Consider the following 53,877-nt stretch of genomic DNA (forward strand, 5'->3'; position numbering starts at 1 on the left):
CGGCAGCCAATCGCATACGAAACCCTTTTAAACAGTGCCCCGGCCGTCAAAACGAGGCGCTTTTCAACAGCCTGCTAAGCCGGGTTCCTGACGAACGTGAGGATGAAGCGGGTGCCGTTCGCGTCGCTTTCGGCGCGCGCGGTGCCGCCGTGCAGCTCCATTACCGAGCGCACGATCGCGAGGCCGAGCCCGGCCGTGCCGCCCGGCGCGCCGCCGCTGCGCGCCGGATCGCCGCGCACGAAGCGGTCGAAGATGCGCGGCAGCAGTGCGGGGTCGATCGGCTCGCCCGGGTTCTCGACGACGACGCGGAGCGCGTCCGCCGTTTCGTCGACGCGCATCGTGATCACGCCGCCGGCCGGCGTATAGCGCAACGCGTTCGCGAGCAGGTTGCTGACCGCGCGACGGAACAGTTCGAGATCGGCGGTCAGCTCGCCGTGGCCGACCACGCGCAGCGTCGAGCCCGCTTCGTCGGCCAGGCCCTCGAAATAACCGGCGATGCGTTCCAGTTCCCGATGGACGTCGAACGCGCGCTGGCGCGTGACGAAACCGGGATGCTCGGCACGCGCGAGAAACAGCACGTTGTCGATCATGCGCGCGAGACGGTCGTATTCCTCCAGGTTCGACTCGAGCAGCAACTGGTATTCGTCGGGCGAACGCGGCCGGGCGAGCGCGACCTCGGTCGCGCCGCGCATGTTGTTGAGCGGCGTGCGCAGGTCGTGCGCGAGGTCGGCGCTGAATTGCTTCAGGTGTCCGAACGCCTGCTGGAGGCGGCCGAGCATCGCGTTCTGCGCGTCGACGAGCGCCCGCAGTTCGCGCGGCGCGCGCGACGCGTCGAGCCGCAGGTCGAGCCGGTCGACGGTGATGCGGCCGGTGTTCGCGACGATTTCGCGCAGCGGCGCGAGCGTCGAGCGGATCAGCCAGTAGCCGAGCAGCATCGCCAGCAGCGCGCCGAGCCCGCCCGCGAGCTTCAGCTTGTCGCGATAGCCGTCGAGCAGCCGGACGCGATCGTCCATGTTGCGCGCGATCGCGATGCGGATCTGCGTGTGGTCGCGCAGCACGGCGTCGGTCACGACGCCGCGCACCGGCATCCCGCGATCGGCGGTCCACGTCGCGATGCGCCCGACGGTGATCCGCTCGCTGGCGGGCACGGGCGTCACTTGCGGCGGGAATACGTTGGCGTCGGCATCGGACAGCGCGGCGGACGTCGGCGCGTCGGCGCCCGGCGCATCCTCCAGCTCCGTGCGCTCGACGTTATGACGCACCAGCACACGACCTTGCGCATCGACGACGGTCAGCGACAAGGCCTCGTTGCCGAGCACCTGGCTGGTGAGGCGGTCCGCATGCGTGCGTACCGCGTCGAGCGAATCGAGTTCGCCCGCGAGCCGGCGCGTGTGTCGCGCCGCGAGCACGATGTCGAGATCGTCCTGCGTGTCGACCTGCCGTTCGAGCCCGGTATACACATAGGCGCCGACGAGCGCGAACACCGCGAGCGTAGTCGCGCCGAACGCGAGCGTGAGCGTCGCGGTGAGCGAGCGGCCGCGCGTCATGCGCCGTCCTTGGGCTCGAGCACGTAGCCGACGCCGCGCACCGTATGGATCAGCTTGACGGGGAAAGCGTCGTCGACCTTCGCGCGCAATCGCCGGATCGCGACTTCGACGACATTGGTGTCGCTGTCGAAATTCATGTCCCACACGTACGACGCGATCTGCGTGCGGCTCAGCACCTCGCCCTGCCGGCGCGCGAGCAACTGCAGCAGCGAGAATTCGCGCGGCGTCAGGTCGATCCGCACCGTGCCGCGCTTCACGCGGCGGCGCACGACGTCGATCTCCAGATCGCCGACGACGATGCGTTCGGTCTCGCGCGGCGGCCCGCGGCGCGCGAGCGTGCGGATCCGGGCGAGCAGCTCGACGAACGCGAACGGCTTCACGAGGTAGTCGTCGGCGCCGAGTTCGAGCCCGTGCACGCGGTCCTGCACGTCGTCGCGTGCGGTCAGGAACAGCACGGGTGTCGTGTGCGTGTCGCGCAGCCGCTTGAGCACGCCCCAGCCGTCGAGCACGGGCAGCATCACGTCGAGCACGATCACGTCGTAGTTTTCTTCCTGCGCGAGCATCAGTCCTTCCGCGCCGTCCTTCGCGAGATCGACGCTGAAGCCGGATTCCTCGAGCCCCTTCTTCAGATATGCGCCCGTCTTCGGTTCGTCTTCGACTATCAGGATGCGCATGATCGACTCCGTCGCATTCGGTTGGCACATGCGCCGATGTTACCGGGAAACGGCGGCGGCAAGCCGTATCGCGCAGGCGTCGGGGCCGTTGATTACCGAACTGTAATCGGCAGGTCAGCGGCGCGACGGACGCGGCGACCAGAATGACGAACGTGGGCCCTTCCCCGCTCACGCGTTCGCTCATTCATCAAGGAGTCGCCATGAAAATCGTTGCCGCTTTCGTCCTCGCCACGCTGAGTTTGCCGTTCGGCGCAGCGGCGTTCGCCCAGTCCGCGCAGGCGCCGCTCACGCGCGCCGAAGTGCGTCAGCAGTTGATCGAAGCGCAGGCCGACGGCCTGTTGCCGTCGAACCGGAACGACTATCCGCCGTCGCAGGACGAGATCGCGCGCAACCGCGCGCGCTACGCGGCTCAGCACGCCGGTGCGATGCCGACCGCGACCGCGGCCTCCGACCGTACGACGTCGTCGCAATGACGCGGCCTACCGGGCACGTCACGAGCCGCCGTGCCCGGCAGCCAGGTTCGACGTACGCGTGCATCGGGATCGATCGGGCCCGGTGTTTCCGGCCGAACAGGGAATTTGGATGGGCCGCGCCGCCACCGGCGACGACAGGCACGAAGTCGCCGCATCGCAAGCGACGCGGCTCGGTTCGAACCGGCAGGGAATGAAAACAGCGCGGCGCGCGTGCGCCGAAACCGCGCATGACATGTCATCGGCGCGGTGCGCGATGCGGATGTCGGAGGGGCGATCGGGACCGGCGCTCGAGCGCGCCGGCGCCGGTCAGACAGGATCGGGATTCGTTCAGTACGCGGACATCTCGACGCAAGGATCGACCTTGGACGGCGAGCAGATGACCGAATACTTGGCGCTCTCGCGCATCAGCGCTTCGCCCTGTTGCAACGCGATCTTGATTTCGGGATGACGCTCGTAGGCGAGGAACGCCGAACACACGACCGCGGACATCACGATCAGCGAAAACACAAATTTTTCAAGGGTTTGGAAACGTTCAGGCATGGTTCGACCTTTCTTCTAGGCCGATATTGTATCTCAAAATAAGGGTTTTCCCTATACATCAGACGACATACCGAGGATCGGTTCGAATGATCGAGCGGCACCAGGGACGCAGCTTGAGTCGCGATGCTCCCGCCCTTTTTCCGCGTTAACTCGCGCTTAAGCGGCGGTCGCCGAAGATGGCTGTACCGGTGACGGCGGCTGTGCCGCACCGGACGCCCCGCATTTTTCGGAGAACCCGAGATGAAAACCGCCCTTTCCCTGCTCGTCCTCGCCGCCGCGGTCGCGGCGCCCGTCATATCGTTCGCGCAGACGGCGAACGCGCCCGTTACGCGCGCCGAAGTCGTCGGCCAGCTGCGCCAGCTCGAACAGGCCGGCTACAAACCGCTGAAAGGCCAGTATCCGAACGACCTTCAGGCCGCCGAAGCGCGCATCGCGCAATCGTCGGGCATCGGTGCCGACGCCGGTGCGTCGATGGACGCCGGCCATCGGACCATGCCCGCGACCGCGCCGGCCGATCGCGGTCGCTGATCGCGGTCAGCGGCAGGATTCGCGCGTGTCGGCAAGGTCGTGCAGCGTGAAGCGATCAAAGAAAGCGCCGCACTGGAGGATCACTGTGCGGCCGACGCGCCGCTGGCCGCATTGCCGGGCCACGCCTTGCCGATCTTGTCGATCAGCGATTTCGCGGCGCCGGTCGCGATCGCCGCGTCGACGCCCGAGGTCTGCCACGAACCGTCGGCGGCCTGCACGAAGGTCAGGTTTGCACGCGACGGCGAGTAATCGGCATTGCGCCACGTGATCACGACGTCGCACGTATAGGTGCGCTCGCCCGCCTTCCTGCAGTCGCCGTCGGGCTTCGCCGACACGACGTCGGCCGACACCGGCAGCGGCTGGCCGAAAAGCGCGTTGAGGCCGCCGTGGTTTTCCGCTTCGAGCGCGCGGCGCACCGCGGCATCGACGTCGCTCGATCCGGGTCCGTCGTGAAGCAGGTTGCAGGCGGCAAGCAGCGTCGAGGCACAGCCGAGCGTCAGTAGCGTTGGAAACTTCATGGATATCCGTGATCGGGTGAACGTCGGGCGGTACGCGGCGACGCCGCGCAGGCATCGCCGGACCGGTACGCCGCGTAGTCTGCAACGGCCGCGTGCCGTGCGCGGTATCCATTTGTAACCAATTGCACGCGCCCCGACACGCGCCTACTGCCGCTCCTGCTTCACGCGGCTCACGAGCTGTGTCGGGCTCACGAACTGCAGCGCGATCACGACCCAGACGAGCGTGATGGCCATATAGATCATCGCCATCGCGTCGATCGACTGCGGCGCGCGTACGCCGGTCGAGAACACCGCGTAATACAGCGCGACGACGAGCGTCTGCGTGCTCGGGCCCGCGGTGAAGAACGTCAGCTCGAACATCCCGATCGTGCGCACCAGCACCAGCAGCCCCGCCGCGAGCATGCCGGGCACCAGCAGCGGCAGCAGCACATGGAGGAAATAGCGCCACGTGTTCGCGCCGAAGATGCGCGCGGCGGCTTCGAGGTTCGGGTCGATCTGCTCGATGAACGGCGTCATCACGAGGATCACGAACGGCAGCGCCGGCACGAGATTCGCGAGGATCACGCCGGACAGCGTGCCCGCGAGCCCGATCTTGTACATCACGGTCGCCATCGGGATCCCGTACGTGACGGGCGGCACCATCAGCGGCAGCAGGAACACCAGCAGCGCGAAGCGCTTGCCGCGGAACGACACGCGCGCCAGCGCATAGGCGGCCGGCACGCCGAGCGCGATCGACAGCAGCACCACCGCGCCGACGACTTCGACCGTCACCCACAGCACGCTCGCGAGCTGGAAATCCTCCCAGGCCTTCGCGTACCAGTGCAGCGTGAAGCCTTGCGGCAGCGGCGTGCCGAACCAGCGCGTCGCGACCGAATTCACCGCGACGGTCGCGATCAGCAGCATCACGTTCAGCAGGAAGAATGCCATCAGCCCCCAGACGAGCGCCTTCCACGCGCGGCCGGCGAGCGCGCCGCGGATCTTCTGCGGCTTCATCGCGTTGACGGGCCGCGCGTCGCCCGGTCCCTGTTGCGGCGGCCAGGCCGGCGCGGCATGATTGTCGGTCGCCATCAGCCCTTGCCTCCCGTCACCGGCCCCGTATAGAAAAAACGGCGCGCGCCGAGCATCGACGCGACCACCAGCAGCTGCACGAAGCCCATCACGATCGCGATCGCCGATGCGAGCGAGTAGTCGTAGTTCTCGAACGCGGCTTCCGCGGCGGCGATCGAGATCACGCGCGTCGGGCCGGCCGGCGCGCCGAGCAGCACGGCCGACGGGAACACCGAGAACGCCTGCACGAACGACAGGCAGGCGGCCATCGTCAGCCCCGGCACGAGCAGCGGCAGGTAGATCCGCCGGAACTGCTGCCACGGATTCGCGCCGAGCGTCGCGGCCGCGCGCGCGAGCGTCGGGTCGATGCCGCTGATGTACGACAGCATCAGCAGGAACGCGAACGGAAAGCCCGACACGATCAGCGACAGCAGCACGCCCCAGTAGTTGTGCGTGAGGCGCACTTCGTCGGTGTACAGGTGCAGGCCGTGCAGCGCCTGCGGAAACCAGCCGTTCGGCCCGAAGTACGTGAGCATTCCGTCCGCGACCAGCACGGTGCCGAGCGTGACGGGGATCACCAGCAGCGTCGTCGCGAACTTCTGGTAAGGCGAGTGGCGGCGCAGCGCGAACGCGACCGGCACCGACACGCCGACGTTGATCAGCGTGGCCGGCACCGCGAGCTTCAGCGTGACGAGCACGGTCGGCCACATCGCGGCGTCGGTAAAGAACTGCGTGTAGTTCGCGAGCGCGCCGCCGCCGTTCATCGGCTCGAACGACAGCACCAGGCCGTACGCGAACGGATAGACGAACAGCGCGACGATGAACGCGAGCGCGGGCGTGACGAGCCACGCTTTCGCGTCGCGCGGCGTGCCGCCGGATGCGAGCGTGCTCATGCGGCCTCCCGGCCGGCGGCCCGTGCGGTGCGCGGCGTGCGGACGAGCAAGCCGCACGCGCTCATTGCGCTTCTCCCGGATAGACGAGCGTGCGCGATGGCGGAACGCGCAGCCGCAGCTGCTCGCCTGCCGCGAATTCGCCGGCCACGCGCGCCCAGATCGCGCCGAACGGCGCGATCGCGCGGATCAGCGAATCGCGTCCGCCGTACTCGACCGTTTCGACCGTCGCGTCGAACGTGTTGTCGCCCGCGCGGTCGGCGCGCTCGATGTCGTCCGGACGCAGCGCGACCGCGACCTGCGTGCCGTCGAAGCCGGCCATCGGCACGCCCGCGAGGCGCACGCCGGCGGCGGCGACCGTCACGTAGTCGCCGGCGGTGCCTTCGAGCGTGAACGGCAGCACGTTGCGATAGCCCATGAAGCGCGCGACGTGCAGGTTGTGCGGGCGCGAATAGACGGTCTTCGGCGTCGCGACCTGCTGCACGACGCCCTCCTTCATCACGACGATGCGGTCGGCCATCGACAGCGCCTCGTCCTGGTCGTGCGTCACGTAGATGGTCGCGCGTTCGAGCTGCGTATGGATGCGGCGGATCTCGGCGCGCATCTCGATGCGCAGCTTCGTGTCGAGGTTCGACAGCGGTTCGTCCATCAGCACGAGCGGCGGCTCGATGACGATCGCGCGCGCGATCGCGACGCGCTGCTGCTGGCCGCCCGACAACTGGCCGGGCAGCTTGCCTTCATGGCCGACCAGCTGCACGAGTTCGAGCGCCTGCTGCGCGCGCCGGCGCGTTTCCTGTTTCGGCACGCCGCGCATCTTCAGGCCGAAGCCGACGTTGTCGAGCACCGTCATGTGCGGAAACAGCGCGTAGTTCTGGAACACCATGCCGAAGCCGCGCCGCTCGGGCGGCAGCACGTCGATGCGCGTGTCGTCGAGCCAGATGCCGCCGCGCGTGAGCGGCTGCAGCCCGGCGATGCAGTTCAGCGCGGTCGACTTGCCGCAGCCGGACGGGCCGAGCAGCGCGATGAATTCGCCGCGGCGGATGTCGAGGTCGAGCCCGTCGAGCGCCGCGACCTGCGCGCCTTCCGCGTTGGTGAAGCTGCGGCACACGCCGTCGAGCCGCAGCCGTTCGAAACTGTGCTTCATTGCACACTCCGCTGACGCGGGCGCCGTCGCGCCCGCGGGTTCATCCGTCACTTCGACTTCTGCGCGCCGATTTCGCGATCCCATTTCTGGAACGCGGCGACCATCGCCTGCGCGCTGAGCGGCTGCACGTGCGGACGATCGGCGAGCAGCTTCGCGTATTCGGGGCGGCCGAACTTGCGGATCACTTCCTGGCTGTGCGCGGGCGCCATCTCGAGCGTCACGCCCTTCACGGCCGGGCCCGGATAGAAATAGCCGTCGTCGTAGGTCATCGCCTGCTGCGCCGGCTCGAGCAGGAAATTCATCAGCTTGAACAGCACGTCGAGCTTTTCTTTCGGCACGCCCTTCGGAATCACCATGTAATGCGCGTCGTTGACCCACGTCATGTTGTCGAACGCCTGGATCCGGAACTCGGCCGGCACGATGCCGAGCGCGCGCGGGTTGATGTCCCAGCCGGTGACGGTCACCGTCATGTCGCGCGTGCCCTCGCCCAGCTCCTTCATCACGGCCGAGGTGCCGCCCGGGTAGTACGGCACGCAGTCGTTCAGCTGCTTCAGGAACGCCCAGGTCTTGTCCCAGCCGTTGATCGGGTCCTGCGGATTCTTGTCGCCGAGCACGTACGGCAGCCCCATCAGGAACGTGCGGCCGGGGCCGGAGTTCGCCGGCCGCGCATAGATCAGCTTGTTCGGGTGCGCCTTGCACCACGCGAGCAGCTGGTCGGGCGTCTTCGGCGGATCGGCGACTTTCGCGGGGTTGTATTCGAGCAGCGGGCCCGCCGGCATGTACGTGACTTCGAGGCCGAAGCCCTGCGCGAGATCCTGCATCTTGCGCGGGCCGGGCGCGTACTTGTCGAGCACGCCGGGGAGCGCGCCCGCGTGGTCCGGCAGCAGCTTGAGCCACAGGTTCTGCTCGATGCCGGCCGCGAGCGCGTCGGTGCCGGTCAGCACGAGATCGATGTCGGCACGACCGGCCGCCTGCATCGCCTTGATCTTGCCCGGCAGCTGCGGCGCGGGCGCGTTCGTGAACGTGACGGTCGACACCAGGTTCGGGTTCTTGTCCCGGAACGCTTCGATGGCCTTCTGCGTGAGCTGCAGGTTGCCTGCGACGTCGACGACGTTCAGCGACACGGGCGCGGCGACGGCCGCCGCCGACAGCGTGAAGCCCAGCGCCAGCGCGATCCGGCGGGCACGGCGCGCGATCGTGTTTGTGTTCATGTCTCCTCTCTGCGGTCGGTGAATGGGACCTTTCTTTCGAGAAATCATGACGTTGTTATACGATGTCGGTCAACAAAAAACCGTGACGCGCGGGGCGGGAATTTCCCTAACAAAAACCCTTCGGTGGCAACGTGATTCGACCGGCAGCGCACGGGTCGGCGCTTCGACCGCGAATCGGGCGGAATGTGTTAAGACATCGTATGTCGAAGCGATGACGGGATCGTGCTCCGTACGTCCGCAATGCGGGCCTTCCGTCTTTCGCGGCATCTCGCCGCCGCCTGCACCGATTTCGCGGATCGGCTACAGTGGGCGTTTTTCGGCGCGCCCCGCCGCGCCGGCCGGCTCGCCTGCCCCGCTGCCATGCATTCCACCGCGGGTGCGCGACGCGCGGCGGCACGGCGGGGCGCGGATCACTCCTTTCGACGAGCGAACCTTCCATGCCCGATCTGTCCGCCTTCCCGATCACGCAAAAATGGCCGGCCCAGCATCCCGACCGTCTCCAGCTCTACTCGCTGCCGACACCGAACGGCGTCAAGGTGTCGATCATGCTCGAGGAAACCGGCCTGCCGTACGAGCCGCATCTGGTGCGCTTCGACACGAACGACCAGTTGTCGCCGGCGTTCCTGTCGCTGAACCCGAACAACAAGATTCCGGCGATCATCGATCCGAACGGCCCGGACGGCAAGCCGCTGCCGCTGTTCGAGTCGGGCGCGATCCTGATCTATCTCGCGGACAAGACCGGCCAGCTGATCCCGAAGGATCTCGCCGGCCGCTACGAGACGATCCAGTGGGTGATGTTCCAGATGGGCGGCATCGGCCCGATGTTCGGCCAGGTCGGCTTCTTCCACAAGTTCGCGGGCCGCGACTACGAGGACAAGCGTCCGCGCGACCGCTACGTCGCCGAATCGAAACGCCTGCTCGGCGTGCTCGATGCGCACCTCGCCGGACGCGAGTGGGTGATGGGCGATGCGTACACGATCGCCGATATCGCGATCTTCCCGTGGGTGCGCAACCTCGTCGGTTTCTATGAAGCGGGCGACCTCGTCGGCTTCGGCGAATTCCGCCACGTCGCGCGCGCGCTCGATGCATTCGTCGCGCGGCCGGCCGTCGCGCGCGGCTTGAACATTCCCGCACGCGACTGAATCGCGCCCGCACCCGCTGCGGGCCGCCTGCTTCGATCGACGCCCGCTGCATCGCGTAGCGGGCGTCGTTTTTTTGGTATCGACGCTTGCGCGGCGCGCTTGCGGCGTCGCTAGTCGCCGTCGTTGCCGTCGGCCATGCGCGCCAGCCCGGCCAGCAGCTTGTCGAGCAGCCGCGCGAGCTGCGCCTGTTCCGCGGCCGACAGCGCGGCCAGCATCGCGCGCTGGTTGTCGACGTGCGCGACCACCGCTTCGTCGATCAGCGCGCGACCCGCTTCCGTCAGCGCGACCAGCGTGCCGCGCCCGTCGGCCGGATTCGGCCGGCGCTCGACCCAGCCGGCCTTCTGCAGCCGGTCGATGCGTGCGGTCATGCCGCCCGACGACATCATCAGCGCGTCGTACAGCGCCGTCGGCGTCAGCGCGAACGGCGCGCCGCTGCGGCGCAGCGTCGCCAGCACGTCGAATTCGCCCGGCTGCATCCCGTAGCGCGCGAACAGCGGATTGAGACGGTCGCGCGCGATCACGAGCGCCGTTTCCTGCAGCCGCCCCATCACCAGCATCGACGACGCGTCGAGATCCGGACGCTCGGTACGCCATTGCGCGACCGCCTGCGCGGCTCGATCCATTAACCCTCCTCGGCTCACCAGTTATCTTGATGTCGAGATAAATCGGCATTTATCTTGATGGCGAGATACTTTACCTGAAAACGCGCAGCGTCCACCTGCATGCCGCGCACCGAATTCGAGGGTCTTGCGATGAATCGTTTCAACACGTCCGGATGGCGGCTGGCCGCCATCGTGCTCGTCGGGCTGAACCTGCGCCCGGCGCTCGCCGCGGTCGGCCCGCTGCTCGACATGATCCAGCGCGCGACCGGCATCGGCGACGGCGCGGCCAGCCTGCTGACCACGATCCCGATCCTGTTGATGGGGCTCGGCGCGCTGGGCGCGCGGCCGCTGCAGCGCGTCACGGGCATCGCCGGCGGCGTGTGGCTCGGCGTCGTGCTGATCGGGCTGGCATGCGCGTCGCGCGTCGGCGCGCAGCATCCGTGGCTGTTGCTGGCGAGCGCCTGCTGCGCGGGCATCGGCATTGCGATGGTGCAGGCGTTGCTGCCGGGCTTCGTGAAAGCGCATTTCGCGACGCGCATTGGCGGCGCGATGGGTGTCTATTCGACGTCGATCATGGGCGGCGCGGTGCTCGCAAGCGTCGCGGCGCCGCTGGTCGCCGCACGCTGGGGCTGGCTCGCGGCGCTCGCCGGCTGGGCGCTGCCCGCCGCGGTTGCCGCGCTGGCATGGCCGCTGGCGAGCCGCGCCGACCGGGTGGCGTCGGTCACGCCGGCCGCCACGACGGCGGTCGATGCGCGCGCGTCGCGCTTGCCGCGTGCGTGGCGGCTCGCGCTGTTCTTCGGGATCGCGACGGGCGCATACACGCTCGTGCTCGCGTGGCTGCCGCCGTACTACATGCGGCTCGGCTGGTCGCCGACCGCGGCCGGCAGCCTGCTTGGCGGCGTGACGCTCGCGGAAGTCGCCGCCGGGCTGACGATCTCGGCGACGATCGACCGCGTGCCCGATCGCCGGCCGGCGCTGCATGCGGCGATCGCGTCGCTGCTGGCCGGGCTGGTGCTGATGCTGGCCGCGCAGGAGAGGCTTGCGCTGCCGGCTGCGCTGCTGCTCGGTGCAGGCATCGGCGCGCTGTTTCCGCTGTCGCTGATCGTCACGGTCGACCATGCGGCGACGCCGGCCGATGCGGCGTCGCTGACGGGGTTCGTGCAGGGCGTCGGCTATCTGATCGCGGGACTGTTTCCGTTCGCGGCGGGCATCGTGCGCCAGCATCTCGCGGATCTGACGCCCGCGTGGGTCGCGATGGCCTGTCTGTGCGTCGTGCTGTTCGTGCTCGCGGCCGGCTTTGCGCCGGGCATGACGCGACGCGTTGCGCGGGCGTAGGGGCCGCGATCAGGCGCCCCGCGCGTGATCACTCCGCACTCGCATACAAGGTCGAATCCGCAAACCCCTGCGCGTCGAGCACACGCCCGACCAGGATCAGCGCGGTGCGTTCGATCGACGTGTGCCGGACCTTGCCGACGATATCGGCAAGCGTGCCGACGACGCGTTCCTCGTCGGGCCAGCTCGCGCGATACACGACCGCGACCGGGCAGTCGGGCCCGTAATGCGGCAGCACTTCGTCGACGATTCTGGCGAGATGCCGCACGCCGAGATGGATCGCAAGCGTCGCGCGATGCGCGGCGAGCGAGCCGAGCGTCTCGCCTTCGGGCATCGTCGTCTTGCCTGCGAAGCGCGTGAGGATCACCGTCTGCGCGACGCCGGGCAGCGTCAGCTCGCAGCCGAGCGTCGCCGCGCACGCGGCCGCGGCCGTCACGCCCGGCACGATTTCATACGGAATCCCGAGCGCCTTCAGCCGGCGGATCTGTTCGCCGATCGCGCCGTACAGCGACGGGTCGCCCGAATGCACGCGCGCGACGTCCTGCCCTTTCGCATGCGCGGCCGCCAGCAGCGCGACGATCGCGTCGAGATCGAGCTCGGCGGTATTGACGACCTGCTCCGCGCGATGACCGTCGAGCACGGCCGCCGGCACCAGCGAGCCCGCATACAGAATCACCGGACACGTGCGCACGAGGCGCTGGCCCTTCACCGTGATCAGCTCCGGGTCGCCGGGACCCGCGCCGATGAAATACACCGTCATCGAAAAAACTCCGTCAATGCGTTGGCCGGCCGCGTCATGCGCGCGCGGCTGGATCGAGTGCGTCGAGCAGTGCGGCGGCCGAATCGAACGTGCGATCGGCGTCGGGCAGCAATGGCCGGCGCAGCATCACGACCGGCAGCCGGCGCTCGCGCGCAACCTCGAGCTTCGCCTCGGTCGCCGCACCGCCGCTGTTCTTGCTGACGACGACGTCGATGCCCGCGAGCGCGAACAGTGCACGTTCGCCGTCGAGCGTGAACGGCCCGCGCGCGGCGACGATCTGCGCGCGCGCGTTGCCGGGATGCGGATCGAGGCAGCGCACGAGCCAGAACTGGTGCGGCGGAATCGCGTCGAGATGCGCGAGCGGTTCTCGGCCGAGCGTCAACAGCGGCCGCCGGAACGGCGCGAGCGCGGCCTCGATGCCGGCCCAGTCGTCGACCGTGCGCCAGTCGTCACCGGGTTGCGGCGTCCACGGCGCGCGGCGCAGCGCCCACAGCGGCACGCCGGCGTCGCGGGCCGCGGCCGCCGCATTCGCGCTGATGCGCGCCGCGTACGGATGCGTCGCGTCGATCACGAGGCCGATGCCGGCATCGCGCAGATACGCGGCGAGCCCCGCTGCGCCGCCGAAGCCGCCGACGCGCACGTCGCAGCGCAGATCGGCAGGCACCTTGCCGAGGCCCGCGAGACTGTATACATGGCCGGCGCCGAGCGCGCGTGCGATCTTCAGCGCGTCGCCGGTGCCGCCGAGCAGCAGGATGCGCATGCTCATCGCGCCTCCCCGACGAAACGCCCGTGACGGTCGATCGCGAACATCTCGACGGCGACCGATGCCGGCACGATGTCGCGCGCGACGCGCAACGCATGCGCGCAGACGATGTCGCCGAGCGGCACGCCGTCGGCCTGGGCGAATTTCAGCGCTTCCTGGCTCGTGTTCGCGGCGCGCATCGCGTTCTGCAGCGCATCGCTCGCGCCGGCTTCGGCCGCCCATTGCGCGAGCAGCGGCAGGTCGATGCTCGAATGACGGCTGTGCAGGTCGAGATGCCCGGCCGCGAGCTTGCTGAGCTTGCCGAAGCCGCCACACATCGACAGCCGCGCGACCGGCGCGCGTCGCAGATGCTTCAGTACCGCGCCCGCGAAATCGCCCATCTCGATCAGCGCCATGTCGGGCAGCCCGTAGTGCGCGCGCATCGCGTCCTCGCTCGCGTTGCCGGTGCAGGCGGCGACGTGCGTGATGCCGTTGGCGCGCGCGACGTCGATGCCCTGGTGGATCGACGCGATATACGCCGAACAGGAGAACGGCCGCACGATGCCGGTCGTGCCGAGGATCGACAGCCCGCCGACGATGCCCAGGCGCGGGTTCATCGTCTTCAGCGCGAGCGCCTCGCCGCCCTCGACGCCGATCGTCACGTCGAAGCCGCCCGCGTAACCGTGCTCGGCCGCAAGCGCATCGAGGTGCGTCGCGATCATCTGGCGCGGCACCGGATTGATCGCCGGCTCGCCGACCGGCAGCGTGAGCCCGGCGCGCGTGACCGTGCCGACGCCCGGCCCCGCGTGAAAGCACACGCCCGGCGGCGTCGTGAGCGCGACGCGCGCGAAGATCAGCGCGCCGTGCGTGACGTCGGGATCGTCGCCGGCGTCCTTCAGCGTGCCGGCCTCCGCGCCGTCGGCCGTGGCGCGGCAGAATTCGAGGCGCATCATCACGCGCTGTCCTTTCGGCAGCACGATCTCGACCGCGTCGTCCGCGCGGCCCGCGAGCAGCAGGCGCGTGGCGGCGAGCGACGTCGCGGTCGCGCAGCTGCCGGTCGTGTAGCCGAAGCGCAGCGGCGCAGGCTGTTCGGGGGTCTCGTCGCGCATCATGTCGGCGCCGGCGCGTCGGCCGCGTCGGGCTTGCGTACGTCGTACAGCGTGACGGGCAGCGCCTGCCGCCACGTATCGAAGCGGCCGAGCGGTTCGGCGTGTGCGAGCGACACGCGCGTGAGCGTGCCGCCCTGCGCGTCGCGCCACGCGGCGAGCGCGACTTCGCCCTGCAGCGTGACCGCGTTCGCGACGAGCCGGCCGCCCGGTTTCAGCGCCGCCCAGCACGCGTCGAGCACACCGGGCGCCGTTGCGCCGCCGCCGATGAAGATCGCGTCCGGCGCCGCGAGCCCCGCGAGCGCATCGGGCGCGCGGCCGGCGACGAGCTGCAGGCCCGGCACGCCGAGCGCATCGCGGTTGTGTTCGATGAAGCGCTGTCGCTCCGCATGCGCTTCGATCGCGATCGCATGGCACGACGGATGCGCGCGCATCCATTCGATGCCGATCGATCCACTGCCGGCACCGACGTCCCACAGCAGTTCGCCGGGCACCGGCGCGAGACGCGCGAGCGTCAGCGCGCGCATGTCGCGCTTGGTCAGCTGGCCGTCGTGGCGATAGGCGTCGTCGGGCAGGCCGGGCGTGAGCGCGCGGCGCGGCGCGTCGGGGCCGGCCATGCAGTCGAGCGCGACGAGGTTCAGCGCGGCCGTCTCGTCGACGGCCCAGTCCTGCGCGAGCCCGTCGAGACGCCGCTCGAGCGGGCCGCCGAGATGCTCGAACACGGTGATCCGCGTCGGCCCGAAGCCGCGTGCGGCGAGTTCCGCCGCGACCGCGGCCGGCGTGCGGCCGTCGGCGCTCAGCACGAACAGGCGCCGTCCCGGCAGCAGGTGGCGCGCGAGCGTCGCGAGCGGACGGCCGACCAGCGATACCGCACCGACCTCCTGCAACGCCCAGCCGAGGCGCGCGGCCGCGAGCGACAGCGACGACGGCGCGGGCAGCACGCGCCATTCGTCGGCGTCAAGCTGGCGCGCCAGCGTCGCGCCGACGCCGAACAGCATCGGGTCGCCGCTTGCAAGCACGCAAACGGGCGTGCCGCGGCGCGCGAGCACGCCCGACAGGTCGAACGGCGACGGCCACGCTTCGCGCGCGGCCGAAAGTCGCGACGGCAGCATGTCGAGATGCCGTTTCGCGCCGACGACGAGCGTCGCGTCGAGCAGCGCGCGGCGTGCGGCACGGCCGAGCCCCGCGAAGCCGTCGTCGCCGATGCCCACCACCGTCAGCCATGCCGTCATGCACCTTTCCCCTTCGTTCGTCCCGTTGCCGCCCGCATACTCCGCGTACCGGCCCGCATCGCAAAAAACGGGATAGTACCGTGTTCCACTCCGCGTTTCACTGGCAGGCAGGACGGCGCTTGCGCATGCCGGCGATTCAGCGCGCGGTCGATTCGGCTGATGAAACAGCCGCGACGAGCGCACGGCGTGCGCTGCCCGACGACGGAACGACAGCTTCGGCACGGTGGCGCTGCCGCCCATGTGCCGCCGCACGGTTTTCGGGTCGCGAGCCGCCCGCGAAATCGGGTATCCTACGCGCGTTCGTTCGCCGGTGCCCTTCGGGGCCGAAGAGGGAACACAGGGCGCGCATCGCGCTGCTGTGGCTGCCCCCGCAACTGTAGACAGCGAGCCGTTCTCCCCCTCACGCCACTGGTTTCACCGGGAAGGCCGGGAGCCGGCGCCGACCTGTCAGCCAGGAGACCTGCCGGCCAGAAAGTGCGTGCGTGCCAGCCGGCATCGGGCGGGGTGTACCGATGCGTTGGCCGCGGCGCGACACTGTCCCGGTGCCTCTTGAGTTCCGCCCCCGTTTCCGTTTCCGCATCGCCCGTCGTGCGCCCGTCGGCCTGTCCGGGGCTCGTGCGCGTGGTCGCGGCCGCCGACGGCGGACTGTGCCGGATCAAGCTGCCGGGCGGCCGGCTTCGCGCATCACAGGCCCGCGCAATCGCCGACGCCGCGCGCGCGTACGGCTCCGGTGCGATCGACGCGACCAATCGCGCGAATCTGCAGTTGCGCGGCATTCGCGACGACGTGTCCGCGGCGCTGACCCGTGCACTGCTCGACGCCGGGCTCGGCCCGCAGGTCGACGCCGACGATGCGGCTGCGCTCGCCGCCAGCGACGACGCGCGCAACCTGATGCTCAGCCCGCTCGCCGGACACGATCCGGCCGCATGGCTCGACAGCCGCGCGCTCGCGGCACCGCTGTTGCGGATGCTCGCGAACGAGCCGCGGCGCGGCGAACTGTCGCCGAAATTCTCGATCCAGCTCGACGGCGGCGAATCGGTCGCGGCGCTCGATCATCCGCACGATATCTGGCTCGCCGCGTGGCGTCGCGCGGACGGCGACGTGCGCATCGCGGCCGGGCTCGCCGGATGCCCGCCGGTCGCGCAGCGCGACGCGCCCGCGTCGATCGATGTGTCGCCCGAGCAGACCGTCCCGCTCGTGCGCGCGCTGCTGCTCGCCTTCCTCGATCTCGCGCCGGCCGACGTCACGCGCATGCGCGCGCTGCTGGCGACCTGCGGCGAAGCCGCGCTGCTCGAACGCGCGCGGCGCTACCTGCCGTTTCCGCTGGTCGCCGATCCGGCGCTGGCCGGCTGGCGTCGCCCGCCCTCCGATGCCGCGCTGCGCTTCGGCGCGCGCGCGTCGCTCGACGCAGGCCGCTGCAGCGTCGGCGCGCAGTTCGCGCTCGGACGGCTCGACGCGGCGCAACTCGACCGGCTCGCCGCCTGCGCCGAAGCCAACGGCGACGGCACGCTGTCGATGACGCCGTGGCAAGGCGTGTTCGTCCACGGCGTCGCAGCGGCACGCGCGCCGGCCGTGCTCGACGAATTCGCCGCGCTCGGCCTCGTGTGCGCGCCGTCCGATCCGCTGGCGACGCTGGTCGCCTGCACCGGCAGCACGGGCTGCGCGAAGGCGCGCGCCGATACCAAACGCGACGCGCTCGCGCTGGCCGCCCGCATCGGCTGGCCGATCGACGCGCACCTGAGCGGCTGCGAGCGCCACTGCGCGCTGCCGCATCCGGCGACGCACACGCTCGTCGCGGTCGCGCCCGCGCATTACGACTTGTACCGGCGCGATGCCACCGCGGGGCGCGGCGCCCCGCTGGCGCGCCATCTGACGATTGACCAGGCCGCGGCGGCACTGACGCGCGCGCGGCCCAGCCAGGACACCACCGATGCTTGACTATATTCGCGACGGGCAGGAAATCTACCGCCAGTCGTTCGCGACGATCCGCGCCGAAGCCGACCTGTCGCGGATCCCGCCCGATCTCGAGAAACTCGCGGTGCGCGTGATTCACGCGTGCGGCATGGTCGACGTCGTCTACGACCTGCGCTTCTCGGCCGGCGCCGGCACGCTGGGCCGAGAAGCACTCGCGGCCGGCGCGCCGATCCTGTGCGACGCGAAGATGGTCGCGGAAGGCATCACGCGCACGCGCCTGCCGGCCGGCAACCGCGTGCTCTGCACGCTCAACGAGCCCGAGGTGCCCGATCTCGCGCGCCACCTCGGCAACACGCGGTCGGCCGCCGCGCTCGAGCTGTGGCGCCCGCACCTCGCGGGCAGCGTCGTCGTGATCGGCAACGCGCCGACCGCGCTGTTCCATCTGCTCGACATGATCGACGCCGGCGCGCCGCGCCCCGCGCTGATCCTCGGTTTCCCGGTCGGCTTCATCGGCGCGGCCGAATCGAAGGCGCTGCTCGACCAGGACAGCCGCGGCGTGCCGTATGTCGCGCTGCTCGGCCGGCGCGGCGGCAGTGCGATGGCCGCCGCCGCGGTCAACGCGCTCGCGACGGAGGCCGAATGACGGCCGCGCGCGGACGCCTGTTCGGGATCGGCGTCGGCCCCGGCGACCCCGAGTTGATGACGCTGAAGGCGGTGCGCATGCTGCAGGCCGCGCCGGTGGTCGCGTATTTCGTCGCGAAGGGCAAGAAAGGCAATGCGTACGGCATCGTCGAGGCGCACCTGCACGACGCGCAGCTGCAATTGCCGCTCGTCTATCCGGTGACGACCGAGGCGCTGCCGCCGCCGCTCTGCTACGAAAACGTGATCGCCGATTTCTACGACACGGCGGCCGAGATCGTCGCGTCGCACCTCGACGCGGGGCGCGACGTCGCGGTGATCTGCGAAGGCGATCCGTTCTTCTACGGGTCGTACATGTATCTGCACGACCGCCTCGCGCCGCGCTACGACACCGAGGTGGTGCCGGGCGTGTGCGCGATGCTCGGCGGCACGGCCGTGCTCGGCCAGCCGCTCGTCTATCGCAACCAGAGCCTGTCGGTGCTGTCCGGCGTGCTGCCGGAGCACGAACTGCGCACGCGTCTCGCGCAGGCCGACGCGGCCGTCGTGATGAAGCTCGGCCGCAACTTCGACAAGGTGCGGCGCGTGCTCGACGAGCTGGGCCTCGCCGCACGCGCACGGTACGTCGAGCGCGCGACGATGGCGAACCAGCGCATCGTGCCGCTCGACGAAGTCGATCCGATGGCGTCGCCGTATTTCTCGCTGCTGGTCGTGCCGGGGGAAAAATGGCAAGGATGACCACGCCGCCCGCGATCGTGATCCTCGGCGCGGGCGCACTCGACACCGCGCGCCGCATCCAGGCCCGTTATCCGGGCGCGCAGGTGCACGGGCTCGCGTCGCGCGTCGCCGCCGACGTGCCGTTCGACGAACTCGGCGCGCATCTGCGCGAACTCTATGCGCGCGGGCTGCCGATCGTCGCGCTGTGCGCGGCCGGCATCGTGATTCGCTGCATCGCGCCCGCGCTGGCCGACAAGGGCGTCGAGCCGCCGGTGCTGGCGGTCGCCGAGGACGGCTCGGCCGTCGTGCCGCTGCTCGGCGGGCTGACGGGCGTCAACGCGATCGCGCGCGAGATCGCCGCGCAACTGGGCATCGCACCGGCGATCACGACGAGCGGCGAACTGCGTTTCGGCGCCTGCGTGCTCAATCCGCCGGACGGCTATGCGCTCGCCGATCTCGCGCAAGGCAAGCGCTTCGTGTCCGATCTGCTGGCAGGCGCGTCGACGCGCATCGACGGTGCGGCGCCGTGGCTCGACGACGTCGCGCTGCCGCGCGACGCGGCGGCCACGCATGCGATTCGCGTGAGCGCCGACGCATGGCGCGGCGCGCGCGACGAACTGGTGATTCATCCGCGCAGCGTGGTGGTCGGCGTCGACATGCCGGCCGCGCAGGCGGCCGAGCCGCTGGCCGCGCGGATCGAAGCGCTGCTCGATGCGCACGGGCTCGCACGGCCGGCGCTCGCGGCGATTGTCGCGCCGGCGTCGGCGATCGGCGACGCGGCGCTTGAAGAGGCCGCGCAAGCGCTGCACGTTGCGCTGCGCTTCGTCGATCCCGACACGCGGGACGAAGCCGATACCGAAACGTCCGATACGCCCGGCACGCAGGCCGCCGCCCTGCTCGCCCGCGCCCTTCGCGTGCCGCATACGATGCGCGGCGCATCGAACGGCCTCGCATGCGCGGTCGCGCCGCATCCGGTCGATCCCGCCACGCTCGGTCGTGCGCGCGGCCGCCTCACCGTGCTCGGTCTCGGCCCCGGCGGCAGTGCGTGGCTGACGCCCGCTGCTCGCGCGGCGCTCGCCGATGCGACCGACATTCTCGGCTACACGACCTACGTGGACATGGCCGGCCCGTTCCGCGCGGACCAGCGCGTGCACGGCACCGACAATCGCGAGGAAATGCAACGGGCGCGCCACGCGTTCGAACTCGCGGCCGAAGGTCGGCGCATCGCGGTCGTGTCGTCGGGCGATCCGGGCGTGTTCGCGATGGCCGCGGCCGTGCTCGAAGCGCTCGACGACACGCGCGACCCGCACTGGGCGACGGTCGACCTGCGCATCGAGCCCGGCATCTCGGCGTCGCTCGCGACCGCCGCGCAGGCCGGCGCGCCGCTCGGCCACGACTTCTGCGCGATCTCGCTGTCGGACAACCTGAAGCCGTGGGACGTGATCGAGACGCGCCTGCGGCATGCCGCCGAGGCCGATCTCGTGATGGCGTTCTACAACCCGATCTCGCGCGCGCGACCGTGGCAGCTCGACCGCGCGCTCGAGATCGTGCGCGCGCATCGCACGGCGAACACGGTCGTCGTTCTCGGCCGCGACATCGGCCGGCCCGGCGCGACGCTCGCGACGACGACGCTCGGCGCGCTGCGCAGCGACCAGGTCGACATGCGCACGATGGTGATCGTCGGCTCGTCGACGACGCGGCGTTTCGCGATCGGCGACGGGCGCGAATGGGTCTATACGCCGCGCTGGTATCGCTGAACGCGGCTTTCGCCGGCTCCGGGCGCGCTACGCGCGCGCCTGTTCGGCCAGCAGCCGCGCCTTCGCGTCGACGAGCAGTGCCGCATGCGCATTGCGATGCTGGCGAATCCGCTCGGTCGGGCCGACCACCGACAGCCCGTACCAGTCGCCGTCGAGCGGCAGCGCGACCGCGAGCGCCGACAGTTCGGGCGCGCTTTCGCCGAAATTCTCGGCCCAGCCCTGTTCGCGAAACGGCGCGGTCTGCGCGACGAGCGCCGGCAGGTCGTGCACGGTCGCGTCGGTGAAGCGCTCGAACGACAGTTGCGCGCCGAGCGTCTGCTGCGCGTCGGCCGGCAGCTCCGCGAAGATCGCCTTGCCGATCGAGTTCGCATGCAGCGGGCGCAGTTCGCCCGGCTGGCGCGTATAGCGGATCGCCTGCTCCGACTCGACGACGTCGAGATACGTGACCGACGTGCCCTGGATCTTGCCGAGCACGGCCGTCTCGCGGCTCGCGTCGCGCAGCGCGACGAGATGCGGATGCACCATGTCGACGACCGGATCGGTTGCGTCGATCGCGGCGGCGATCGTCTGCAAACGCCGCGTCGGATAGTAGCCGCCGCGCTTGCGCACTTCGTACAGATAGCCGCGGCTGACCAGCGTGCGCGCCATCGCGAGGCAGCTCGACGCCGGCACGTTCAGCAGGCGCGCGAGTTCGGTGAGCGGCAGCGGCCGCCGTTCGGCGGCGAACAGCTCGAACAGGTCGAGCGTGCGGGCAACGAGTTTGACGTCCATGACGAGCGCTTGAAACGGAACGGGAATTCGCGCGCCGCAACGGCCGCCGCGTCGGTACGGTCAGTACGACTTCGGCAGCCCGAGCACCTTTTCCGCGATGTAGCACAGGATCAGTTGCGGGCTCACGGGCGCGAGCCTCGGAATCATACACTCGCGCAGGTAGCGCTCGACGTGGTATTCCTTCGCGTAGCCCATCCCGCCGTGCGTCGCGACGGCCGTCTGGCAGGCCTGGAACGCCGCTTCCGCGCCGAGGTATTTCGCGGCGTTCGCCTCCGCGCCGCACGGCTGCCCGGCGTCGTAGCGCGTCGCCGCCTTCATCACCATCAGCCACGCGGCCTCGAGCTGCATCCATGCCTGCGCGAGCGGATGCTGGATCGCCTGGTTCTGCCCGATCGGCCGGCCGAACACGACGCGTTCCTGCGCATACTGCGTCGCGCGGCGCAGCGCGGCCTGCCCGAGCCCGATCGCTTCGGCTGCGATCAGGATCCGCTCGGGATTCAGCCCGTGCAGCAGATAGCGGAAGCCTTCGCCTTCGTTGCCGATCAGGTCGTCGCGCGGCACGCGCAGGTTGTCGATGAACAGCATGTTCGAATCGACCGCCTTGCGGCCCATTTTCTCGATCTCGCGCACCTCGACGTGCGCGCGGTCGAGTTCGGTATAGAACAGGCTCAACCCGTCGGTCGGCCGGGCGACCTGGTCGAGCGGCGTCGTGCGCGCGATGATCAGCATCCGGTTCGCGACCTGCGCGGTCGAGATCCAGATCTTGCGGCCGCTCAGCACGTAGTGGTCGCCGTCGCGGCGCGCCTGCGTGCTCAGGTGCGTCGTGTCGAGGCCCGCGTCGGGCTCGGTCACCGCGAAGCACGCCTTGTCGCGCCCGGCGATCAGCGGCGGCAGGAAGCGCGCCTTCTGCGCATCGCTGCCGAACACCTGCACGGGATTCAGCCCGAAGATGTTCATATGCACGGCCGACGCGCCCGACAGGCCCGCGCCCGATGCGCTGATGGTGCGCATCATCAGCGCGGCCTCGGTCATGCCGAGCCCGGCGCCGCCGTACGCCGGGTCCATCGCGATGCCGAGCCAGCCGGCCTCGGCGAGCGCCGCGTGGAAGTCGTCGGGAAACCCGCCTGCGCGATCGCGCTCGAGCCAGTATTCGTCGCCGAAGCGCGCGCAGATTTTCTCGATCGCGCTTTCGATTGCGCGCTGGTCGTCGGTCAGGTCGAACTGCATGGACTGCTCTCCCGGGAAACGCGAGCGGCCGCGCCGCTCATAACGGAAACACGCCCGTCGCGACCGCGGCGAACACCATCAGCACGGTGGCGGCGAACAGGAACGGAATCGTGAATTTCTGGTGCTCGGCAAGCTCGACGCCGGTCAGGCCGACGATCAGGAACGTCGCGGGCGTCAGCGGGCTCACCGGAAAGCCGGTCGTCATCTGGCCGAGCAGCGCGGCCTGCGCCATCTGGATCGGCGGCACGCCGAGCAGCTTCGCGCTTTCCGCGAGCACCGGCAGCACGCCGAAATAGAACGAATCGGGATCGAACAGCAGGCTGAGCGGCATCGACAGCAGCCCGAGCACGAACGGCATGTGGCGCGCATGCTCGACCGGCACGTGCGCGACGACGACCTCGGCCATCGCCTTCAGCATCCCGGTGCCGGACATGATGCCGGTGAACGCGCCCGCCGCGAGCAGCACGCTGGCCATCATCAGTGCGGCCTTCGCATGCGCGTCGATGCGCTCGCGCTGCGCCTGCACGTCCGGATAATTGATCACGAGCGCGGCGACCGTGCCGAGCATGAACATCACCATCGGATCGACGATGCCCGACACCAGCGTGACGAGCACGACCAGCGTCAGCACGAGGTTCACCGCGAAGCGGTCGGGGCGGCGCAGCGCACGTTCGGCGTCGCTCAGCTCGCGCGGCGCGATCGCCATCGAGGCCGCGCCCGCGCGGTCGAGCCCGAGCCGCTTCGCCTCGCGCACGCCGAGCACCCACGCGGTGCCGAACACGAACGCGAGCCCGACGAGTTGCACCGGGATCATCGGCATGAAGATCGCGGAACCCGGGATATGCAGCGCCGCCGAGGCGCGCAGCATCGGCCCGACCCACGGCAGGAAGTTGACGCCGGCCGCCATCGACGCGACGCATGCGAGGATCCGGCGGTCCATCCCGAGCCGCGTATAGAGCGGCATCATCGCGGGCAGCGTGACGAGGAACGTCACCGCGCCCGAACCGTCCAGGTGGATCAGCAGCGCGAGCAGTGCCGAGCCCACCACGATGCGCGGCGGATGGCAGCCGATCACGCGCAGCACGCCGGCGATGATCGGGTCGAGCATCCCCGCATCGGTGAGGATCCCGAAAAATAGAATCGCAAAAACGAACATGCCGGCGATCGGCCCGATGTTCTGCACGCCGTGCACGATGAACTTGCCGGTCGTCAAGCCGAAACCGGCCGCGAGCGACGCGGCTACCGGCACGACGATCAGCGCGACGAGCGGCGACAGCCGCTTCGTGATGATCAGGCCGAACAGCGCGACGATGGCGATCGCGCCGATCCAAGCGAGCATGATGCGTCTCCTGTTGCGCCGGCCGCGCATCGCGCGCGGGACCGGCAAGGTGTCGGAATGCGGCGCGGCATGCGCGCCGGTGCAGCGCCGCCGGGCGCCGTAATGCGCAATGGCGGTCAGTCCGGATGCGTGTCGTGGTCGGCGAATACCTGCGCCGCGTGTTCGTTCAGCGCGGGCGGCGGCCGCCGGTACGTGGCCGGCGTGCGGCCGAGCTTGATCGGCGACGCGATGCCGCGGTGCGCGCCCAGCTCGACTTTCATCGCACGATGCGCGACATGCGGGTGATCGAGCGCCGCGTCGAGCCCGAGCACCGGCGCGCACGGCACGCCGCTGCGCATCAGCCGCTCGGCGAGCGCCGCGCCGTCGTGTCGGGCCAGCGCCGCTTCGAGCAGCGCGCGCAGCGCGGCGCGGTTCGTGCTGCGCGCGCGATTGTCGGCGAAGCGCGGATCGTCGAGCCAGTCGCGCGTGCCGAGCACGTCGCACAGCGCCGCGAACTGGCCGTTGTTGCCGACCGCGAGGAACACGTCGACGCTCGCCGTCGGAAAGCTGTCGTACGGCGTGATGTTCGGGTGCGCGTTGCCGGTGCGCGCGGGCGTCCGGCCCGAGTGGAAGTAGTTCGGCGTATGCGGATGCAGGATCGACAGCGCGCAGTCGAACAGCGTCGCTTCGACGAACTGGCCGCGGCCGCTGCGGTCGCGTTCGCGCAGCGCCATCAGCACGCCGAGCGCCGCGTTCAGACCCGTGACCAGATCGACGATCGGCACGCCGACGCGCAACGGCGCACCGCCCGCCTCGCCGTTCACGCTCATCAGCCCGGCCAGCGCCTGCACGGCCGCATCGTAGCCGGGCAGCCCGCCGAGCGGGCCGTCCGCGCCGAAGCCCGACACGCGGCAATGGACGAGCCGCGGGAAGCGCGCGTGCAGCGTGTCGAAGCCGAGGCCCCAGCGCTCCATCGTGCCGATCCGGAAGTTCTCGACGATCGCGTCGGCATGCTCGAGCAGCGCGAGCAGCCGCTCGCGATCGGCGGGCTGCGTCAGGTCGAGCGCGACGCCGAGCTTGTTGCGATTCACGCCGAGGAAGTACGACGCGGTATCGCCGTCGAACGGCGGGCCCCAGGTACGCGTCTCGTCGCCGGACGGCGGCTCGACCTTGATCACTTCCGCGCCGTGGTCGGCGAGGATCTGCGTCGCGTACGGGCCGCCCAGCACCCGCGACAGATCGATGATGCGCAATCCCGCCAGCGCGCCCTGCTGCTCGTGTTCCGTCATGCGTCTCGCTCCTGCTTCCGGTGGATCGGATCGCCGGTGATGCCGGACGGCGGTGCTGCGGCACGCCGTTCCGGCCTCGACGAATAATTCTTGTGTGTGAATTTATATTCATGTACGAGAATTTTATTGTCAAGCCCGGATGTGCCCGCCCCGGCATCGCGCGCGGTACCGGAACGCCGGCTGCCCCGCCTCGGTTACGTGGCGGTTGCGGCGACGTCCCGCCGTTCGTTAAGCTGGCGAAAAAACGTTCCCCTCGAGACAAGCGGAGATTTCATGAAACGCATGCTGCTGGCTGCCGTCATGCTGGCGTCGACACTGGGCGTCGGACACGCACAGACCCAGACTTTCCACTTCGGCGAAGGACAGGCCGCGCCGCAGGCAGGCGCACCCACGGCCCGCCCCGCGCCTGCGCGCCGGCATGTGGCGCCGCCTGCGCGCCCGCACCGACACGCGGTTCACAAACGGCGCCATGCGCGGCATGTGAAACCGACGCGCGGCGGGCTCTACACGCGTTCGTGACGGCACGCGCGTTGCGCGCCCCGACGCACGGAACTGTCATAAACGGTGGGTAAGATCGGCGCGGCTGCCTGCATGCCGCGTCACCGTTCATGCCGATCGGTTTTCGATCATCGGATCGGCGACGCCCGGCCGATGCGCAATTTTTTCCACGCTTGAGCACCTGTTTTACCGAACATGAGTACCGGGCCGGACACTGTCAAGGAAAGAGCCACGATCGTTTGCCGCCAGCGCAGCAGCGTGCTGCTGGTCGCCCGCACCGCGTCGCGCTGGGCGCTGCCGGGCGGCACGATCCGGAGAGGAGAAACCCCGCTGGAGGCCGCGCAGCGCGAGCTGGCGGAGGAAACGCGGCTGGAAGGGCTGGCGCTGCACTATGCGGTGCAGTTCGGCGGGCTGATGAAACTGCACCATGTGTTCGTCGCCGACGTGCCGAAGCAACTGATCCCGCGCGCGAGCAACGAGATCGTCCGCTGCAAGTGGTTTGCGATCGAGCGGCTCGAGACGCTGCATACGAGCGTGCCGACGCGCAAGATCGTCGAACTGCTGCGGCTCGACCTGCTCAGCGGGTTGCCGGAGGATTCGACGGTTTGAGCGTGTGGGCACTGCGCGCCGCTCGCGAGCGAGTTCCACGAAGATCGCGTTGCCGATCGAGTTCTCATGCGGCGGCCGAAACTCACCCGATCGACGCATGCAGCGTATCCCTGCCTGCATCACTGCTCCGTGTTACCGCCGCCGGATCGCCTGCTGCTCCGTCTCACCCCTGCGGAATCGTGCCCGGCCGCACATAGGCCAGCATGTGCGGCACGTAATCGGCCTTGCCGAGATCGACGCCGTGATGGCGCAGGATCGCGTAAGCCGTAATCGCGTGGAAGTAGAACTGCGGCAGCGCCCAGTCGCGCGCGTATTGCTCGCCTGTCATGTCGAACGCAATGCCGTTCGGCAGTTCGAGCGCGATCGGCGATGCGGCTCCGCCGTCGAGCGCATCCGGTGCGAGTTCGCCGAGAAACGCGAGCGTGCCCGCGAGGATTCCCTGCGCATCGCCGAGCGAGCCCGGCTGTGCATCGGCATGCCAGCCGGCCTGCCGCAACGCGAGCAGCGGTTCCGGCAGCGGCTCGCCGCGCAGCCGGTGCACGGGCTCCATCGCCTGAAAACACGAGAACCGGACCTGGGCGGCAAGCGGATACATGTCGGGCGCGAGCTTCAGCGTCATCAGCGCATCGGGATCGCCGCCGGTCGCGCGCCAGTGCGCGACCGCCTTGTCGAGCCACGTGGATTGCGCGCGCAGCAGCTGGCTGAACGTCGGAACGAGAAGTTGAGTCGGTGACACGCGCGCCCTCCACAGGATGATCGAACTCGTCACGATAGCAGCATCGGCGCCATGGCGCATCGTCGCGGCGCGGGCAGCAGCGTACGAAAATATCGCGTCACAACGCCGACGGCGCCGGCCGCGCGCGCGGCACCGTCGCGTTACGGCCCGCGGCGCCGCGCGAGAAATCGGTCGAGCTGCGCCGCGAACGCGTTGCCGTCGCGTGCGCTGAACGGCGCGGGGCCGCCGGTGTCGATGCCGGCGCTGCGCAGCTGATCCATCATCGCGCGCGTCGACAGACGTTCTTCGATGTTGTCGCGGCTGAACCAGTTTCCGCGCGGATCGAGCGCGAATGCGCCCTTGTCGAGCACGGCCGCGGCCAGCGGAATGTCGGCCGTGATCACGAGGTCGCCCGTCGCGGCCAACTCGACGATCCGCGCGTCGGCCGCGTCGAAGCCGGCCGGCACCTGCAGCGCGCGAATGAACGGCGACGGCGGCGTACGCAGAAACTGGTTCGCGACCAGCGTCACGCAGATCTCGGTGCGCCGCGCGGCGCGAAACAGCATCTCCTTGATGACGGCGGGACACGCGTCGGCATCGACGAGCACTTGCATGGCGGAATTTCCATTGAAGACGAGCGGCGATCATAGCGTACGCCGCGCATCGGCCTCGCGCGCGAACCGATCCATTCGCCCGCGTTCAGCCGCCCACCTCCGCGCAAAGCGCATCGGCCGTCACCCACTGCGCGCCCCACGCGCGCGCGAGCCGTGCGCCCTGCCCGATCCGCACGGCTGCGTCGTCGAAGTCGACGAACACGACATGATCGGCCGCCGCGGGCTTCGCCGGCGTGTCGCGCGTACGGCCGTCGGACAGCACCCACAGCCAGCGCTGCTTGTCCGGATCGCGCCGCGCGTCGCGCGCGAGCAATTGCGCGGCGGCCGCAATGCCGTCCGCGAGCGGCGTGCCGCCACCGCCTGCCACCGGATCGAGCCAGCGCGCGTTCCACCAGCGCGGCACGGCCGGGCCGAAGCGCCGCGCTGCGCCGTTGCCGCCGAAACAGATCAGCGCCGTCTCGGCCCGTGTGCGCGCGGCCTCGTCGAAGTACGCGACGAGCAGCCCCTTCGCGAGCGCGAGCCGGTCGTGCGACAGCATCGACGCCGAACAGTCGAGCACGAAGCAATGCAGCGTGCGCGGCGCGCCCGCCCGTTTCCGGAAACGCAGATGTGCGGCCTGCAGCGGCCCGGCCCGCTTCACGGCGAGCGTCGCGGGCCACGCGACGGCCGTGCCCGCGCGCACGATGCCCGGCACACGCGCGGCGGCGCCTGCATGCCATCGAGGACCGCGAACCGGGTTCGCGGCGGCGCCGGCTCGATGGCTCAGCGTTTTTTTAGCGGCAGCGGGACCACGCCCTTCACGTCGCGCACGCCGGCCGGCTGGGGCGGCAGATAGCCCCAGTCGGCCTCCGATTCCGTTGCGTCGCCTCGCGCCGGCCCCGACGTATGGGCCGCCGCTTCGTGCGCGTGCGCCGCTGCGCGTTCGTCGCGTTCGCCGTCGGGCTGCGATGCGCCGGACGCGGGCGGCTCGCCCGCATGGCGCCGATGCCGCAGCACGGCTTCCGCGACACGCTCGACATGGTCGACCGTCACCGCTTCGGCCTGTTCGAGCGCGGCGAGCGCGCGCGCGGCGCGCAGCATCACGAGGTCGGCGCGCAGCCCGTCGACGGCCGCGTCGATGCACAGCGCGCTGACGCGCGCATGCACGGCATCGTCGAAACCGAGCGTGGGCAGCCGTGCGCGCGCCGCGCGAATCTGCTCGCCGAGCGCGGCCTGCGCATCCGCGTGGCGCGCGCGGAACGCGTGCGGATCGAGATCGAACGCCAGGCGCGCCTTCACGATGCGTTCGCGCTGCGCGGCGTCGAAGCAGTTGTCGAGTTCGACCATCAGCCCGAAGCGGTCGAGCAGTTGCGGGCGCAGCTCGCCTTCTTCGGGATTCATCGTACCGACCAGCACGAAGCGCGCATCGTGCGCATGCGACACGCCATCGCGCTCGACGACGTTCACGCCGCTCGCGGCGACGTCGAGCAGCGTATCGACGAGGCCGTCGGCGAGCAGGTTCACCTCGTCGACGTACAGCACGCCGCGATGCGCGCGCGCAAGCAGGCCCGGGCGGAAGCGCACGCCGTTCTCCGCGAGCGCATGCGCGAGATCGAGCGTGCCCGTCACCTGCTCGTCGGTCGCCGACAGCGGCAGCGTGACGAACGCGCCTTCCGGCAGCAGCTCCGCCAGCGCACGCGCGGCGGTCGATTTCGCGGTGCCGCGCGGCCCGCTGACGAGCACGCCGCCGAGCGACGGATCGATCGCGGCGAGCAGCAGCGCCTGCTGCAACGGCTGCTGCGCGACCAGCGCGGCAAACGGAAAGACTGCGGGCAGGCCCGCGCGGGCGTGTTGCATCGTCGGCTCGGTCATCGCCGCTCTCCTTCCTGAAGTTGTTCGCTCGCGAGCCACACCGCCTCGATGCGCGCGCGATAGCCGCCCGGCTGCTGCCACAGCCCGCGCTGCATCGCCTCGACGAAGCGTTCGCAAATGCCGTGCAGCGCCTGCGGGTTGTGCCGTTCGAGAAACGCGCGCGTGTCGTCGTCGAACAGGTACGCGTCGGCGACCAGCGCGTACTGGTGATCGGACAGCACGCGCGCGGTCGCGTCATAGCCGTACAGGTAGTCGACGGTCGCCGCCATTTCGGCCGCGCCCTTGTAGCCGTGGCGCTTCACGCCGTCGAGCCATTTCGGGTTGACGACGCGCGAGCGGATCACGCGCGCGATTTCCTCGCGCAGCGTGCGCATCTTCGGTGCGGCCGGGTTTGCGTGATCGCCGTGATAGATACTCGGCTGCCGACCCGACAGGTGCCGCACGGCCGCGGTCATCCCGCCCTGGAACTGGTAGTAGTCGTTCGAGTCGAGGATGTCGTGCTCGCGGCTGTCCTGGTTCTGCACGACGACGTCGATCGCCGCGAGCCGCGCGCCGAACACGTCGGGCGCGGCGTCGCCCGCGCTGTTCTGCGCATACGCGTAACCGCCCCACTGCCGATACGTGTCGGCCAGATCCGCATCGGTCTGCCAGCGGCGCTGGTCGATCAGGTCCTGCAGGCCCGCACCGTAGCTGCCCGGCCGCGCGCCGAACACGCGCCAGCCCGCGCGGCGCCGCGCGTCGTCGGCCGGCACGCCCTGCGCGATCCACCGGTCCCGTTCGCGCTCGATGCGCGCGCGCACCGGGTTCAGGTGCTCGGGCTCGTCGAGCGCCGCGACGGCCTGCACGGCCGCGTCGAACAGATGCATCAGGTTCGGGAACGCGTCGCGGAAAAAGCCCGACACGCGCAGCGTCACGTCGATGCGCGGCCGGTCGAAGATCTCGATCGGCAGGATCTCGAAGTCGGTCACGCGATGGCTGCCGTGCGCCCATTTCGGCCGCACGCCGAGCAGCGCGAACGCCTGCGCGATGTCGTCGCCGCCGGTGCGCATCGTCGCGGTGCCCCAGACGGACAGGCCGATCGCGCGCGGATAGTCGCCGTGGTCCTGCAGATGGCGCTCGATCAGCTGCTGCGCGGATTTCAGCCCGAGCGACCATGCGGCCTGAGTCGGCACCGCGCGCGTGTCGACCGAATAGAAATTGCGGCCGGTCGGCAGCACGTCCGGGCGGCCGCGCGACGGCGAACCGCTCGGCCCCGGCGGCACGAAGCGGCCGTCGAGGCCGCGCAGCAGCTGACGCATTTCCTCGCGGCCGCACGCGTCGAGCGCCGGCATCAGCGTCGCGCGGATGCGTTCGATCACCGGCAGCGTATGCGGCCATGCGCCAGGCGGTGCCGCGGGCGCGTCGCCGGACGCATCCGCGCACAGGCGGTCGAGCCACTGTTGCGCCAGACGTTCGAGCCGCTCGCGCGTATCGCCCGCGTGTCGCCACGGCGATGCATCGAGTGCCTGCAGCACGTCGGGGCGCGGGCCGCTCCACGGCGCGGCCCAGTCGGCCGCGAGCGGATCGAAGTCGTCGCCGAGCGCGAGGTCGCGCGCGAGCGCCGCGATCAGTCCCGCGTTCGCGCCTTTGCCGTCGCCGACCGGAAAGCGCGCGAGCGCGAGCAGCGTATCGCGCCGCTGGCGACCGGCCGGCGACGCGCCGAACACGTGCAGCCCGTCGCGGATCTGCGCTTCCTTCAGCTCGCACAGCCACGCGTCGACGCGCGTGAGCAGCGCGTCCTCGTCGCCCGCGTCGCGCGGCGGCGATACGCTCAGCTCGTCGTGCAGCCGGTGTTCGGCGATCGTCGCGAGGATCGTCCTGCGCAGCAGCTTTGCGCGCCGCGCATCGACCATCAGCGCCTCGTAGTATTCGTCGACCTGCCGTTCGAGGTCCTGCAACGGCCCGTAGTTTTCGGCGCGCGTGAGCGGCGGCATCAGGTGATCGACGATCACCGCCTGCGCACGCCGCTTCGCCTGGCTGCCCTCGCCCGGATCGTTGACGATGAACGGATACAGGTGCGGCAGCGGTCCGAGCGTCAGGTCCGGCCAGCATGCGTCGGACAGCGCGACGCTCTTGCCCGGCAGCCATTCGAGGTTGCCGTGCTTGCCGAGGTGGATCACCGCGTCGATGCGGAACACGTCGCGCAACCAGAAGTAGAACGCGAGATACGCATGCGGCGGCACCAGCTCCGCGTCGTGGTAGCTCGCATAGTCGTTCTCGTCGCGCGAGCGCGGCGGCTGGATGCCGACGAACACATGGCCCGCGCGCCAGCCGGCGATCGTGAAGCGCCCGTGGCGCAGCGTCGGGTCGGCCTCGGGCGGCCCCCAGCGCCGGTTCAGCGCGTCGCGCACGGATGCCGGCAACTGCGCGAAACGCGCGCGGTAATCGGCCAGCGCGTAACTCTGGAAGGCCGGGCGCAGCGCGTGCACGGCCGGGTCGTTGGTCACGCCCTCGGTCAGCTGCGCAATCAGCGCGTCGCCGTCGGGCGGCAGGTCGGGCAGCGCGTAGCCCGCCTCGCGCAGCGCCGCGAGCACGCGCAGCGCGGATGCCGGCGTGTCGAGCCCGACGCCGTTGCCGATGCGCCCTTCGCTTTGCGGATAGTTCGCGAGGATCAGCGCGATGCGTTTGTCCGCGTGGTCGAGCGTGCGCAGCCGGCACCAGCCGCGCGCGAGCGCCGCGACGAACGCGATCCGCTCGGCGTCGGGCTGGTAGCGCACGACGTCGACCTCGGTATGCGGGCAGCGATATGCAAGCCCCTTGAAGCTCACCGCGCGCGTGACGATGCGCCCGTCGACCTCGGGCAGCGCGACGTGCATCGCGATGTCGCGCGCGTGCAGCCCCTGGTTGTCGGCCAGCCACGCGTCGCGGTTGCCGCCGGACAGGATCACCTGCAGCACGGGCGCGTCGCCGGCCAGCACGTTCGGCTCCGGGTCGTCGATCGCGCCCGCCGCGAACGCGGTGGTGTTCAGCACGAGCGCGACCTCGTGCGTGTCGCACAGTTGCGCGATCACGTCGCGGCTCACCGCATCCTTCAGCGACGTTACCGCGATCGGCAGCGGATTCAGTCCCTGCTCGACGAGCGCATCGGCCAGCGCGTCGAACACGGCCGTGTTCGCGGCCTGCCAGTGCGCGCGATAGAACAGGATCGCGACGACCGGTGCGCCGGGCGTCCAGCGCGGCAGCCAGTCGTCGATGCCGGCTGGATCGCGCACCGGGTGATACAGCGCGGCGGCCGGCAGCGGGCGCGGCGGCGCGGGTTCGTCGCCGAATCCGCGCGTATGGAACGCGATGCTGCGCAGCAGCGCCTCGGCGTTGTGCACGCCGCCTTCACGCAGGTAGCGCCACCACAGCCGGCACAGCCCGGGCGCGACCGTGCTTTTCGCGACGAGGTTCGGATCTTCCTGAAGATCGCCCGAGAACATCGCGAGCTGCTGTCGCTGCTTCGACGCGAGCGACACGGCCTGCTCGATCCCGTACGGCCAGTACGCCTCGCCGCCGAGATGGTCGATCACGACCGTCTTCGCGTGGCGCAGCACGTCGTCGACGTAGAAGTCGACCGACGCCGGCTGCCGCAGGAACGTGACGTTCGCGAGCCGCACGCTCGGGAAACCGGCCGGCAGCCGCGGCACGACGCTCGCGAGCAGCGACAGCGTCGTGTCGGCCGAGCTCAGGATCACGATGTCGGCCGGTTGCTGGTCGATCCGCACGACGCCCTGCGTATCGTCGACGAAGCCGCCCGGCGTGGTGCGCAGCAGATGCATCGCGCGTTACGCCTGCTGCAGCGCAGCCGCGCACGCAGCGTCGAACGCGCGCTGCAGCGCGGCCGCATCGAGATCCTCGCCAATCAGCACGAAGCGGCTCGCCCGCGTTTCGCCGTCCTGCCAGCGACGGTCGAAATAGCTGTCGAAACGACGGCCGACGCCCTGGATCACGAGCCGCATCGGCGCATCGGGCAGCGCGGCGAACCCCTTCGCGCGATAGATCGTATGCGTCTCGACGAGCTGCTGCAGCGCGGCGATCGTCGCGTCGCGCGAGCCGGCGTCGCCGCTCACGACGACCGAGTCGAAGTCGTCGTGATGGTGGTCGTGGTCCCCGTCGTCGGCCGAGCCGTGATGATCGTGGCGCAGATGGATCGTGTCCTCCGACGCCGATTCGAGCCCGAGCAGCATCGCCAGATCGAGTTCGCCGCGCGTCGCGCGCACGATCTTCACCTGCGGCGGGATTTCGTCGCGGATCGCGGTTTCGATCTGCTCGAACTGGGCGGCAGCCACGAGATCGGCTTTGTTCACGATCACCAGATCCGCGGCCGACAACTGGTCGGCGAACAGTTCGTGCAGCGGCGATTCGTGATCGAGGTTCGGGTCGGCGCGGCGCTGTGCGTCGACGGCCTGCGGGTTTTCCGCGAACTGGCCGTTCGCGGCGGCCGGCCCGTCGACGACGGTGACCACCGCGTCGACCGTGAAGCTGTTGCGGATCGTCGGCCAGTTGAACGCCTGCACGAGCGGCTTCGGCAGCGCGAGGCCCGACGTCTCGATCAGCACGTGATCGATGTCCGCGCGCCGTTCGACGAGCGCTTCCATCACCGGATAGAACTCTTCCTGCACGGTGCAGCACAGGCAGCCGTTCGCGAGCTCGTAGAGCTGGCCCGACGCTTCGTCCTGCGCGTCGTCGCAGCCGATTCCGCAGCCGCGCAGGATTTCGCCGTCGATGCCGAGCTCGCCGAATTCGTTGACGATCACCGCGATGCGGCGGCCTTCGGCATGTTGCAGGATGTGGCGCATCAGCGTGGTCTTGCCGCTGCCGAGAAAGCCCGTGACGATCGTGACGGGCAGCTTGCGCATGGTCATGGTAGGTCCAGTGTCGAGTGAATCGGTGAAGTCAGGCCGGCATCGTCGCGCCGGCTCCGGCGCGGCGCGCGATGGGACGAGGTGCGGCCGGCCGTGGCGGGCTCGCGGGGGACGGGCAGTTCATCTGCGGGTTCTCGGTGCGCAGCGCTGGCCGCACGTGAGCATGCGCCGGCGCGGTGCGACGGGCGCGCCGATGCGGGCGAAAACATGAGTCGGGCATGACGCTTCCTTGCGAACGGTCGACACGTGAATGCCAACACGGCCGCCGGCAACCCCGCCCGCGATGCCTGCCGGTCGCCGTGCGGGTCCGTGCGCGGTCGCGCGGACGCCGGGCCGGCTGGCGGCGGAATCGGGAAACGCTCGGGTGTCGGGCATGCAGCGGCCGTGGACGATGCGCCGCCTCCCCGCGGCGCTGAACCCCTTCGTTTAGGCCGGTATCCGGGCTGACGAACACGCCGCTTCGCCTTCCCGAATGCGCGCGGCATCCAGTGGCGGTCGTCCGCATGCACGCGGCATGCGGCGAAGCGGCGCTGCGTCGCGCTGATGCGCGATGCGTTCGCTTACCGTTGCGGGGGCAGCACAGGTTGGCTCGACTGCGGCGCAGGCAGGCTCCCTGTTTCCCGTTTAACTGCGCACGCCGGAGCGGCACGCGCGAGCACCAAAACGCGTGCGAGTGTAGGCGTCGCGGCGGGGAGCGTCAAGGCGGAACACCGGTGCGCGGGCAGGATCCCGATGGGTCCGGGACGGCGGATCCTCCTTGTCGCCGATCGAAACGCATGGCACCCGGCCGGCACGCTCGCCGCACGCGTGTGGCCGACAAGCGCGAGTCCGCCGGCCGCAGCGCCTGTGCTATCGTATGCGCCGCGTTCGGTGCTCGCATGCGCATTCCGCGCATGCAGTTAAACGGGAAACAGGAGGCGGACATCCGCCCGGCCTGTGCTGTCCCCGCAACGGTACGCCGCCCGCGCGACGCGTCCTGCGACGCACGCGCCCATGCCGCCCACGATGCCACTGTCCGCGAGCCGGACGGGAAGGCTGCGGCCTGACAAGCGGCCAGCCCGGATACCGGCCGACGCAAGGGGCGAGCCCGACGCTCGCCGAACGCCCTATCCGCGGGGGACGGATGGTGTGCGCGTTTCACCGGCCCGATAAGGGTCTCTTCATTCCGCCATGTCACGCCATTTCACAGGCCGCCGCGCCGCCGGTTCGTCGCCTTTCCCCGTCGCTTCGTCACGGCTCGCGCCGTGTTGCGCGCGATGAGCCGCGCGTGGCTCGTCGGCGCCGGCCCCGGCGACGCCGAACTGCTGACCTTCAAGGCCGCTCGCGTGATCGGCGAGGCCGACGTGCTGCTGGTCGACGATCTCGTCAATCCGGACGTGCTGCGCCACGCGCGCGCCGAGGCACGCATCGAGCATGTCGGCAAACGCGGCGGCCATGCGTCGACGCCGCAGGAAATCATCGTCGCCGCGATGCTCGCGCATTTGCGCGCGGGCCGCAGCGTCGCGCGGCTCAAAGGCGGCGATCCGTTCGTGTTCGGCCGCGGCGGCGAAGAACTGCTCGCGCTCGGCGCGGCCGGTTTTCCGGTCGAGATCGTCAACGGCATCACGGCCGGCATCGCCGCGCCGGCCGCGCTCGGCATTCCGGTCACGCATCGCGGCGACGCGCAGGGCGTGATCTTCGTCACGGGTCACGGCGCGGCCGCCGACGAGCCCGACTGGCACGCGCTCGCCGCCACCCGCATGACGCTGGTGATCTACATGGGCATTCGCCGCGTCGACGCGATCGTCGCGGCGCTGCGCGCGGGCGGCCTGCCGGACGACACGCCGTGCGCGGCGATCGAATCGGCCACGCGCGCCGGGCAGCGGCACGCGCTGGCCACGCTCGCGACGCTGGTCGAGCGAATCCGCACGACGGGCATCGGCTCGCCGGCGATCGTTGTGATCGGCCGCGTGGCGGCGCTGGCCGCCGATCCCGCCGTGCAGGCCGCGCTGGCCGGCGGTGCGCGGCCGCAGCGCACGTGATGCGGGTCGCGCTCGGCATCGGCTTTCGCGCGGGCGTCAGCGCCGCGCAACTCGATACCGCGATTCGCGCCGCGCTCGCCCGCCATCCAGGCGCGCAGCCGAGCGTCGTCGCGACGCTCGCGGAGAAGTCCCGGGCCTGCGGGTTGCGTCGGCTCTGCAGCCGACGCGGCTGGCCGCTGGTCGCGTTCGATGCGGCGCAGCTCGCGGGTCGCCCCGAGCTGGCCGCGAGCGGTGCGTCGGCCGCCGCGCTCGCGCGCTTCGGCGTCGCGGGCGTCGCCGAGCCGTGTGCGCAGCTTGCCGCGCCGCGCGGCCGGCTGCTCGGCCCCAAAACCATCCGGGACGGCGTGACGGTCGCGCTCGCCGGCCCGCTCTGAACCCTTTGTTTCGCTTTCGACAGGACCATTCCCGATGAAGACCGATGCCGAATCCCACCAGCGGATGGCCGAACGCCGCCGCGCCGGCCACGAGAAGAAACAGGCCGCCGCCGTCAACGAAAAGGGCTTGCTGATCGTCCATACCGGTAACGGCAAGGGCAAGAGCACGGCCGCGTTCGGCATGGCCGTGCGCGTGCTCGGCCACGGCATGCGGCTCGGCGTCGTGCAGTTCATCAAGGGCGCGCTGCACACGTCGGAGCGCGATTTCCTCGGCCGCGTCGCCGAGTGCGACTTCGTGACGATGGGCGACGGCTATACGTGGAACACGCAGAATCGCGACGCCGATATCGCGACCGCGCGCAAGGGCTGGGACGAGGCGCGCCGGATGATCGAAAGCGGCGAGTACGCGATGGTGATCCTCGACGAACTGAACACCGTGCTGAAGTACGAATACCTGTCGCTCGACGAAGTGCTCGCGACGCTCGCCGCCCGCCCTGCGTCGCTGCATGTGGTCGTCACCGGGCGACATGCGTCGGATGCGCTGGTCGACGCGGCCGATCTCGTCACCGAGATGCGGCTCGTCAAGCATCCGTACAAGGAGCAAGGCGTGAAGGCGCAGCGCGGCGTGGAGTTCTGAGCGATGCCGGCCTGTCCCGCGCTGTTCGTCAGCGCGCCCGCGTCCGGCCAGGGCAAGACCTCGGTGACGGCCGGCCTCGCGCGGCTGCACCGCCGGCTCGGCCGGCGCGTGCGCGTGTTCAAGACCGGTCCCGACTTCCTCGATCCGATGCTGCTCGAACGCGCGAGCGGCGCGCCCGTGCATGCGCTCGATCTTGGCATGGTCGGCGCGGTGGGCTGCCGTGCGCTGCTCGCCGATGCCGCGCGCGACGCGGACCTGATCCTGATCGAAGGCGTGATGGGCCTGTTCGACGGCACGCCGAGCAGCGCCGATCTGGCAACCGCATTCGGCGTGCCGGTGGTCGCGGTGATTTCGGCGAAAGCGATGGCGCAGACCTTCGCGGCGATCGCGTTCGGGCTCGCGCGGTTCCGGCCCGACGTGCCGTTTCACGGTGTGCTGGCCAACCGCGTCGGCTCCGAGCGGCACGCGGCCCTGCTGCGGCAGGCGCTGCCCGACGACCTGCGCTGGCTCGGTCACGTGCCGGCCGACGCGGGCATCGCATTGCCGGAACGGCATCTCGGCCTGCACCAGCCGCACGACATCGACGATCTCGACGCGCGGCTCGAGCGAGCGGCCGACGCGCTCGCGGAGACGGCGCTCGCCGAATTGCCGCCGGCCGTCGCGTTCGCGGAGCCCGACGCGACGCCGCCGTTGCCGCGCCGGCTGGCCGGCAAGCGGATCGCGATCGCGCGCGATGCGGCGTTCTCGTTCGTCTATCCGGCGAATCTCGCGCTGCTCGATGCGCTCGGCGCGCAGCTGCGGTTTTTCTCGCCGCTCGCCGACGAGCCCGTGCCCGACGATTGCGATGCCTTGTTCCTGCCGGGCGGTTATCCGGAACTGCATGCGGCGACGCTCGCGGCGAATGCCGCGACCGCGCGGACGATCCGCGCGCATGCGGCGGCGGGCAAGGCGATCGTCGCGGAATGCGGCGGGATGGTGTATCTGTGCGAATCGCTGACCGACGTCGACGGCGTGACGACGCCGATGCTCGGCCTGCTGCCCGGTCATGCGACGATGCAGCGCCGGTTCGCGGCGCTCGGCATGCAGCAGCTCGACACGCGCACCGGCGCGATACGCGGTCATACGTTCCACTACTCGCGGTTCGCGACGCCGCTCGAGCCGGTCGCGCACGCGGCGCGGCCCGACGGCGCAACGGGGAGCGGCGAAGCCGTCTATCGCCGCGGCGCGATCGTCGCGACCTACATGCACATGTACTGGCCGTCGAATCCGCAAGCGCTGACCGCACTGTTCGACGGCGAGACGATCTGGGGCGATTCAGAGAGCGGTGCGGCGAGTGAGCAACGGTAGGGGCGCCGGACTGACGGCCAGTCGTCGGTTCGTATTCCGGTGGAATATCGTCGTATCGCGATCGTCGGCTGGTGGCGGATGACGGATGCGGTTTTCACACATCTGCATCCGTCGCCGCGCGTCCGTACCGGTATTCCCCGTCAGACCAGGAACGTCTCGGCCAGCCTGACCCAGTACGATGCGCCGGTCGGCAGCGCCGCGTCGTTGAAGTCGTAGCCGGGGTTGTGCACCATGCAGCCACCCTCCCCGTCGCCGTTGCCGATGATCAGGTAGCAGCCCGGCCGCTTTTCGAGCAGGAATGCAAAATCCTCGCTGCCGGTGAGCGGCACCATGTCGTCGATCAGGTTCACGTCGCCGACCCATTCGCGCGCGACGTTGCGCGCGAACGCGGTCATCTCCGCATCGTTGACGAGCACCGGATAGCGGCGCTGGTAGTCGATCGTCGCGGTCGCGCCGAACACGGCTGCCTGCGCGTGGACGACTTCCTTGATGCGCGTCTCGAGCAGGTCGCGCACCTCGGGCTTCAGCGCGCGCACCGACAGGCGCATCTGCGCGCGATCGGGAATCACGTTCGGCGCCTCGCCCGCATGGATCGCGCCGACCGTGACGATTGCCATGTCGAGCGGCGACACGTTGCGCGACACGATCGTCTGCAGCGCGATGACGATCTGCGCGCAGACGACGACCGGGTCGATCGCCTTGTGCGGCACCGCGCCGTGACCGCCGCGGCCCTGCACGTCGATCACGACCGTGTCCGACGACGCCATGAACGGCCCCGGCAGGAAGCCGAGCCGGCCGGTCGGGAAGCCCGGCATGTTGTGCATCGCGAAGATCGCGTCGCACGGGAACAGGTCGAACAGCCCGTCGTCGAGCATTTTCTTCGCGCCGCCCAGCCCTTCCTCGGCCGGCTGGAAAATCAGGTTCAGCGTGCCCGAGAAGCGCCGCTCGCGCGCGAGATGCTTCGCAGCCGCGAGCAGCATCGCCGTATGGCCGTCGTGACCGCACGCGTGCATCTTGCCGGGAATCGTGCTCTGGTACGGCAGGCCCGTCGCCTCGTGGATCGGCAGCGCGTCCATGTCGGCGCGCAGGCCGAGGCGCTGCTTGCCGTTGCCGATCTTCAGCTGCGCGACGACGCCCGTGCCGCCGAGCCCGCGATGCACCGCATAGCCCCACGCCTGCAACTGCTCCGCGACGAGGTCGCTCGTCGCGAATTCCTCGAAACCCAGCTCGGGATGGGCGTGGATGCGGTGACGGATTTCGATCATTTCGTCGGCAAGGCCTGCGGGGATCACGCTGTGCGTCACGGTGTCGTCTCCTGGAGGATTTGGGGGGAAATCGTGCGGCTAGGATAGTCACTTCGACAGCAACCGAACAGACCAGAACTCGTGATCGTGGCAACCGTGGGTTGCTGGCGGGCGTCCCGCGACGGAATCGAACCGCGCTATCGCCGCACGCGGAGCAATGGGAACAGTCGGGGCGAACCGTCGCATGATGGGGAAACGTGAACAGCGCCATTCGTTTGGAGCGGCACGATCGGGCCGGACGATGCTTGTACATTTTTTGACGAATGTACATTTTTTATGTACGCTGACAAAAAGTGTACAGGCGAAGTGCTATGCCCACGATCATCGACCATCCGACGCCGGAGCGGCACATACTCGACGAAGCCTGCGCCGCCTTCGGGCGCGCGACCCGACGCTTCACGGCGAAGCCTGGGCGCATCCCGGCCACGCTGAAGGGACGCGTAGACGGCATCGTCCGCTTCGGCGTGACCGGTCGCACATCATTCGAGATGCCGGCGATCGTCGAGCTGCGTGCCGACTCGTTCCAGGGCATCGTCACGCGGCTTCGGCATCCTGACGCCGCGCAGCCGACGATGCTGGTCGCGCCGTACGTTTCCGCCGATCTCGCCGCCCGGCTGATCGAGCAGGACATCCCGTTTCTCGACACCGCCGGCAATGCGTATCTGAACCGTCCGGAAGCCGTCGTGATGATCACCGGCCGACCGAAGCCCGCGCGTGCGTCGGGCTTGCCGCGCGCGTCGAGTTCTCGGGCGACGACGCCCAAGGGAATGCGCATCATGTTCGCGCTTGCGACGCGGCCGGACCTCGTCGCCCGGCCGTACCGCACGATTGCCGAAGCGTCGGGCGTCGCGCTCGGCACGGTCAATCTCGCGATGGACGACCTGATCGCGCGCGGCCTCGTCGGGCAGCGCCGCAACGGCGAGCGCGTGATCGTCGAGCCTGCACGTTTTCTGCAGGAATGGGTCGCGCTCTACCCGAGCCGCCTGCGCGCGAAGCTGCCGTGCCGCCGGTTTTCCAGCGTCGCGCCCGACTGGTGGCGCGGGTTCGATTTCGCGGCGTTCGGTGCACGGCTCGGCGGCGAACCGGCGGCCGAGTTGCTGACGCACGACCTGAAACCGGCCGTGATCACCGTCTATACGCATGGCGGCATTCCGGGCCGCCTGCTGCTCGCAGGCCGCCTGAGGCCGGACGAACGCGGCGATGTCGAGATTCTCGACGCGTTCTGGCCGCCCGCATTGGCCGTCGACTGGCGCGAGCAGGATGTGCCGCTCGTGCCGCCGCTACTGATCTACGCGGATCTCGTCTCGTCCGGGGACAGCCGCAATCTCGCCGCCGCCGAACGGATCCATGACCGATACCTCGCCCATTTCTCCGCTTGAAGTCGATGCGCGCCGGCCGCTCGAACCGGCGGCGGTCGCACTGTTGCAAGCCGTCGGCGCAGCATGCGCGCGCGTCGACGCGGCCTTCGTCGTCGCGGGCGCGACCGCGCGCGACATCCTGATGTGGCATGTGCACGGCATTCGGCCGATACGCGCCACGCGGGACGTCGATGTCGCGGTCTGTGCGGTGAGCTGGCCGTTCCACACGCAGCTCGTCGACGCGCTGGTCGCGACCGGACAGTTCTCGCGCGCACCGAAACAACAGCAAAAGCTGCTGTTCGCCGGTGACGGGCGCGGCTTGCGCACCGAGCTCGACCTCGTGCCGTTCGGCCCGCTCGAAACTCCGCCGGGTGAGATCGCGTGGCCGCCCGGCGGGGAATTCGTATTGAACGTGCTCGGGTTTCAGGAGGCGGTCGATACGGCGCTGCCGGTATCGATCGGCGAGCACACCGTAGTGCCGGTGGCCAGCCTGCCGGCGCTCGCACTGCTGAAGCTGCTCGCATGGAAGGATCGGCGCGCGCGCCAGAACAGCGACGCGTACGACCTGCTGTTCCTGCTCACGCATTTTCACGATGCGGGCAATCTCGAGCGAATCTGGGAAGTCGCGCCCGACCTGCTCGAAACGCACGGGTTTCAACCGGAGCTGGCTGCGGCCGCGCTGCTCGCGCGCGACGCGAAACGGATTGCGTCGCCGCCGACTTACGACGCCGTGCGCGCGCTGCTGTCGGACGATGCGACCTATGCAATGCTCGGGCGCGATCTGCTCGCGCGCGCGTTCGCGCTGTTGCCGGGCGAGTTCACCGACGACGCCGACCGGTATCTCGACGCATTCCGGCGCGAATTCCTCGTCGCCCATGCTGCGCCGCGCGCGTGACGCATGCGTGGTCGGGCAGCGCCTGCGCCCTCAAGCCGTCCAGTCCTCGAACGACAAGCGCTCGACCCGGCGGAATTCGCGACTGTTGTTCGTCACGAGCACCGCGCCGGCCGCGATCGCATGCCCGGCGATCGACGCGTCGTTCGCGCCGATCGGCGTGCCGCGCGCGGCAAGCGCCACGCGAACGTCGACGGTCGCATCGATGGCCGCCGTGTCCCACGGCAGCACGCCGTCGAGCCGCGCAACGAAGGCCGTGACGAGGTCCGCATGCTTCGGCGATGCTTTCCTGCCGATCGCGCCGAACCGCATTTCCGCATAGGTAATCGCCGACACGACGATCCGGTGCTGCGCATCGACGCACGCCTGCAGCCGCGACAGGACCGCCGCCGGCCGCTCGCGCATGATGAACGAGCAGATGTTCGTATCGAGCATGTAGAGCGCCGTCACCGGCCGGACTCCGTCGGCGCGGCATCGTCGCCGGGCAGCTCGAAGCGGCCGGATTCGACGACGGCCGGGCGCTCGGCGAGGAAGTCGGCGTCGGCCAGCGGCTCGCTCGCGAGCGACATCCACGTGGGACGCACCGGACGCAACAGCAGCGTGTCACCCTCGCGGCGGATCTCGAGTTCCGTCACCCCCTCGAATTCCATGTCCTTCGGGATGCGGATCGCCTGGTTACGGGCGTTCTTGAAAATGGAAACGGTACGCATGAGCCACTCCACTGGACTACGATGCGCCCATTCTAAACATATGCCGGCATATGTCAATGCGGGGGCACGCGATCCGGACATCGTGCCCCACCCTGCGTCGTGCGTTTCGGCCATGTCGCCATCCTGTCGTCGAGAGAGAGCGATCCATTCTTCACGATGCCGGCGACGCGCACCATTCCCCGGACGGCCGATGCTGCGCGCCGGCCGGTCAAGGCAGGCGGAACGTGTCGAAGAACGTGTCGCGCTCGATCACCGTCAACGCCGCGCGCTTGTGCGGGAAGTCGAACTCCTTCAGCGTGTAGAAGCCGAGCCGGTGCATGTACGCGATGTGCCGCACGTGATCGACGCGTGGCTCGCCGACGAGCCGCTGCGTGCGCGGTTCGTCGACGAACATGTAGTGCAGCACCCCGCTCCACCACGCGTGCAGCTTGCCCGCGCTCTGGAAGCGCGAGTCGCCGATCAGCAGATGCAGCCCGCGGTCGTAATCGTGCGCATCGTAGAACGGCGCGAGGCGGTCCTCCTTCGCCCAGTAGAACTCGAAATAGCCGAACGGCGTGTCGTCGAAATAGCCGATCATCGGATGCATGTGCGGATCGGCCAGGCGTTCGGCGAGATACGCGGCATGCTCGTCGCGCGTGCCGCGCTGATCCCAGAAATGCGCGACGCGATCGAGGTTCATCCAGCCGCTGAACAGGTCCGCATGCGCGTCGACGTCGACGGTGCGCAGGCTGAACGTCATCCCGACCTGCGGCATGTCGCGCGCGTAGATCTCGCCGGCCGGCGTCGGCGGCCGCACCGGGTGCCGGTGCCCGTTCGTGATCGTGTAGCGCAGCGGCATCCCGCCCGAGGCCGGCGCCTTCAGCCACGGCTGCGGGTTCTGCCAGAACGTCGCGCGCGATGCGGTCACGTGCAGCCGATCGCCGACGGCCTGCGCGCCGTCGATCACGCCGTCGCGCACCGCGCGGGCGACGTACGACGCGACCGCCGCCGGGTCGGTGCCGGCCAGCGGCAGCGAGATCGTCGCCGCGTCGCGCCGCGTGTCGGTATTGAACAGCGCGACGAACGCCGCGAGCAGTGCGGCCGGCGGATCGTCGGGCCGCCACGCGTCGAGCCTGCGCTCGGCATCGGGCGCAGCCGGCGCGTGCGCCGCGCCGTCGAGCGCGGCAGCCACTTCGCCTTCGACGGCGTGCGCCGCATCGGCCGGTTTCGTCAGCGTGTCTTCCATTACAGTGCTCCCGCGTCGTGGCGGTCGGCGAGCACGTGAAGCCCGCGCTCGAGCGCCGGAAACAGGCTGCGCTGAAAGTTGTTCCAGCGCAGCTCGAGGATCGTATCGTCCGGCGCGATCGGCGTGTCGAGCACGTCGCAGATCACTTCGCCGGAATCGATGCCGTTGTCGACGTAGTGGAACGATGCACCGGTCATCGTCACGGGTTCGACGGGCGTCGTCGCGCCGCTCGCCCAGTCGACCCGCTCGCCGCGTGCGCCGTGCAGCGCGTCGAGCGTCGCCCACGCGCCGCGCCGCTGGTACGGCGAAGCGTCGGCCGTGATGCCGGGATGGATGTTCGCGATGCGGCGGTGAAAGCGCGCACCGGGCCGCACGAGTTCGTCGAGGATCACGAGCAGCCCGTCGAGCACGACGAGGTCGGCGTCGAGTTCGAGCAGCCGTTCGAGCAGCCGGCGCTCGAACGCCTGCTTGGCGGGAACGCGCTCGCGCGCGTCGCGCGACAGCCGCCGGTAGGTCGACGGGACCGAGCAGAACAGTTCGTCGACCGGCCGGCCCTGCACGGTCAGCCCTTCCGGCAGGATCCACGGGCGGCCCGGCGTGCGCGCGAACCCGTAGTCGGCGAGCTTCGCGCGGTCGGCCGGCGAGCCGTCGTCGTCGTCGACGATCACGCCCGCGAGCGTGTAGCGCTCGCCGAGCGGCGAGTCGTTCAGCCGCTCGACGAGGAATTCGAGCGGCGCCTTCATGTAGCGCGTACCGCCCCGGTAGGCGACCGGCTGGCCGGCGCGATCGGCCGCGCCGTTGCGCAGCGACTGGATGTAGACGAGATTTTTCTTCGGCATGAATGCGTCGTGGAAAACGGACAAAGGCGCCGCGGCCGGCGGGCCGCGGCGCGCATCGTCACCAGTTGTATTTCGCGGTGGCGATCACCGTGCGATCGTTGCCGAACATGCAGACCGAGCTCGACTGGCAGCCGCTGATGTAGTGGCGGTTGAACAGGTTGGTCGCGTTCACCGCGAAGCGCCAGTTGCGCATGTCGTAGTGGATCGCCGCGTCGAACAGCGTGTAGCTCGACACCGTCAGCGAGTTGTCGGTGTCGCCGGCCGACGCGCTCTGGTAGCGAATCCCGCCGCCGAGGCCGAAGCCCGACAGCGGGCCCGTGTGCCACGTCCAGTCGGCCCACAGCGACGCGATCTGGCGCGGCCGCGGCACGTCGACCGGCCAGTTGTTCAGCGACGCGTCGTTGGCTTTCACGACCTTCACGTCCTGGTACACGTAGGACGCGATCAGCGACAGGTTCGGCGTGACCTTGCCGGTCGCGCTCAGCTCGATCCCGCGCGAGCGCACCTCGCCCGTCTGCACGGACGTCGTGCCGGCTGGATCGAGACTCGTCGGCGTCGCCGTCAGCACGTTGGTCTGGTTGATCTGGTAAATCGCCGCGTTGAGCATCAGGTTCTTGCCGGGCGGCTGCCAGCGCAGGCCGGCCTCGACCTGCCTGCCGCGCGTCGGCTGCGGCAGGCCGCCGCCGTACAGGTTCACGCCGATCAGCGGATTGAACGACGTCGCGTAGCTGACGTACGGCGACAGCCCGTAGTCGCCCTGGTACGTGAGGCCGACGCGGCCCGTAAACGCGCTCACGTCCGCCTTCGACTGCGTGCCGGCCGCGCGATCGTCCATCCGCATGTTGACCCAGTCCTCGCGGCCGCCGAGCGTCAGCGTCCAGCGGTTCCACTTGATCTGGTCCTGCGCGTACAGGCCGAACGTGTTCATCGTCGTGTACGTGTTGGTGCGGTACGTGGTGTCCGGATTGGAGAACACGGCCGTCGTGACCGGCGTGTACACCGGGTTGTAGAGATTCAGCGTCGGCGCGGCGGCCAGCCATTCGCTGTCGGTCGCCGTCTGGCGGTTGTACTGGAAGCCGAGCAGCAGCGTGTGCTGGAGCGGCCCCGTCGCGAAGCGGCCCTCGACGTTGTTGTCGATGTCGAAGCGGCTGTAGTTCATCTGGAACACGCCGGCCCAGCGGTTGACGTCGGTCAGCGTGTCGTCGGCGAAGCCCGCTCCCCACACCGAGCCGTTGTCGAGCGACAGGTGCATCAGGCGCGTGTTCTGGCGGAACGTCCAGCTCGGCGTCAGGTTCCGCTCGAACTGGTAGCCGACTGACCACTGCTTCTTGCGGTAGTAGTTGAAGTTCGGATCGCCTTCGTACACATCCTTGCCGAGCTGCCCGTTCGGGTTCGGCAGCACCGTGCCCTGCGCGGGCAGGAAGTTCGACGAGATGTCGCCCCAGTCCTGCAGATAGGTCGCCGACAGCGTCAGCGACGTATCCGCATTCGGGCGCCAGCGGAACGACGGCGCGAGCGCGACGCGCTGGTCGTTGTTCGGGCCGGTCACCGCGTTGCCGTCGCGCGCGACGCCGACGAACCGGTACGCGTACTTGCCGTCCGGATCGAGTTTGTCGCCGACGTCGATCATGAACTGCTTGCGCGCGTAGTTGCCGATCTCGACGCCCGCCTCACGCACGCGCTCGCCGTCGGCCAGCTTGGTCTGCACGTCGACGATCGCACCCGGGTCGCCCGCGCCGTACAGCACGGAGGTCGGCCCGCGCAGCACGGTGATGCTGTCGATCATGTACGGGTCGACGCGCCAGCTCGACAGGTTCAGCGTGTTCGGCACCTGCAGCCCGTTCACGTACGCGGTCGGCGTGAAGCCGCGCAGCGCCGCGTACCAGTCCGAACGGTTGTCCGAACCGTACGACGAGAAACCCGGCACGTAGCGCAGCGCCGTGTTCACGTCGGTCGCGCCCGTCATTTCGATCTGCTGTGCGGTGACGACGTTGATCGTCTGCGGAATCTCGTTGATCGGCGTGTCGGTCTTCGTGCCGGTCCGGCTGCGCTTCGCGACCAGCCCGACCGTGCCGTCTCCTTCCGAGGCCGCGTTGACGCTGATCGTCGGCAGCGTGCCGTCGGCCGCACCGTTCGATGCGGCACTGCCGGTCGATGCCGCCGCGCCCGCATTCGCGGCCGGCGCCGTCTGTGCGAATGCCTGCCCGGTCGCCGCCGCCCCGAACGCGATGCTCGCCGCGGCTGCGATCGCACGCACGCGCGTGCCTGTTGCCCACTCCATCTTGTGTTGCTCCACTTGTCATGCGGTCTCCGACCGCGCCTTTGTCAAAGAGCGAAAGCCATGCGGCCCGCGCTCACCCCGTTGTCGTGTCGTGTCCGGGCCGCGCCGTCGTCCTGCGCGGGCGCGATCCCGCCTTCGAGCGACGCGCAGATCTCGTCCGCGCGGCGCGCCAGTACCGACAGCAGCGTGTCGGACAGGCCGTGGCTGTCTTCGCAGCAGCCCTGCAGATAGATGCGCGGCGCGAAATGCTCGGGCGTCGCGAGCAGGTAATCGCGCGTGACGTCGCCGCGCAGCAGTGCATCGCCGAGATGCGGCGCGAGCCCTTCGAGCAGCGATGCATGCGTGTCGCGCCGGTAGCCGGTCGCGAGCACCAGCGCGTCGAAGCGTTCGGTGCGCGTGTCGCCGTTCATCCGGTCGCGCAGCGTCAGCTCGATACGACCGTCGGCGCTGCGCGCCGCGGCCTCGATTGCGCTATTCGCGAGCAGCGCATGGCGCGGCGTGCCGTCGATGCGCTGCAGATAGAGCATTTCGTAGATCTGCTCGATCAGCGGCCGGTCGACCACCGCGTAGTTGGTGTCGCGATAGCGTTCCAGCAGCGCGCGCCGCGCGTCGTGCGGCTGCGCATAGACGACGTCGGTGAAGGCCGGGCTGAAGATCTCGTTGACGAACGGGCTGTCGTCGGCCGGCTTCAGCGCGCCGGCGCGCATCACGAGGCTGGCGTCGACATGCGGAAAGCGGCGCGCGAGATCGACGAACACCTCGGCGGCGCTCTGCCCCGCACCGATCACCGCGACGCGGCGGCGTTCGCCGTCCGGCGCGGCGACGAGCCGGCCGATGTCGGTCAGGTACGACGACGAGTGGATCACGCGGTCGCGGCCGAGCGCGGCGAACGCGTCGGGAATCGCGGGCGTGCCGCCGACGCCGACCGACAGTGCGCGCGTGACGCGCTGGCGCTCGTGCCCGGCGGCATCGCGCGACAGCACGCGCAGCGCGTCGATGCGCGCGCCGCTGCCGCGCACCGGCTCGATCGCGGTGACGGTCTCGCCGTAATGGACCTGGTCGTCGAATGCGTCGGCGACCCAGCTCAGGTAGTCGTGGAACTCGACGCGGGTCGGATAGAAGTTCTTCAGGTTGACGAATTCGTTCAGCCGGCCGCGCTCGAACAGATAGTTGATGAACGTGTAGCGGCTGGTCGGATCGCGCATCGTGACGAGATCCTTCAGAAACGAAATCTGCATCCGGCAGTCGTCGAGCAGCATGCCGCGATGCCAGCCGAATGCCGGCTGCCGCTCGACGAAGCAATGCGCGAGCGCGCGCGTGCCGCTGCGCTCCGCGAGGCGCACGGCCAGCGCCAGATTCGACGGCCCGAAGCCGACGCCGATCAGGTCGAATACGGTTTCTCTCTGCATGTCTCAGCTCCCTTGTCGATGAAACCGGCCCGTCAGACGTGACGGCCGGCGAAGAACGTCTCGCGCAGCGTGCGCATCCACAGCGGCTGCGCGTCGGCCAGTGCGAGCCGGCGCTGCCGCGCGAAGCCGTGCCGCGCGAGATAGTCGGCGAGCCGCGCGTGGCCGGCCGGCACGGCGCAGCCGACCGCTTCGGTGCGCGGATCGTCGAGAAACAGGTAATGGACGACGCACGGCAGCCAGCCGGCCACACAGTGCGGGCCGCGCCAGCGCGGCTCGCCGACCAGCATCCGCAGCCCGCGGTCGTAGTCGCGCGCCGCGACGTGCGGTGCGAGCGGGTCCTCCTTCAGCCAGAACGCGTCGAAATACGCGAACGGCTCGCCATCGAAGCAGCCGACGAGCGGCGTCAGGTGCGGATCGGCGTCGTGCGTGCCGGGCTGCGCGCCGGTCCAGCCGTCGCGCACACGCGGCTCGTCGAACCAGCGCGCGACGCGCGCGGCGTCCTCGTCCGGCTGCCAGCCGCGCAGCGTGAAGCGCACGCCGAGCGCCGGCAGGTCGCGCGCATAGACGACTCCGCGCGGCGCGGGCGGACGGCGCGGATGGCGGCGCCCGTCGGTCAGCATATGCAGCGTCGCGCACGGCGGCCGCGCGTCGACGAGCCACAAATCGGCCTGCTGTGCCCAGCCCTCGCGCATGCAGCGGCCGCCGTCGCCGAGCACGCCGCTCGCGCGCAGCGCATCGAGCGCGACCGCCGGCCACGCGGCCAGGTCGACGCGGATCGCCGCGCGTTTCGCGTCGTCCGAGAACGCCGCGGACAGCGCGGCCAGCAGCGCCCGCCGCTGGTCGGCCGGCGCCGCGCGATGGTTGTAGGCGACGACGCGCAGCGTGCCGTCGTCGGCGAGTTGCGCGCGCAGCAGCTGCGCGCCGATGCCGTCGCCTTGCGCGACACGGATCTCTGCGCCGTCGCGCAAGGCGAACAGCCCATCCGCGAACGCGAGGCGGCAGGTGTCGGGCATCGTGAATCCGTCCGGACGCACTTCAGCCAGCATGACGCACCTCCCGGTTCGTTTCTGCATGCACGCCCTCGTCGAGCCGCGCGCCGAGCGCCGCGAGCGTCGGCGACGCGAACACGTCGGCGACCGTCAGCGTGCGGCCCGCGCGGCACGCCGCATCGACGAAGCGCACGACGTCGAACGAGGTCGCACCGGCTTCGAACAGGTCCGCGTCGGGAGCCGGCGCGGCCGTCGCGAACGTGTCGGACCACAGCGCGGCGAGCGCGGCCGCCGCGCGCGGCGACCGTGCCGGCGTTTGCGCAGCGGCGGGCGCGACGTGCGCCGACGATCCGTCAACCCGCGCATCGGGCGCGCCGAGCGCCGCTTCGGACGCGCCGGCGAAGCGCGCAACCTCGTCGTGGTACAGCTCGACGAGCGTATCGACGAAGCCGCCGTCGAGCAGTTCGTCCGCATAGGAAAACGCCGCGCCGACGCGGCCGTCCGGATGCTCGACGACGTCCAGCTCCAGCGTGAACACGACGCGATGCCGCACGTCGTCGAAGCCGGCAAGCGACAGGCCGGCCCAGTCGCGCGCGGTCGCGCCGGTCGGCCGCAGGTAGTTGAACATCACCTGGAACAGCGGATTGGCCTGCGCGGCACGCGGTGCGCGCAACGCCGCGACCACGTCGGCGAACGGGACGTCGGCATGCGCATAGGCGGCCAGCGCCGTGTCGCGCACCTGCGCGAGCACGTCCGCGCGGCGCGCGGCGGCGTCGAGCCGCGTGCGCACCACCACCGCATTGATGAACAGGCCGAGCGCGTCGCGCGCCGCGTCGCCGGTCAGTTCGCGCGTCGACGCGAGCACGCCGACCGGCTGGTCGGTTTCGCCCGTCATACGGAACAGCGCGGTGTTCAGCGCGGCGTGCAGCAGCATCGGCAGCGTCGCGTGCGCGGCCGACGCGGCTTCGCGCGCGGCGCGGATCAGCGTCGCGTCGAATTCGAACGCGATGCGCGCGGCGCGCCATTGCGGCACGGCCGGCGCATCGGCGCGCTGCGGCAGCAGGCGCGCCGGCAGATCGGCAAGCGCGTCGCGCCAGTAGGCGACGCGCGCGGGATCGCACGGCGCGGGCAATACGAGCGGCACACCTTCGGATGCGGGCGCCGGTCGGCCGCTCACCTGCGCGACATAGTGCGCGCGGATCGCGTCGAGCCACAGTTCGATCGATTCGCCATCCGACACGATGTGATGAATCGTCACCGACAGCACGTGATCGTCCGCACCGAGCCGCAGCACGCGCGCGCGCCACAGCGGCGCATCGGCGGCGAGGTCGAACGGCGCGAGCGCATCCTCGTCGGTCAGCGTGCGCGCGCAGGCGAGCGCGTCGGGTTGCGCGGAAAGATCGACGACCGGCAGCGCGACCGGCGCCGGATCGACGATCCGCTGGCCCGGGCCGGCATCCGGTCGCACGACGATCCGCGCGCGCAGCGCCGGATGCGTCGCCGCCGCGGCGGAAAATGCGGCGCGCAGCGCGTCGACGTCGAGTGCGCCCCGCACGCGCAGCGCGACCGGGATGTTGTACGCGGCGCTGTCCGGCTGCGCGCGCCACAGGAACCACAGTCCGAGCTGCGCGGGCGACAGCGGCCACACGCCGTGCGCGTCGGGTTTCGCGATCGCGACGCCCGGCGCGGCCGCCCCCGCCAGCGCGGCGCGCGGCGCATCGGCAACCTGCCGCGCATACTGCGCGAGCACCGGCGCCTCGAACAGCGCCCGTACCGGCACGTCGCGGCCGAGCCGCTCGGCCACGCGCGTCGCGACGCGCACCGCGGCCAGCGAATGACCGCCGAGATCGAAGAAGTGATCGCCGCGACCGACGCGCTCGACGTTCAGCACGTCGCACCAGATCGCCGCGAGCGCGGCTTCGTCGCCTGCGAGCGGCGCTTCGTACGCACGTTCGATGCGCACCGGCGCCGGCAGCCTCGCACGATCGACCTTGCTGTTCGCGTTGCGCGGCAGCGCATCGAGCACGATCAGTTGCGCGGGCACCATGTAGTCGGGCAGCGTGCGGCGCAGGTGCGCGTCGAGCGTCGCCGCGTCGACCGGCTGCGCGGCCGCGCGCGCGTCGGCGGTCAACTCGACATAGGCGACGAGCTGCGCGTGTGCACCCTGCCCGTGCACGACCGCGCATGCTTCGCGCACCGCATCGTGCGCGGCGAGCTGCGCCTCGATCTCGCCCAGCTCGATGCGCAAGCCGCGCAGCTTGACCTGGTGATCGACGCGGCCGATGAAGTCGAACACGCCGTCCGCGCGACGCCGCACGAGATCGCCGGTGCGATACAGGCGTGCGCCGGGCGCGCCGTACGGATCGGGCACGAAACGCTCGGCGGTCAGCGCGGGACGGTCGAGATAGCCGCGCGCAACGCCGATCCCTTCGCCGCCCAGGTAAAGCTCGCCGATCACGCCGACCGGTAGCGGATGCAGCCGCGCGTCGAGCACGTGCGCGGTGCGTGCGCCGACCAGCGTGCCGATCGGCAAATACGCGGCGTCGCCGAGCGCGGCCGGATCGTCGCCGGGCCGGAACATCCACAGCGTCGGCGTGATGACTGTCTCGGTCGGGCCGTAGCCGTTCACCACGCGCACGTTCGGCAGCGCGCGGCGCAGCATCGCGAACGCTTCGCGCGAGGTCGCCTCGCCGCCGACCGTCAGCGAGCGCAGCGTCGGCGGCGCACCGTGCGCGAGCGCCCATTCGGCGAGCTGTGCGGCGCAGCCCGGCGGCACGTAGGTCATCGTCACGCCGTCGCGGACCATCATCGCGCAGGTTTGCGCGGGCGGCCACAGCACGTCGGCCGTCACCGACACGGCAGCGCCCGACATGTATTGCGAAAACCAGCCTTCGTGCGCGCCGTCGAAATTGACCGACTGGAACAGCAGGAACACGTCGTGTTCGCCCGCGCCGTAGCGTTGCGCGATCGCCGCGCAGTGCCGCGCGAACGCGGCGTGCTCGACGATCACGCCCTTCGGCTTGCCGGTCGAGCCCGACGTGTAGATCGCATAGGCCGCGTGGCCGGGCAGCACGTCCGGCAGCGCGACGTGCGCCGCTTCGTCGAGCGCTTCGAGCGCGTCCGCGCGCCACACGCGCAGGCCGGGCAGCTCGGGCAGCGACGCGGCGCTTGCACGATCGGTCAGCACATGCGCGATGCGCGCATCGTCGACGATCTGCGCGAGCCGTTCGCGCGGATGCGCCGGATCGAGCGGCACGAACGCAGCGCCCGATTTCAGCACCGCGATCAACGCGACCAGCAGGTCGACCGAGCGCTGCAGCGCGACACCGACGCGCATTTCCGGCCGCACGCCGGCCGCGACCAGATGGCGCGCAAGCCGCGCCGCGCGCGCATCGACTTCGCCGCGCGTCAGCGCGCGGTCGATGTCGGCGACGCCGCGCGCGTCGGGGCGCGCCCGCGCATGCGCGGCGATGCGCGCGTGCACCGGCACGAACGGTTCGACGTCGGCCGCGCCGTCCGGCGCATTCCATGCGAACAATTGCGCGCGCTCGGCGTCCGGCAGCCAGTCGAGGTCGCCGACCGGCGTGCCGGGCCGTGCGAGCGCATCGGCCAGCAGCGTGACGAAACGCGCGGCCAGCCGCGCGATCGAGTCTGCGTCGAACAGGTCCAGCGCGTAGATGAACGCCGCGTCGAACGCGCCGTCCGGCGTCGCTTCGATCGACAGCGTCAGGTCGAATTTCGCGGACGGCGTGCCCGACGGCAGCAGCGCGGCCGCGGCCGTGCCGAGTGCCGGCAGCGTGCGGCGTACGCCGTAGGCGGCCATCACCTGGAACAGCGGATGATGGCTCGCGCTGCGCGGCACGCCGAGCGCGTCGACGACCTGCTCGAACGGCACGTCCTGATGCATCTGCGCATCGACGAGCGCGCGCTGCGTGCGCTCGACCAGCGACGTGAAATCGCCGGTCGCCGGCACAGCGACGTCGATCGCGAGCGTGTTGACGAAGAAGCCGATCAGGTCGACCGTCTCCGCGCGTTCGCGGTTCGCGGCCGGCACGCCGACGCAGATCCGCGCGTCGCCGGTCGCGCGCGCGAGCAGCGCATCGAGCGCGGCGAGCAGCACCGCGAACGGCGTTGCGCCCGACGCGGCCGCGAACGCGCGCAATTGCGCACCGAGCCGCGCGTCGAGCGCAAACACGTGACG

At 70.2% G+C, this 53,877-nt stretch carries 48 protein-coding genes and 3 riboswitches; of the genes, 16 read left to right on the plus strand and 32 right to left on the minus strand.

Translation table 11 applies throughout. From position 1 onward, the window contains the following. Positions 1–74: 74 nt before the first annotated feature. Positions 75–1,547 carry a heavy metal sensor histidine kinase gene (locus tag BST28156_RS26460; protein WP_060243990.1) on the minus strand — a complete coding sequence of 491 codons (1,473 nt, stop codon included), beginning with the start codon at positions 1,545–1,547 and terminating at the stop codon, positions 75–77. Next, complete coding sequence (locus BST28156_RS26465; protein ID WP_060244064.1) at positions 1,544–2,221, minus strand: heavy metal response regulator transcription factor; 678 nt, start codon at positions 2,219–2,221, stop codon at positions 1,544–1,546. The genes BST28156_RS26460 and BST28156_RS26465 overlap by 4 nt, the downstream gene beginning before the upstream one ends. A gap of 200 nt (positions 2,222–2,421) precedes the next feature. Here BST28156_RS26465 and BST28156_RS26470 point away from each other — a divergent pair, with 200 nt between their 5' ends. Further along, entirely contained in the window at positions 2,422–2,694 is a 273-nt protein-coding gene (locus BST28156_RS26470; RefSeq protein ID WP_174903748.1) for a DUF4148 domain-containing protein, read from the plus strand. 327 nt (positions 2,695–3,021) lie between these two features. Here the strand turns inward: BST28156_RS26470 and BST28156_RS26475 are convergent, their stop codons facing one another. After that, complete coding sequence (locus tag BST28156_RS26475; RefSeq protein WP_040127425.1) at positions 3,022–3,234, minus strand: hypothetical protein; 213 nt, start codon at positions 3,232–3,234, stop codon at positions 3,022–3,024. 240 nt (positions 3,235–3,474) lie between these two features. Here BST28156_RS26475 and BST28156_RS26480 point away from each other — a divergent pair, with 240 nt between their 5' ends. After that, positions 3,475–3,762 carry a DUF4148 domain-containing protein gene (locus BST28156_RS26480; RefSeq protein ID WP_174903749.1) on the plus strand — a complete coding sequence of 96 codons (288 nt, stop codon included), beginning with the start codon at positions 3,475–3,477 and terminating at the stop codon, positions 3,760–3,762. Between the two features lie 80 nt (positions 3,763–3,842). Here BST28156_RS26480 and BST28156_RS26485 read toward each other — a convergent pair whose 3' ends face one another. The 5 genes from BST28156_RS26485 to BST28156_RS26505 form a co-directional block, all read right to left on the minus strand. Next, a complete protein-coding gene (locus tag BST28156_RS26485; protein ID WP_060300610.1) occupies positions 3,843–4,280 on the minus strand; it encodes a hypothetical protein in 438 nt (145 codons plus the stop codon). Between the two features lie 144 nt (positions 4,281–4,424). After that, positions 4,425–5,348 (minus strand): ABC transporter permease, encoded by a 924-nt coding sequence (locus BST28156_RS26490; protein WP_174903750.1) that lies wholly within the window; start codon positions 5,346–5,348, stop codon positions 4,425–4,427. Further along, positions 5,348–6,220, minus strand: a complete 873-nt coding sequence (locus tag BST28156_RS26495) for an ABC transporter permease (protein ID WP_174903751.1) — start codon at positions 6,218–6,220, stop codon at positions 5,348–5,350. Before BST28156_RS26495 ends, BST28156_RS26490 begins: the two co-directional genes overlap by 1 nt. A gap of 61 nt (positions 6,221–6,281) precedes the next feature. Continuing rightward, positions 6,282–7,361: an ABC transporter ATP-binding protein gene (locus BST28156_RS26500; protein WP_174903752.1), complete on the minus strand. Its 1,080-nt coding sequence runs from the start codon at positions 7,359–7,361 to the stop codon at positions 6,282–6,284. Positions 7,362–7,408: 47 nt separating this feature from the next. Further along, on the minus strand, positions 7,409–8,572 hold the full coding sequence (locus BST28156_RS26505) for an ABC transporter substrate-binding protein (protein ID WP_174903753.1): 1,164 nt from the start codon (positions 8,570–8,572) through the stop codon (positions 7,409–7,411). Positions 8,573–9,009: 437 nt separating this feature from the next. Between BST28156_RS26505 and BST28156_RS26510 the strand changes: the two genes are divergently transcribed. Continuing rightward, entirely contained in the window at positions 9,010–9,714 is a 705-nt protein-coding gene (locus BST28156_RS26510; RefSeq protein ID WP_174903754.1) for a glutathione S-transferase N-terminal domain-containing protein, read from the plus strand. Between the two features lie 110 nt (positions 9,715–9,824). Here the strand turns inward: BST28156_RS26510 and BST28156_RS26515 are convergent, their stop codons facing one another. Beyond that, entirely contained in the window at positions 9,825–10,337 is a 513-nt protein-coding gene (locus tag BST28156_RS26515; RefSeq protein ID WP_174903755.1) for a MarR family winged helix-turn-helix transcriptional regulator, read from the minus strand. A gap of 129 nt (positions 10,338–10,466) precedes the next feature. On the opposite strand from BST28156_RS26515, the gene BST28156_RS26520 reads away from it, so the two are divergent. Continuing rightward, positions 10,467–11,651 carry an MFS transporter gene (locus tag BST28156_RS26520; RefSeq protein ID WP_174903756.1) on the plus strand — a complete coding sequence of 395 codons (1,185 nt, stop codon included), beginning with the start codon at positions 10,467–10,469 and terminating at the stop codon, positions 11,649–11,651. 28 nt (positions 11,652–11,679) lie between these two features. On the opposite strand, the gene cobM is transcribed toward BST28156_RS26520, so the two are convergent. From cobM to cbiE, 4 genes are read right to left on the minus strand one after another with little or no spacing between them, the layout of a single operon-like run. After that, a complete protein-coding gene (gene cobM / locus BST28156_RS26525) occupies positions 11,680–12,408 on the minus strand; it encodes a precorrin-4 C(11)-methyltransferase (RefSeq protein WP_174903757.1) in 729 nt (242 codons plus the stop codon). Positions 12,409–12,442: 34 nt separating this feature from the next. Further along, positions 12,443–13,174: a cobalt-precorrin-6A reductase gene (locus BST28156_RS26530; RefSeq protein WP_174903758.1), complete on the minus strand. Its 732-nt coding sequence runs from the start codon at positions 13,172–13,174 to the stop codon at positions 12,443–12,445. Then, positions 13,171–14,259 carry a cobalt-precorrin-5B (C(1))-methyltransferase gene (locus BST28156_RS26535; RefSeq protein WP_174903786.1) on the minus strand — a complete coding sequence of 363 codons (1,089 nt, stop codon included), beginning with the start codon at positions 14,257–14,259 and terminating at the stop codon, positions 13,171–13,173. Before BST28156_RS26535 ends, BST28156_RS26530 begins: the two co-directional genes overlap by 4 nt. Beyond that, complete coding sequence (cbiE, locus tag BST28156_RS26540) at positions 14,259–15,488, minus strand: precorrin-6y C5,15-methyltransferase (decarboxylating) subunit CbiE (RefSeq protein ID WP_174903759.1); 1,230 nt, start codon at positions 15,486–15,488, stop codon at positions 14,259–14,261. The genes BST28156_RS26535 and cbiE overlap by 1 nt, the downstream gene beginning before the upstream one ends. Positions 15,489–15,779: 291 nt before the next feature. Next, positions 15,780–15,970: riboswitch (cobalamin riboswitch) on the plus strand. A gap of 67 nt (positions 15,971–16,037) precedes the next feature. Between cbiE and cobG the strand changes: the two genes are divergently transcribed. From cobG to cobJ, 4 genes are read left to right on the plus strand one after another with little or no spacing between them, the layout of a single operon-like run. Then, positions 16,038–17,426 (plus strand): precorrin-3B synthase, encoded by a 1,389-nt coding sequence (gene cobG, locus BST28156_RS26545; RefSeq protein ID WP_254596426.1) that lies wholly within the window; start codon positions 16,038–16,040, stop codon positions 17,424–17,426. Continuing rightward, entirely contained in the window at positions 17,419–18,045 is a 627-nt protein-coding gene (locus tag BST28156_RS26550) for a precorrin-8X methylmutase (RefSeq protein ID WP_174903761.1), read from the plus strand. The genes cobG and BST28156_RS26550 overlap by 8 nt, the downstream gene beginning before the upstream one ends. Then, positions 18,042–18,776, plus strand: coding sequence for a precorrin-2 C(20)-methyltransferase (locus tag BST28156_RS26555; RefSeq protein ID WP_174903762.1), 735 nt, complete (start codon positions 18,042–18,044; stop codon positions 18,774–18,776). The genes BST28156_RS26550 and BST28156_RS26555 overlap by 4 nt, the downstream gene beginning before the upstream one ends. Next, positions 18,773–20,512, plus strand: coding sequence for a precorrin-3B C(17)-methyltransferase (cobJ, locus tag BST28156_RS26560; protein WP_174903763.1), 1,740 nt, complete (start codon positions 18,773–18,775; stop codon positions 20,510–20,512). The genes BST28156_RS26555 and cobJ overlap by 4 nt, the downstream gene beginning before the upstream one ends. A 27-nt stretch (positions 20,513–20,539) precedes the next feature. On the opposite strand, the gene BST28156_RS26565 is transcribed toward cobJ, so the two are convergent. From BST28156_RS26565 to BST28156_RS26580, 4 genes are all read right to left on the minus strand, one after another. Then, positions 20,540–21,283 (minus strand): IclR family transcriptional regulator, encoded by a 744-nt coding sequence (locus tag BST28156_RS26565; RefSeq protein ID WP_174903764.1) that lies wholly within the window; start codon positions 21,281–21,283, stop codon positions 20,540–20,542. A 60-nt stretch (positions 21,284–21,343) separates the two neighbouring features. Beyond that, complete coding sequence (locus BST28156_RS26570; protein ID WP_060243950.1) at positions 21,344–22,510, minus strand: acyl-CoA dehydrogenase family protein; 1,167 nt, start codon at positions 22,508–22,510, stop codon at positions 21,344–21,346. A gap of 37 nt (positions 22,511–22,547) precedes the next feature. Continuing rightward, entirely contained in the window at positions 22,548–23,849 is a 1,302-nt protein-coding gene (locus BST28156_RS26575; RefSeq protein ID WP_040127413.1) for a CitMHS family transporter, read from the minus strand. A 116-nt stretch (positions 23,850–23,965) separates the two neighbouring features. Next, positions 23,966–25,117 carry a CaiB/BaiF CoA transferase family protein gene (locus BST28156_RS26580; protein WP_174903765.1) on the minus strand — a complete coding sequence of 384 codons (1,152 nt, stop codon included), beginning with the start codon at positions 25,115–25,117 and terminating at the stop codon, positions 23,966–23,968. A gap of 273 nt (positions 25,118–25,390) precedes the next feature. Here BST28156_RS26580 and BST28156_RS26585 point away from each other — a divergent pair, with 273 nt between their 5' ends. Together BST28156_RS26585 and BST28156_RS26590 are read left to right on the plus strand one after the other, a co-directional pair. Beyond that, entirely contained in the window at positions 25,391–25,636 is a 246-nt protein-coding gene (locus BST28156_RS26585; RefSeq protein WP_174903766.1) for a hypothetical protein, read from the plus strand. Positions 25,637–25,810: 174 nt separating this feature from the next. Beyond that, complete coding sequence (locus tag BST28156_RS26590; protein ID WP_060243946.1) at positions 25,811–26,224, plus strand: NUDIX hydrolase; 414 nt, start codon at positions 25,811–25,813, stop codon at positions 26,222–26,224. Positions 26,225–26,387: 163 nt separating this feature from the next. Here BST28156_RS26590 and BST28156_RS26595 read toward each other — a convergent pair whose 3' ends face one another. The 6 genes from BST28156_RS26595 to cobW all read right to left on the minus strand — a co-directional run bounded on the left by BST28156_RS26595 (position 26,388) and on the right by cobW (position 34,290). After that, complete coding sequence (locus BST28156_RS26595; RefSeq protein ID WP_060243942.1) at positions 26,388–27,020, minus strand: DUF1993 domain-containing protein; 633 nt, start codon at positions 27,018–27,020, stop codon at positions 26,388–26,390. A gap of 80 nt (positions 27,021–27,100) precedes the next feature. Further along, positions 27,101–27,553: a YaiI/YqxD family protein gene (locus tag BST28156_RS26600; RefSeq protein ID WP_174903767.1), complete on the minus strand. Its 453-nt coding sequence runs from the start codon at positions 27,551–27,553 to the stop codon at positions 27,101–27,103. 85 nt (positions 27,554–27,638) lie between these two features. Beyond that, positions 27,639–28,247 carry a vWA domain-containing protein gene (locus BST28156_RS26605; RefSeq protein WP_174903768.1) on the minus strand — a complete coding sequence of 203 codons (609 nt, stop codon included), beginning with the start codon at positions 28,245–28,247 and terminating at the stop codon, positions 27,639–27,641. 68 nt (positions 28,248–28,315) lie between these two features. Beyond that, positions 28,316–29,404 carry a magnesium chelatase ATPase subunit I gene (locus tag BST28156_RS26610; protein WP_174903769.1) on the minus strand — a complete coding sequence of 363 codons (1,089 nt, stop codon included), beginning with the start codon at positions 29,402–29,404 and terminating at the stop codon, positions 28,316–28,318. Next, complete coding sequence (gene cobN / locus BST28156_RS26615; protein ID WP_174903770.1) at positions 29,401–33,204, minus strand: cobaltochelatase subunit CobN; 3,804 nt, start codon at positions 33,202–33,204, stop codon at positions 29,401–29,403. Before cobN ends, BST28156_RS26610 begins: the two co-directional genes overlap by 4 nt. Positions 33,205–33,210: 6 nt before the next feature. Beyond that, positions 33,211–34,290, minus strand: coding sequence for a cobalamin biosynthesis protein CobW (gene cobW / locus BST28156_RS26620; RefSeq protein WP_174903771.1), 1,080 nt, complete (start codon positions 34,288–34,290; stop codon positions 33,211–33,213). A 412-nt stretch (positions 34,291–34,702) separates the two neighbouring features. Next, positions 34,703–34,968: riboswitch (cobalamin riboswitch) on the minus strand. Positions 34,969–35,140: 172 nt separating this feature from the next. Further along, positions 35,141–35,378: riboswitch (cobalamin riboswitch) on the plus strand. Positions 35,379–35,546: 168 nt separating this feature from the next. Between cobW and cobA the strand changes: the two genes are divergently transcribed. From cobA to BST28156_RS26640, 4 genes are read left to right on the plus strand one after another with little or no spacing between them, the layout of a single operon-like run. Continuing rightward, positions 35,547–36,311 carry a uroporphyrinogen-III C-methyltransferase gene (gene cobA, locus BST28156_RS26625; protein ID WP_174903772.1) on the plus strand — a complete coding sequence of 255 codons (765 nt, stop codon included), beginning with the start codon at positions 35,547–35,549 and terminating at the stop codon, positions 36,309–36,311. Continuing rightward, positions 36,311–36,685: a cobalamin biosynthesis protein gene (locus tag BST28156_RS26630; RefSeq protein WP_060243927.1), complete on the plus strand. Its 375-nt coding sequence runs from the start codon at positions 36,311–36,313 to the stop codon at positions 36,683–36,685. Before cobA ends, BST28156_RS26630 begins: the two co-directional genes overlap by 1 nt. Before the next feature lie 34 nt (positions 36,686–36,719). Further along, positions 36,720–37,322: a cob(I)yrinic acid a,c-diamide adenosyltransferase gene (gene cobO, locus BST28156_RS26635; RefSeq protein ID WP_174903773.1), complete on the plus strand. Its 603-nt coding sequence runs from the start codon at positions 36,720–36,722 to the stop codon at positions 37,320–37,322. Positions 37,323–37,325: 3 nt separating this feature from the next. Further along, positions 37,326–38,669: a cobyrinic acid a,c-diamide synthase CobB gene (locus BST28156_RS26640; protein WP_174903774.1), complete on the plus strand. Its 1,344-nt coding sequence runs from the start codon at positions 37,326–37,328 to the stop codon at positions 38,667–38,669. A gap of 140 nt (positions 38,670–38,809) precedes the next feature. On the opposite strand, the gene BST28156_RS26645 is transcribed toward BST28156_RS26640, so the two are convergent. Beyond that, the gene (locus tag BST28156_RS26645) at positions 38,810–39,973 is read right to left on the minus strand and encodes a M20 aminoacylase family protein (RefSeq protein ID WP_174903775.1); all 1,164 of its coding nucleotides are present in this window, start codon (positions 39,971–39,973) and stop codon (positions 38,810–38,812) included. A 311-nt stretch (positions 39,974–40,284) separates the two neighbouring features. Between BST28156_RS26645 and BST28156_RS26650 the strand changes: the two genes are divergently transcribed. Continuing rightward, positions 40,285–41,352 carry a type IV toxin-antitoxin system AbiEi family antitoxin gene (locus BST28156_RS26650; RefSeq protein WP_174903776.1) on the plus strand — a complete coding sequence of 356 codons (1,068 nt, stop codon included), beginning with the start codon at positions 40,285–40,287 and terminating at the stop codon, positions 41,350–41,352. Next, positions 41,321–42,226, plus strand: a complete 906-nt coding sequence (locus BST28156_RS26655; RefSeq protein WP_174903777.1) for a nucleotidyl transferase AbiEii/AbiGii toxin family protein — start codon at positions 41,321–41,323, stop codon at positions 42,224–42,226. The genes BST28156_RS26650 and BST28156_RS26655 overlap by 32 nt, the downstream gene beginning before the upstream one ends. A 30-nt stretch (positions 42,227–42,256) precedes the next feature. Here the strand turns inward: BST28156_RS26655 and BST28156_RS26660 are convergent, their stop codons facing one another. The 8 genes from BST28156_RS26660 to BST28156_RS26695 all read right to left on the minus strand — a co-directional run. Continuing rightward, a complete protein-coding gene (locus BST28156_RS26660) occupies positions 42,257–42,673 on the minus strand; it encodes a PIN domain-containing protein (RefSeq protein ID WP_174903778.1) in 417 nt (138 codons plus the stop codon). After that, a complete protein-coding gene (gene vapB / locus BST28156_RS26665) occupies positions 42,670–42,933 on the minus strand; it encodes a type II toxin-antitoxin system VapB family antitoxin (RefSeq protein WP_174903779.1) in 264 nt (87 codons plus the stop codon). Before vapB ends, BST28156_RS26660 begins: the two co-directional genes overlap by 4 nt. A gap of 208 nt (positions 42,934–43,141) precedes the next feature. Next, positions 43,142–44,158, minus strand: a complete 1,017-nt coding sequence (locus BST28156_RS26670) for a GNAT family N-acetyltransferase (RefSeq protein ID WP_174903780.1) — start codon at positions 44,156–44,158, stop codon at positions 43,142–43,144. Continuing rightward, positions 44,158–44,997, minus strand: a complete 840-nt coding sequence (locus BST28156_RS26675; RefSeq protein WP_174903781.1) for a formyltransferase family protein — start codon at positions 44,995–44,997, stop codon at positions 44,158–44,160. The genes BST28156_RS26670 and BST28156_RS26675 overlap by 1 nt, the downstream gene beginning before the upstream one ends. A gap of 58 nt (positions 44,998–45,055) precedes the next feature. Beyond that, entirely contained in the window at positions 45,056–47,278 is a 2,223-nt protein-coding gene (locus tag BST28156_RS26680) for a TonB-dependent siderophore receptor (RefSeq protein WP_174903782.1), read from the minus strand. Positions 47,279–47,322: 44 nt separating this feature from the next. After that, the gene (locus BST28156_RS26685; RefSeq protein WP_174903783.1) at positions 47,323–48,687 is read right to left on the minus strand and encodes a lysine N(6)-hydroxylase/L-ornithine N(5)-oxygenase family protein; all 1,365 of its coding nucleotides are present in this window, start codon (positions 48,685–48,687) and stop codon (positions 47,323–47,325) included. Positions 48,688–48,719: 32 nt separating this feature from the next. Then, a complete protein-coding gene (locus BST28156_RS26690; protein WP_174903784.1) occupies positions 48,720–49,733 on the minus strand; it encodes a GNAT family N-acetyltransferase in 1,014 nt (337 codons plus the stop codon). After that, positions 49,723–53,877 (minus strand): non-ribosomal peptide synthetase (locus tag BST28156_RS26695; protein WP_174903785.1); only part of this gene is annotated, 4,155 nt, incomplete at its 5' end. The genes BST28156_RS26690 and BST28156_RS26695, both read right to left, overlap by 11 nt.

The sequence above is a fragment of the Burkholderia pseudomultivorans genome, from assembly GCF_902499075.1.
Classification (GTDB): domain Bacteria; phylum Pseudomonadota; class Gammaproteobacteria; order Burkholderiales; family Burkholderiaceae; genus Burkholderia; species Burkholderia pseudomultivorans.

Coding starts and splice junctions, on each gene's coding strand:
- BST28156_RS26460 (WP_060243990.1), bottom strand. CDS start 1,547: ATGACGCGCGGCCGCTCGCTCACCGCGACGCTCACGCTCGCGTTCGGC.
- BST28156_RS26465 (WP_060244064.1), bottom strand. CDS start 2,221: ATGCGCATCCTGATAGTCGAAGACGAACCGAAGACGGGCGCATATCTG.
- BST28156_RS26470 (WP_174903748.1), top strand. CDS start 2,422: ATGAAAATCGTTGCCGCTTTCGTCCTCGCCACGCTGAGTTTGCCGTTC.
- BST28156_RS26475 (WP_040127425.1), bottom strand. CDS start 3,234: ATGCCTGAACGTTTCCAAACCCTTGAAAAATTTGTGTTTTCGCTGATC.
- BST28156_RS26480 (WP_174903749.1), top strand. CDS start 3,475: ATGAAAACCGCCCTTTCCCTGCTCGTCCTCGCCGCCGCGGTCGCGGCG.
- BST28156_RS26485 (WP_060300610.1), bottom strand. CDS start 4,280: ATGAAGTTTCCAACGCTACTGACGCTCGGCTGTGCCTCGACGCTGCTT.
- BST28156_RS26490 (WP_174903750.1), bottom strand. CDS start 5,348: ATGGCGACCGACAATCATGCCGCGCCGGCCTGGCCGCCGCAACAGGGA.
- BST28156_RS26495 (WP_174903751.1), bottom strand. CDS start 6,220: ATGAGCACGCTCGCATCCGGCGGCACGCCGCGCGACGCGAAAGCGTGG.
- BST28156_RS26500 (WP_174903752.1), bottom strand. CDS start 7,361: ATGAAGCACAGTTTCGAACGGCTGCGGCTCGACGGCGTGTGCCGCAGC.
- BST28156_RS26505 (WP_174903753.1), bottom strand. CDS start 8,572: ATGAACACAAACACGATCGCGCGCCGTGCCCGCCGGATCGCGCTGGCG.
- BST28156_RS26510 (WP_174903754.1), top strand. CDS start 9,010: ATGCCCGATCTGTCCGCCTTCCCGATCACGCAAAAATGGCCGGCCCAG.
- BST28156_RS26515 (WP_174903755.1), bottom strand. CDS start 10,337: ATGGATCGAGCCGCGCAGGCGGTCGCGCAATGGCGTACCGAGCGTCCG.
- BST28156_RS26520 (WP_174903756.1), top strand. CDS start 10,467: ATGAATCGTTTCAACACGTCCGGATGGCGGCTGGCCGCCATCGTGCTC.
- cobM (WP_174903757.1), bottom strand. CDS start 12,408: ATGACGGTGTATTTCATCGGCGCGGGTCCCGGCGACCCGGAGCTGATC.
- BST28156_RS26530 (WP_174903758.1), bottom strand. CDS start 13,174: ATGAGCATGCGCATCCTGCTGCTCGGCGGCACCGGCGACGCGCTGAAG.
- BST28156_RS26535 (WP_174903786.1), bottom strand. CDS start 14,259: ATGCGCGACGAGACCCCCGAACAGCCTGCGCCGCTGCGCTTCGGCTAC.
- cbiE (WP_174903759.1), bottom strand. CDS start 15,488: ATGACGGCATGGCTGACGGTGGTGGGCATCGGCGACGACGGCTTCGCG.
- BST28156_RS26550 (WP_174903761.1), top strand. CDS start 17,419: ATGCTTGACTATATTCGCGACGGGCAGGAAATCTACCGCCAGTCGTTC.
- BST28156_RS26555 (WP_174903762.1), top strand. CDS start 18,042: ATGACGGCCGCGCGCGGACGCCTGTTCGGGATCGGCGTCGGCCCCGGC.
- cobJ (WP_174903763.1), top strand. CDS start 18,773: ATGACCACGCCGCCCGCGATCGTGATCCTCGGCGCGGGCGCACTCGAC.
- BST28156_RS26565 (WP_174903764.1), bottom strand. CDS start 21,283: ATGGACGTCAAACTCGTTGCCCGCACGCTCGACCTGTTCGAGCTGTTC.
- BST28156_RS26570 (WP_060243950.1), bottom strand. CDS start 22,510: ATGCAGTTCGACCTGACCGACGACCAGCGCGCAATCGAAAGCGCGATC.
- BST28156_RS26575 (WP_040127413.1), bottom strand. CDS start 23,849: ATGCTCGCTTGGATCGGCGCGATCGCCATCGTCGCGCTGTTCGGCCTG.
- BST28156_RS26580 (WP_174903765.1), bottom strand. CDS start 25,117: ATGACGGAACACGAGCAGCAGGGCGCGCTGGCGGGATTGCGCATCATC.
- BST28156_RS26585 (WP_174903766.1), top strand. CDS start 25,391: ATGAAACGCATGCTGCTGGCTGCCGTCATGCTGGCGTCGACACTGGGC.
- BST28156_RS26590 (WP_060243946.1), top strand. CDS start 25,811: ATGAGTACCGGGCCGGACACTGTCAAGGAAAGAGCCACGATCGTTTGC.
- BST28156_RS26595 (WP_060243942.1), bottom strand. CDS start 27,020: ATGCGCCATGGCGCCGATGCTGCTATCGTGACGAGTTCGATCATCCTG.
- BST28156_RS26600 (WP_174903767.1), bottom strand. CDS start 27,553: ATGCAAGTGCTCGTCGATGCCGACGCGTGTCCCGCCGTCATCAAGGAG.
- BST28156_RS26610 (WP_174903769.1), bottom strand. CDS start 29,404: ATGACCGAGCCGACGATGCAACACGCCCGCGCGGGCCTGCCCGCAGTC.
- cobN (WP_174903770.1), bottom strand. CDS start 33,204: ATGCATCTGCTGCGCACCACGCCGGGCGGCTTCGTCGACGATACGCAG.
- cobW (WP_174903771.1), bottom strand. CDS start 34,290: ATGACCATGCGCAAGCTGCCCGTCACGATCGTCACGGGCTTTCTCGGC.
- cobA (WP_174903772.1), top strand. CDS start 35,547: ATGAGCCGCGCGTGGCTCGTCGGCGCCGGCCCCGGCGACGCCGAACTG.
- BST28156_RS26630 (WP_060243927.1), top strand. CDS start 36,311: ATGCGGGTCGCGCTCGGCATCGGCTTTCGCGCGGGCGTCAGCGCCGCG.
- cobO (WP_174903773.1), top strand. CDS start 36,720: ATGAAGACCGATGCCGAATCCCACCAGCGGATGGCCGAACGCCGCCGC.
- BST28156_RS26640 (WP_174903774.1), top strand. CDS start 37,326: ATGCCGGCCTGTCCCGCGCTGTTCGTCAGCGCGCCCGCGTCCGGCCAG.
- BST28156_RS26650 (WP_174903776.1), top strand. CDS start 40,285: ATGCCCACGATCATCGACCATCCGACGCCGGAGCGGCACATACTCGAC.
- BST28156_RS26655 (WP_174903777.1), top strand. CDS start 41,321: ATGACCGATACCTCGCCCATTTCTCCGCTTGAAGTCGATGCGCGCCGG.
- vapB (WP_174903779.1), bottom strand. CDS start 42,933: ATGCGTACCGTTTCCATTTTCAAGAACGCCCGTAACCAGGCGATCCGC.
- BST28156_RS26670 (WP_174903780.1), bottom strand. CDS start 44,158: ATGGAAGACACGCTGACGAAACCGGCCGATGCGGCGCACGCCGTCGAA.
- BST28156_RS26675 (WP_174903781.1), bottom strand. CDS start 44,997: ATGCCGAAGAAAAATCTCGTCTACATCCAGTCGCTGCGCAACGGCGCG.
- BST28156_RS26680 (WP_174903782.1), bottom strand. CDS start 47,278: ATGGAGTGGGCAACAGGCACGCGCGTGCGTGCGATCGCAGCCGCGGCG.
- BST28156_RS26685 (WP_174903783.1), bottom strand. CDS start 48,687: ATGCAGAGAGAAACCGTATTCGACCTGATCGGCGTCGGCTTCGGGCCG.
- BST28156_RS26690 (WP_174903784.1), bottom strand. CDS start 49,733: ATGCTGGCTGAAGTGCGTCCGGACGGATTCACGATGCCCGACACCTGC.